Origin of the sequence: Clostridium sp. JS66 (genome assembly GCF_033561535.1) — a bacterium.
GTDB classification, from domain to species: Bacteria; Bacillota; Clostridia; order Clostridiales; family Clostridiaceae; genus Clostridium_AM; species Clostridium_AM carboxidivorans.
This window is the reverse complement of the sequence record NZ_CP131467.1, coordinates 3,287,278-3,344,948: the sequence shown is the minus strand read 5'-3', so window position 1 is coordinate 3,344,948 and position 57,671 is coordinate 3,287,278. Positions and strand designations below refer to the sequence as shown.

The window sequence follows — 57,671 nt, the reverse complement described above, 5'->3', positions numbered from 1 at the left end:
TTAAGTTAAGAGGAGCATTAAATAAGATATGCAAATTGACTGAAGAACAGAAAAAGCAAGGATTAATAGCATCTTCAGCAGGTAACCATGCACAGGGAGTTGCTTATGCTGCAAATAAGCTTGGAATTAAAGCAACCATTGTTATGCCTGAAACTACACCATTAATAAAAGTACAAGCTACAAAAAACTATGGGGCTAATATAGTTTTAAAGGGAAAAGTTTATGATGAAGCTTATGAGGAAGCTAAAAGACTAGAAAAAGAGCATGGATATACTTTTGTTCATCCATTTAATGATGTGGATGTAATGGCTGGCCAAGGAACTATAGCACTTGAAGTTATGGAAGAGTTAAAAGATGTAGATGCTATATTGGTACCAATTGGTGGTGGGGGACTAATAAGTGGTATATCAGTAGCAGCTAAAGCTATTAATCCTAATATAAAAGTAATAGGAGTTCAAGGAGAACATGCAAATCCTATGCAGATATCTTTTAATACTGGTAAACTAACTTGTGCGGATACCATAGATACTATTGCAGATGGAGCAGCAGTTAAACAGCCAGGAGATATTACATTCGAAGTAATTAAAAAGCATGTAGATGAAATTGTTACAGTAAGTGACCAGGAACTTATGGAGGCTGTATTTATTCTTTTGGAAAAACATAAACTTGTAGCAGAAGCAACAGGAGTTATGTCACTCGCAGCTTTAAAAAGATTGGATTTTAAAGGGAAAAAAGTAGTTTCTTTAATAAGTGGTGGAAACATAGATGTGGTAACTATAGCAGCACTTTTAAATCATGGATTATTTTCAAGAGGAAGAATATTCTGCTTCTCAGTTAAACTTCAAGATACTCCAGGACAATTACTTAAGATATCTAAAATATTATCAGATAAGGGAGCTAATGTAATAAAATTAGATCATAATCAGTTTAAGGCTATTGATAGACTAAAGCATGTGGCTTTAGAAGTTACAGTAGAAACAAATGGACATGATCATATAGAAGAAATAGTAAAAGCCTTAAATGAAGAAGGTTATAATGTAGATAAGGTATATTAATATTGAAATAATTAGTGAAATCTGTGTTATAATTTACTTGTGAATTTTATCATAATATAAGCATAATACTTTGTATTATGCTTATATTGTTAGCTAGAAAGTTTGTATGATAAATTTCATGATTTATTAAAAGATAACATTGGAGGTATGTATTTTGAAATTAATATCATGGAATGTAAATGGTCTTAGAGCATGTGTCACTAAGGGATTTTTGGATTATTTTAAAGAGGCACAAGCAGATATATTTTGTATTCAAGAAAGTAAATTACAGGAAGGTCAAATAGAATTGGAGTTAGAGGGATACCATCAGTATTGGAATTATGCTGAAAGGAAAGGGTATTCAGGTACAGCTATATTTACAAAAAGGAAGCCTTTAAATTTTACTTATGGGATTGGTATAGAAGAACATGATAAAGAAGGAAGAGTTATTACTTTAGAATTTGATGATTTTTATATGGTAACAGTATACACACCTAATTCTAAGGATCAGCTAGCTAGACTTGAATATAGAATGAAATGGGAAGATGATTTTAGACATTATTTAAAGTCTTTGGAAAAAGACAAACCTGTAATTATGTGTGGAGACTTAAATGTTGCACATAAGGAAATAGACCTTAAAAACCCTAAAACAAATAGGAAGAATGCTGGGTTTACAGATGAAGAAAGAGAAAAGTTTACTGAACTTTTAAAAGAAGGATTTATTGATACTTATAGATATTTCAATCCAGATAAAGAAGGAGTATATTCTTGGTGGTCTTATAGATTTAATGCCAGAAAAAATAATGCTGGTTGGCGTATAGACTATTTTTGTGTTTCAGATTGTTTAAAGGAAAGGTTAGTTAGTGTAGATATTCACACAGAAGTTATGGGATCAGATCATTGTCCTGTAGAACTTGTTATTTCAGATGTGTAATAACATAAAAATTATGTGACACAAGCGAATGTAAGCGAAGTAACTTTCAACTGTATTCCGACTGATATATGCTGTGAAGGAAAACTCACTTCATTAAGAAGTTCTAATGCTTGAGATATTGAAAAATGTCTACCTCCTTGTATAATGTAGCCATAACATTCAATAGAAAACTATCTATACCATTTGTGAATATTACAACTTAGTTTTTTCTTATTATTCGTAATTCTTTTACCCGACAGGGTGTATGTTTCTACTCTAACTTAGTTTTCTATTTTCCCTTAAGGGGAAACCAAATTAGTAAATATTGATGTATAATATCTCCTGAATAGAAGATATATGGACACCTCCTGGGAAATGACTCTATCGAGTCATTATTACCCGTGACTGAGCATGTCATTCCATCAGTGAGAATTCTGTGTTTAGCTGGTTAGGTTTCCCTTTGGGAATTACCTGTGTCACAAACAAGGTTACAAAATTACTGATAGAAATGGAATATCTATTCTATCTCTTACAAACAAAGGAGATAATGTATATGAGTAAATTTTTTTATAGACCAACAGTTGGAATTGATGTATCCGCAGATTTTTCAGTAGCTGCTATACTAGCACCTAACGGTGAAATTTATAGAAAACCTTTTAAGATTATGCATAATAGAAATGGTTTTGATTACCTAGTAGATCAAATAAAAAAAGTGGAAGAAGAGTTTAGCATGAAAACAGCCATTTTCATGGAATCTACTGGTGTATACCATCTTACTCTTTTCCACTTTCTTAAAGATACATTTGAAGTATGTATCCTTAATCCACTCATTACTAATTGTAACAAAAATGTGGATATAAGAAAAGTAAAAAATGATAAAAAAGATGCATTAACCATTGCTAATATAGGTAAATTTCAAGATGTCAAATATTCTTCTAGTTTTGATATTGAAATCTACACTTTAAAATCTCTTTGTAGAGATTACTATAAATTTACTGATAGTAAATCTACATTTACAAAAAAACTTTCTACGGATTTAAGAGTCATTTTTCCTGGTTACAGGTCTGTTTTTTCAAATATTACAGGAAAAACATCAATAGCCATTTTAAAAAAGTATTCTAGTGCTGAAGCAGTTTTAAATGCTGATAGAGATGAAGTTATTAATCTCATTTCAAGCAATTCTAGAAAAGGGTTAGTACATAGTGAAAAGATATATAAAAAGTTATATGCTGCTGCTGAGGAAGCTGTTTACATTGGTCTTAAATCACCAAGTCTATTTGTAAAAGTAATTAATACTATTGCAATAATAGAATCATTGGAAATCCAAATTGGAAACCTATTAACTGAAATTCATATATTAATGTGTAGCAATAGAATTTCTGATGAATTTAAGAAAAATGTACAATTACTTTACTCAATACCTGGTGTTGGAGATTTTACATCCATTGCAATAATGAGCGAAATTGGTAATATTAAAGGTTTTGTTAAACCTAAGCATTTAGTTGCATATTTTGGCTTAGATCCTTCAGTTAAACAATCTGGTAAGTTTAATAGTAACAAAAATGTTATGTCTAAACGAGGTACCCGAATAGGACGAAGAGCCTTATATGTTGTCGCGTTATCATCCGTACGTAAAAGTAGAAACGGTGAACCAATAAATAAAGTTTTACTTAATTTTTATACTGAAAATATGAAAGGTAAAAGTAAAAAAGTAGGCTTAGTGGCAATAATGCATAAGCTAATTAACTACATATTCTCTGTTCTTAAAAATCAAAAAGAGTATGAATTACGTGACCCTAAAATACATACAAAAATGTATCTTAATAAGCTATCTAAACCAGCAGCCTAACGGCTAAAATAATTAGGAAGTAATTTCCATTATTCGTGTTTTTTAATGGATTTTTTGTGATACCTATTTTTATTAATAAAATTTTTTATAAAAACTTATTGACTTTTACTAGCTGGTCTCAAATGCGACTTCCTGTCGCTTTCGGAGCTTTTGCCGTCCTGGCAAAAATTACGCCATTTTTCAATATCTCAAGCAAAGAACTTCTAAAATTCGTTCGAATCTTCCTTCACAGCATATATCAGTCTGCATACAGTTAAAAGTTACTTCTTAGTACATTGCGTGTACACATAATACATTATTGTATGATTCTCAATAAAAAGCGCAGCTTTCATAATACCTATTATCTAATTTATGTATATTTTAGCTGTTTTAATAATACTCTATAACGTAGCTTGTAAAAATAATAAATTTCTTTTAAGATATCTCTATAAATGTAGAAAGTAACTTGCTTTTAAATGAAATATATTAGCTTAGCAGCAGGCTACGCCTTAATTTTTAAGCATTATAAATATAATTTTGACTTACTAAAACTACTTATAACAATGTAATTATATGCGTACACTTGAAGTTACTAGTTTGGATTTTAACTTTTATGTAGTAATATATGGTGAGTGTATCAGCACATTAGCTAAATTGTTTTAATATTATTCTTAGCTCAAAGTTTTGGAAAGCCTTAGAACTTTAGTCCTGTTTGAGGGAACCGAGTTTGACAAAGTTCTTAGGCTTTCAAAAATTTCGAGCTTTAGAATAATTAAAACATTTAGCTGTGATGACACCCTTATCATATATCACGGAATGAAAGTTAAAATCCAAACTTCCACTGCACTCTTACGTCACATAATTTTTATATTGTAAAAGTTAAATAACTTTTAATGAATAGTGCTATAATTTATAAAATTATTTTGTAAGGTCTCATCATTTCATTATCTTCATGATCAAGTATATGACAATGCCATACATAACCTGGACCTATTTCAGGGTTAAATGAGTAAAAGTTTTTTCCTGGAGAAGTTAATTTAGGATCTATGTCCTGTGGAGCAAAACGAACTTTTATTCTTGTAACTTCTCCTGGATTTGCTCTAACAGTATCTTTCCAACCTTCTTCATTAGAATCAGGATTGATAGGATTCCCTATAAGATATGGTTTTACAGATAAACGTTTTGTAGGATGATTTAATGGAGGATTTCCATTAAGAGCAATCCAGTCATTTGTGTATTCTTTAACTTTAAAGGCTTGACGATTGTAAACTTGAAATTGTATCAGATGTAGATGCATAGGGTGAGCATCTTGGGTAAGGTTAACAAATTCCCATTCTTCTGTTGAACCTATTCTTGGCAATTCGGAAACAAGTGCGGACCATTTTTGCCCATTTAATAAAACTTCTTTGGGACCATTTGGTCCTTGAACTTCAAATAATACTAAAATTCTTCTTTTAGAATCTACTTTTAATTTGGTAATTTTATTCAAAGTTTTAGGTAATTTATTAGGAGTTTCAGAATGAGAGTTCGTTATAGTAAATTGCATAATTTGTCCAGTAGTATTAGGATCTGGTGGATCTCCCATTGGATAAGGTGCATTTGCGTAATTTTTAAGAATTATTTTACTTTTAGAATGTTCATTAGAAAAATCTATAAGAATATCAGCCCTTTCACCAGGAGCTAAAGTTAGCGAGTTAAGTTTTACAGCATGAGCTAAATATCCTCCATCACTAGCAATTTGCATAAATGGCATGTTATTAGAAAGCTTTAATTTGTAAAATCTTGCATTAGACCCATTTAATAATCTAAATCGATATTGACGTTTTTCTACATTTAAATTTGGCCATACTCGTCCATTTACCATGATGGTGTTTCCAAAAAATTCTGGCATCCAATAAGGATGTATATTTGGATTTATACCTTTTGTAGGAAAGTTAAAGGATCCATCTTTATTAAAAGATCTATCTTGAATTACAATTGGTATATCATATTTTTTACTTGGCAGTATAGATTCGCTATAATCTAATTTATTTTTACGATCTTTTATAATATAAAAGCCGGCAAGACCCATTAATACGTTAAGTCTGGTTATGCCCATAGCATGATCATGATACCATAGTGTGGCTGAAGGCTGTTTGTTTGGATAGTTATAAACCGAAGTTATAAATGCAGAGCCTACTTTTTTTTCATCAGCAGTAAACCAGGCATCAGGATGTCCGTCAAAAATAGAACTGTTTTCACCTCCGTGGATGTGAGTAACTATTGGTACAGGCATTTGTGCTTTTGGTAATCCTGGTGGAAATGGTGGAACTGATTGAGGTAATACCATTCCTAATCCATTAGGATCTGCCCAACATAAAGTTGGATCTACTGGTAGTGGGTGTGGTGTTTTAATAGCATTAATCCACTGAACATTAATTGGAACATTGCGTTCAGCTTGAAAAGTAGGACCAGGTGAACTGAAAAAGTTATTGATAGTTGAACCAGATAAAGGATCTATGACAGTTCCGCTGTATCCCCACACAGTAGTTTGTGGAAATTTTTTAGGTAGAAGTTGTTGCCTAAATTCTCTTATAGAAATCACATAATTATGACTTAATACTTTTCCAGTATTAGGATCTACAACTATAGTTGGTTTATAAACAGGTGGTATTAATAATTGGTTTTTAAATTTAGGAATTGCATTTGCAGGAAGTAAAGTATTCATAAAAAGCTCCTTTCTTATTCATTGCAAGGAATCTCCTTGCTGTATTCTACATTAACAACATTTGTCAAAAAATAATATGATTAACTTCACATTATATCTTTAAAATATAATATGAAGCTTTTTATAACATGTTATTGTTTTTTAGAAAAAATGTATAATGCTAGCATTGATATAATTATGAAATTAGCTAATGAAATATTAATAACCTTTATATAAAGAATTTTTTTATTTCATATTAAAATGTTATAATAAAATGATAAGTTACATATTTGAAAGGAGCTTTTATTTATGCCTGTTTTTAAATTATCAGAGGACTTAATATTTCCAGACCCATCTCTTGCAGAAGAAGATGGGCTTTTGGCTGCTTATGGCGATTTGTCTCCTGAAAGATTGATACTTGCCTATAGTAATGGAATATTCCCATGGTTTTCAGAAGATGAACCTATACTTTGGTGGTCACCAGATCCTAGATTTGTTCTTTATCCTAAGGACATTAAAATTTCCCATTCAATGAAAAAGATATTAAAGAAAAATACATATAGAATTTCATTTGATACTTGTTTTAGAGATGTAATATCCAATTGTGCAGGAGTTAGGAAAGAAAGTGGAACATGGATTACAAATGATATGATAGAAGCTTATTGTAAGCTTCATAATATGGGGTATGCGCATTCTGTAGAAGCTTGGTATGAGGATAAGCTAGTTGGAGGTTTGTATGGAATAATTATAGGAAAGTGTTTTTTTGGAGAATCAATGTTTTCTATTATGGATAATGCTTCAAAGGCAGCTATGATTGTTCTTTGTCAAAGACTGCAGCAGGAAAGTTTTATATTAATAGATTGTCAGGTATACACCAAACATCTTGAAAGCTTAGGTGCAGTGAATATTGAAAGAAATAAGTTTTTAGAAATTGTGAGAAAAGAAGCAAAAAAGTTTTTTCAAGCTTAGAGAAAAAATAGGAATAGTACAGTTTTAAATTTGTTGCAAGCAAATAGCAGTTTTGGGACAAATTTTGATATATTGGAATGTTTGTGATATAGTAATGTATGTAAAATAGATATATTTATTTTACATACATTACTATATTAAAAATTAAGTAAAGTGGAGGCGTTATTATGAAGGATTCTAGAATAGTGAAACTTGCAAAAAATTTAATTAATTACTCTTGTAATATTCAAAAGGGTGAAAAGGTTTTAATAGAAACTATAGGAATACCAAATCCATTAACACTTGAGCTTATAAAACAAACATATTTATCAGGAGGAATACCTTTTGTAACAAATAAATTACCAGAGGTTGATAGGGAACTTTACATGAATTGCAGCGAAGAACAGTTAGGAATGATGGCTAAATATGAAGCAGCAAGAATGGCAGATATGGATGCATATATAGGTTTAAGGGCTCCAGGTAATTTAACTGAAACTTCAGATGTTCCAGGAGAAAATATGTCTCTTGTTATGAAAAAGTTTTGGCAGCCAGTACATGGAGAAATAAGAGTTCCTAAAACTAAATGGGTAGTTTTAAGATATCCAACAGCTGCAATGGCACAAGCATCAGGAACAAGTACGGAAGATTTTGAAGATTTTTATTTTAATGTGTGCAATTTGGATTATGGAAAAATGTCAAAGGCTATGGATTCATTAGTTAAGATAATGAATAATACAGATAAGGTTAATATAAAAGGTCAAGGAACAGATTTAAGCTTTTCCATTAAGGGATTGAATGCAATAAAGTGTGATGGAAAGATGAATATACCAGATGGTGAAGTTTATTCAGCACCAGTTAAGGATTCAGTAAATGGATATATAACATACAATACTCCAGCGGTGTACAATGGATTTACTTATGAAAATATAAGATTAGAATTTAAAAATGGTAAAATAATAAAGGCTACAGCTAATGATACAGAAAGAATAAATAAAGTATTTGATACAGATGAGGGAGCAAGATATGTGGGAGAATTTGCTTTAGGAGTTAACCCATACATATTGAAACCAATGAAGGAAACATTATTTGATGAAAAAATAGCAGGTTCTATTCACTTTACGCCAGGAGCATCCTATGATGACTGCTTTAATGGAAATAAATCTTCAATACATTGGGATTTAGTATATATTCAAAGACCTGAATATGGTGGTGGTGAAATTTATTTTGACAATGTATTAATAAGAAAAGATGGTTTATTTGTAATTGACGAACTTAAAGGATTAAATCCAGATAATTTAAAATAATTACAATGTAAAAATGCAGAAGAAATTAAATCAAATATAAAATGAAAACACATAAGGGTTGTAATAAACTTATTTTATAAATTAAAATATAAGTTTACTGCAACCCTTTATAAAGTGGCTCTTTACAATTCTATATAGATTTTAAAACACTTCTATAATTATATAATATTCCATGATTAAAGATTATTTACGGTAGGTACTTTTATGTAAGTATTGTCAATAGTTAAAATTTATAAGCATATATTTACATAAAAATTTTTATTTTTATAAAATAATGATATAATAAAATTAATCTACTTATATAAATCATACTTTAGGTGGATTGTATTTATAAAAGTTTTAATTCTAAGGAGAGATAATGATGTCTAAAGTTGTAGAAAGATTTATTAAATATGTAAAGTATGATACTAGATCTGATGAAGATTCCATAACACATCCCACTACATCAGGACAATTAGAATTAGGTAAAGAACTAGTGAAAGAACTAGAAGAGATTGGAATGGAAGATATCTGTTTAGATGAAAATGGATATATAATGGCAACTTTACCAGCAAATATTGATAAAGATGTTCCAGTAGTGGGATTTATTGCGCATATGGATACTAGTCCTCAAGTTTCGGGAACCAATGTGAAGCCCAAATTTGTAGAAAATTATAATGGAGAATACATAATACTAAATGAAGAAAAGAATATAATTCTTTCACCTAAGGATTTTCCGGAACTTAAGAATTATATAGGTAAAACTTTAATTACATCAGATGGAACTACTTTGCTTGGAGCAGATGATAAAGCAGGAATAGCAGAGATTATTACTGCTATGGATTTTTTGATAAAAAACCCTAAAATTAAGCACGGTACTATAAGAATTGCATTTACTACAGATGAGGAAATTGGAAAAATAGGAGAATATTTTGATATCGAAAAGTTTAAAGCTGATCTGGCATATACAGTAGATGATGAGGCTATAGGTCAATTAAAATATGAAAATTTCAATGCAGCAAATGCTAAAATAACTATAAATGGAAGAAGTGTTCATACATCAGAGGCTAAAGGAAGGATGATAAATTCTTTAAGAATAGCAACAGAGCTTATGGGTATGTTTCCAAAAGATGAAACTCCTGAAAATACAGAGGGAGCTGAAGGCTTTTATCATGTGGAAGCCATTAATGGTAATGTTGAGGAAACAAAAGTCCACTGTTTAATAAGAGATTTTGAAGATAAAAAGTTTGAAGAAAGAAAAGAATTTATTAAAAAAATTGTGCAGGATTTAAATAAGAAGTATGGAGAAGGGACAATTACTCTTGAAATAATTGAGCAATATAGAAATATGAAAGAAAAAATAGAAGCTGTAAAATACATTGTAGATATAGCTATTGAAGCCATGAAGGAAGTAAATATATTTCCAGATGTTACACCATTAAGAGGAGGAACAGATGGAGCAAGGTTATCTTATATGGGACTCCCTACCCCAAACATATCAGCAGGAGGACATAATTTTCATAGCAAGTATGAATATATTTCAACTTATGCCATGGAAAAGGCTGTAGAGGTAATATTGAAAATAATAGAATTATTTGCAGAAATGTAAAAGTTAACTGAATTATTTAGGAGTTGTGAAAAATGATATTAAATTATAAACACAATAAAACTAAATTTGTAATTCCAAAAAAGAAATGCAAAATTATTCTTAGAGAAAAAGTTTTAAAAAAACTAGATGAAGCTTTAAATACTAAACTTACAATTATATCTGCTCCAGCAGGTAGTGGAAAAACTACATCTGTTATTTCATGGATATATTCAAGGAAATTAGAAAATAATATAATATGGATTTCCTTAGATGAAAGAGATGATAAAATAGATGTTTTTTGGAGTTCATTTATTACAGCCATTGAAAAATTTAAAGATTCTAAAGATGAAAAAAATAATTTTGAGGATAATCAAGAAATTCCTATTGAATCAATAGTAGATGTTGTTTTAAATAGTATTTCAAGCATAAATGACAATTTAGTATTTGTAATAGATGATTTTCATTTTGTAAAAGATAAAGATATACTCATGGAAATTAAGCATTTTATTGATGGGATTTTTGATAATGTCCATATCATAATAACAAGTAGATCAAAAACAAATATAAATGTTTCTAAATTAAGATTGGATGGAGAAGTAACTGAGATAGATATGAGTGATTTAAATTTCTTTCTTAAAGAAACCTCAGAATTTCTTAATGAAAATATGGAAATTAGAATATCAAAAGAAAGTATAAAAAGATTAAATGAAGCTACAGAAGGCTGGATAGCTGGAATTCAAATTGCTGCATTATCCATGAATGGAAGAAAAGACATAGGTGAAATAGAAGAAAAGTTTAGTGGGAATAATGAATATATTCAAGATTATTTTTGTGAAGAAATTTTAAATGATAAATCAGAGGAAATTAAGGAATTTTTATTAAAAACCTGTATTTTGGATGAGCTAAATGCAGACTTATGTAATGCTGTAATCTGTAAAAAAAATAGCCAACAAATCTTAGAAGAATTATGTGATATGAACCTGTTTATTGATAAACTAGATTATGATGGAAAATCCTTTAGATATCATAAGCTTTTTAGAGAATTTTTAATGAGTAAACTAAATGGTATAAATAAAGAAGAAGTTTCTGAAGTTAGTAATAGAGCAGCTAGCTGGTATGAAAAAAATGGATGTGTAAACAGTGCTGTTAACCAATATATACATGTTGAAAATTATGAACAAGCGATAAAATTAATTGAAGATAAATGTGTTAAAAAAATTTTTACTAATGAGTATTTTTACGTATTAGGTTGGTTAAAAAGTATGTCACAGGATATTATTATAAAAAATCCTAGGTTTTGTATGGTACACATGTGTACCTATATATATGACAATATAAATTATTGCAAGTATTTGGAATTCGCTGAAAAAGCATTGGAGAATTATGAAGATGAAAATTATAAAAAGGAATGTAATAGTATACTGTCCATTATAAAGGGAGATAAAAGTTTTATAAAATCAGAATATGAAAAAAGTATAAAACACTATCAAGATGCTCTTGTATATTTAGAAAAGGATATATTTTGGAATACAATAATAAATTTGAAATTAGGTATAATAAACTTTTATTTAAAAAATTTTGATTTAGAAAAGAAATACTTTCATGAAGCTTTAATTTTAAGTCAGTCTTATGGTGATGATATTTTATATTTATCTGCTAGTAGAATTATTATTTTTGTAAAATTACTTACAGGAGAATTAATTCAGTGTGAAAATATGTGCAATACTTGCCTTGGAAGCAATATAAATGAAGAATTAAAAAAATCTTCACATATAGCAATTTTTTATATAGCATTAGCACTAGTATATTATGAAAAAAATAATATTAATAAAGCTGAAGAGTATGTGCTAAAAGGATTAAAGTTTTTAGAAGAAGAATGGGACAGTTATACAGCCTTTTTAGGATATTATGTTTATTCGGGAATTGTTTTGGAGAAGAATCCAAAAAATGAAAGAAATGAATTAAATAAGATTTATGAAAAGATAGAAGAATTGTCACAAAAATATGATGATTATAGACTTTTGGATAAATATTATTTTCATAAATTAAAAGATAATTTTAAAGTATTAAAGATGAGAAGGCTTATAGAATGTGGAGAAATTAATTCGGTAGAAAAATACATTACAAAGGGGGATTTTAAAATTCCAGAAGAACTTATTGTTTTTTCAAGAATACTGATTTATAAGGAAAAAAGTGATGATGCATTGATGCTGCTGAATAAAATTTTAACTTCACAAAAGGATAATAAATATTTAATTATAAGAGCTTATATTATGAGAGCAGAAATTTTTTCTCAAAATGACCAATATGAAAATGCAACTAGAGATTTAAGAGAAGCTTTAATTATTGGATTTGAAAATGGATTTATTAGAATATTTTTGTTAAAACAAGTTAAAGCAAATAAAATTTTGTTAAAAACTATTAAATCTATGAAATTTAATAAAGATTATTATAAAATGGGAGAATATTTAAACAAAATATTAAGTTTATATTCAACTGAAGAAAGTAGTGAGATAATAAGTAAAAGAGAAAAAGAAGTATTAATGCTTATAGAAAGTGGAGCAAAAAATTCAGAAATTGCTAAAGCTTTGTTTATTACAGAAAGTACTACAAAAAGCCATATATTAAATATATTTAGCAAATTAGGTGTACGCAATAGGATTCAAGCTGTGGCAAAGGCAAAAGAAATAGGAATTATTTAAAATGTGGGGGATGTCAGGGATTAGGATATGAAGGATTTTATTCTAAATACTTTTGACATCTCATACTATTTTCAGCACTTTTAAGTGCATATATATGTAATTAATCTAAAGTATGATTGGTTTATTAACTTATTTCAACCTTTTTAGTCATACTTTAAGATGGTTAATACTTAAAAAAAAAGTGATATAGTGTAATTACGTAATTGACAATAAACTGCCAAACATTTAAATAGGTTCTGCAGAGCTAAATAAAATCAATGTGCCTAATACTTAAAATTATTTTACATTATAGATTGTGAGGAGATTAATATGTCTAATGTTGTGGAAAAATTTATTAATTACATAAGTTTTGATACTAGATCAAATGAAGAAGTAGAAAATGTACCAACTACTTCAGGACAGCTTGTGTTAGCAAAGGCTCTTGTAAAAGAGTTAGAAGAAATAGGAATGAAGGAAGTTTCAGTAGATGAAAATGGCTATGTTATGGCAACGTTACCATCAAATACTACTAAAGAAATTCCTACTATAGGATTTATTGCTCATATGGATACAAGTCCAGAAATTTCAGGAAAAAATATAAATCCTAAATTTGTTGAAGATTATGATGGTAAAGATATAGTTTTAAATGAGGAAAAAAATGTAATACTTTCTCCAAAGGATTTTCCAGAATTGAAAGATTATATTGGTAGAACACTTATTACAACAGATGGAACTACTTTGTTAGGTGCTGATGATAAAGCAGGAATTTCTGAAATTATTACTGCTATGGAATATTTAATTAATAATGCTAAAATTAAACATGGAACTATTAAAGTTGCATTTACTCCAGATGAAGAAGTAGGAAGAGGTGCAGATCACTTTAATGTTGAAAAGTTTAATGCAGATTTAGCTTATACTCTAGATGGTGGTGCCATTGGAGAATTAGAGTATGAAAATTTCAATGCAGCAAGTGCTAAAGTAACTATAAATGGAAGAAGTGTACATCCTGGAAGTGCAAAAGGAACAATGATAAATTCAATGCTTATTGCTGGAGAATTTATGAGCATGCTTCCAGAAAATGAAACACCAGCAACAACAGAAGGATATGAAGGCTTTTACCACATAGTTACACTTAATGGTGGAGTAGAAGAAACAAAACTTCAATATATAATAAGAGACTTTGATGAGAAAAATTTTGAAAAAAGAAAAGAATTTATGACTAGTGTTGTGAAAAAATTGAATGAAAAATATGGTGAAAATACAGTTGAAATTGAAATAAAAGATCAATACAGAAATATGAAAGAAAAGATTGAACCTGTAAAGCATGTTGTTGATATTGCTTTTCAAGCAATGAAAGAAGTAAATGTTGTTCCTAAAGTTCAGCCTATAAGAGGTGGTACTGATGGAGCTATGCTATCATTTAAGGGACTTCCTACACCAAATATATTTACAGGCGGACACAATTTTCATGGAAAATTTGAATATATTCCTATATATTCTATGGAAAAAGCTGTAGAGGTAGTACTTAAAATAATTGAATTATATGAAAAAATGTAAAAAATTAAGGGGGAGAAAAAATGGAATCAGCTAATAAAAAAAAGATGACATTAGTAGCACTTATATTAATGATTTTTACATCAGTATTTGGATTTGCTAACATACCTAGATCATTTTATTTAATGGGTTATAGTGCAATACCATGGTATATTTTATCTGCAATAACCTTCTTTATTCCTTATGCATTTATGATGGCAGAATATGGAGCAGCATTTAAAAGTGAAAAAGGAGGAATTTATTCATGGATGGATAAGTCCGTTGGACCTAAATATGCTTTTATAGGCACATTCATGTGGTATGCTTCCTATGTAATTTGGATGGTTAATATATCTTCTTCAATATGGATACCACTTTCAAATGCCATATTTGGAAGCGATAAGACTGCAACTTGGTCACTTTTAGGATTGAGTTCCACTCAAACATTGGGATTATTAGGTGTATGTTGGATTTTAGTTGTAACTATAACAGCTTCTAAAGGATTGGAAAAAATAACGAAAGTAACATCAGTGGGAGGTACTGCAGTAGCATTACTTAATATTGTACTATTAATAGGTGCAGTAGCCGTTTTAGTATTAAATGGTGGGCATTTAGCTCAACCAGTTGCGGCATCAGCTGCTTTTACACAATCACCAAATCCATCTTATCAAAGTACAATTAGTATATTATCATTTTTAGTATTCGCATTATTTGCTTATGGTGGAATAGAAGCGGTTGGAGGATTAGTAGATGAAACTGAAAATGCAGAAGTAACATTTCCAAAAGGTGTTACCATAGCAGCAATAATTATTGCTATAGGATATTCTTTAGGTATATTTTTATGTGGTATATTTACTAATTGGCAAGAAGTATTGTCAGTAAAAGGTGTTCACATGGGTAATGTTGCTTATGTGGTAATGCAAAATTTAGGATATCAGTTAGGAAAAGGTTTTGGACTTAGCCAGGCTGGTGCATTAACAATGGGAGCTTGGATGGCTAGATACATGGGATTGTCTATGTTCTTAGCATTAACAGGAGCATTCTTCACATTATGTTATGCGCCATTGAAACAATTAATAGAAGGTACACCAAAAGAATTATGGCCAGGAAAAATGGCTGAAATTAAAGATGGAATGCCTAAAAATGCTATGTGGATCCAATGTATATTTGTAATGGTATTTATATTACTAGTTTCTTTTGGAGGAGATGCAGCATCTAAATTCTTTGCAATATTAATAGAAATGACTAACGTAGCAATGACTCTTCCATATATGTTCTTGTCAGCTGCATTTATTGCTTTTAAGAAAAAAGAAAGTATTAAAAAACCTTTTGAAGTTTTTAAAAATCGTACTTGGGTACTTGTTGCTACTGTAGTAGTTACATTTACTATAGGTTTTGCAAATTTCTTTACAATAATAGAACCAGCAGTACATGGAAAAATAAAAGACACAATATGGATGCTTGCAGGTCCAGTAATCTTTAGTATAATTGGTTTGTTAATATATGGATCATATGAAAAGAAAAAACAGAAACATTTAGCATCACGTGATGTATAAAATATATAAAATAGGTTGTGCCATTTGGTACAACCTATTTTATATATTATGTATTTTTAATGGTGAAATAATCTTGTCCCAGAGAATGACATAGCTATGTTGTACTCGTCACAGGCTTCTATTACTAAATTATCTCTTAATGATCCTCCAGGCTGTACAATGTATTTAACTCCACTTTGAGATGCTCTATCTACATTATCCCTAAATGGGAAAAATGCATCTGAACCTAAAGAAACTCCAGTTAAATTTGAAAGCCAGGCGCTTTTTTCTTCTTTTGTTAATCTATCTGGTATTTCTTGTAATATATTTTTCCATTCTTTTAATTCCATAGAAGTAATATCATCTCTAAGATATTGATCTATAACATTGTCTCTATTTGGTCTTGAAACATCTTCTTTAAAGGGAAGATTAAGAACAGCTGGATGTTGTCTTAAAAACCATATATCTGCTTTAGATGCAGCAAGTCTAGTACAATGTATACGGGATTGCTGTCCTGCACCAACACCAATTACTTGACCATCTAAAACAAAGCAAACAGAATTGGATTGAGTATATTTTAGAGTAATCATGGAAATAAGTAAATCACGTTTAGCTTCATCACTAATATTTTTATTAATAGTAACTACATTATTAAGCATATCTTCTTTTATTATCACATTATTTCTTTTTTGTTCAAAGGTTATTCCATATATTTGTCTTTTTTCTATTTCATAAGGTTCATAATCCCAGTCCATTTGAATGATACAATAGTTTCCTTTTTTCTTTTTCATTAAAAGTTTTAAAGCTTCATCAGTATATCCTAATGCAATTATGCCATCTGAAACAGATTTACTTAAAATTTGTGCTGTAGGAAGATCTACTATATCACTTATAGCAACCCAATCACCAAAAGAGGACATTCTATCTGCACCTCTAGCACGTGCATAAGCACAAGCTACAGGAGATAAGTCAATATCTGATACAAAATAGGATTTCTTCAATGTATCACTTAATGGAACACCTACGGCAGCACCAGCAGGACTTACGTGTTTAAAGGAAGCAGCAGCAGGAAGTCCTGTAGCTATTTTCAATTCTTTAACTAATTGCCATGAATTGAAGGCATCCATAAAATTAATGTAACCAGGATTACCATTTAATATTTTAAAAGGCAGTGTTTTATTTTGAGCATAAATTTTTGCCGGCTTTTGATGTGGATTACATCCATACTTAAGTACAATTTCTTGATTTTTCATAAATTCAACCTCCAAAAAATAAAATAAAGCAAAAAACGCCTGGGTAAAATAATATATTCTACCCAGGCGGTCGATAACTTTTTTAAATCATGCTCCTTATGGTTAATTCCATTTCCGCCAGTTACATGATTACTAACTAAAGTATAACTTATATGAATTCCTAAGTCAAACATGAATTAAAATTTTATTATAAACTAAATAAAATTAATAATATAATCATTGGAAGAGCCGAAAATATAATATAGAGTATTGAAAAATCACTGTTATCATCCTTTGCTTGTTTTTCTTCAAGGCTATAGTGATTTTCAGGGTTGCTTATTATTTCAGTTATCTCTTCATTTTTATCCATTGCTTCTTCATTTAAAAAATTCAAACTTACCATAATATACACACCTCCACACTATGATTTAAATAAAAGTATAGCTTTAATATTAATCAATAATTGCATTTAAAGTATATTTATTCAATATATAAAGAATATATTAATAAAGTTTACTATTTGTTAATATTATTATATTCCTTTGAAAACGTTTTTACAATAGTTTTGTTAAATTTATCTATTATTTTTTCTTAATAATAGAAAATACTGTTATTAATTAGAAGTATTGTAAAGTTATTTTTAATGTTAACCATTGAAAATTGTGCGTCATAGTAATTTTTGATATAATATTAATATATGATATGTAAAATAAGTTAGAAATTTTACATATTTGTTTAAGTGACTGTGAAAAAGTCAAAAGAGTTAAGGGGGAATTTCATGATAAAAAAATATATGAATATTTATTCGAAAACCACTAAGGTTTTATTGATTATTTTAGGTGCAATTTTGTATTCTATTGGGTTAGAGATATTTTTAATTCCCAATAATATTATAGATGGTGGAATAGTTGGAATATCAATTATGATAAGTCATTTTACTAATATACCTCTTGGTATTCTTACGTTCATACTTAATATACCGTTTTTTGTTATTGGATATAAGCAAATTGGAAAAACATTTACCATATCAACTTTATTTTCTGTAGTATGCTACTCTATTGGAATATCTATCTTCAAGCCAATTCCAGGTATAACTCAAGATGTTCTTTTAGCTTCAGTTTTTGGTGGAATAATAGCAGGATTAGGAATAGGAATAATAATAAAAAGTGGAGGTTCTACTGATGGAGCTGAAATAGTTGCAATAATTTTAGATAAAAGGTTAACTTTTTCAGTAGGACAAATAGTATTGTTTTTCAATTTTTTTATATTAACTTCAGCAGGTTTTGTTTTTGGATGGGATAGGGCAATGTATTCCCTTATTGCATATTTCATAGCAATTAAACTTATAGATATTATAGTTGAAGGTATAGATGAGTCAAAGGCTGTATTTATTATTTCTAGCAAACATGAAGATATATCTCAAGCTATAATGGATAGGCTCGGAAGAGGAATAACTTTACTTAATGGAAAAGGAGGTTATAAAGGTGTTGCTACAGATGTGATATATGTGGTAGTATCACGTTTGGAAATTTCTAAATTAAAGTCAATTGTACATGGATTTGATGAAAATGCTTTAGTAACAATAGGAAGTGTTGATACATCAGGAAAGAGTTATAAAAAGAAAGCTATACACTAATAAAAATCTTAATATGGAAAAGTATAAAGCACTATCAAACTTATATAATGTTGATAGTGCTTATTTTTAATTATTAAGCAGTGTATTTTTATAACCTTTTATGGCAAGTAAATTATTTTGCTAAATTAATTTTAACACTTTCTGGAACAACTGCAGCTCCTCCAAATATTACTTCATTTATATAATTCTTTGTATTGATATAATTCTTTTGATTAATTATATTGCTATTTACAAGAATAACTGGAGCATTATATTTGGCTGCATATATACTACCTGATAAGGCATCTGGAAAATTTTCTCCTGAAGCAAAAGTTACTGTGGAACTATCTAAATCAAAGTATTTAGCTATATTTAATGAGGTTTCATACCTATCCCTTCCCCATATTCTCAATATATTATTATCAGAAAGGTTGGAATTACTTTTAATTTGTTCTTTTATATTGTCAGATATGACACCTGTTCCACCTATAATATATACTTTAGAAGGTTTAACTTTATTAATGGTTTGCATAGCAGAATCAGATAAAGTATTACTATCTGATAAAATTATTGGATAGCCCTTTGAAGCAGCTATAGTTGATATACTTAAACCATCTGCAAATACATCACCACCAGCTATAAATATTGGAGTACCTTCCTTAGCATCTATTTGATCATTTATAGTTTTTATAGTACTATATTTTGCATCATCACCACTAAGCCTTTTTATATTGGAGTATCCTGAATCCTTTAAGTTGTTTACTATATTGTTATTTACGTCTTCTTCATTTCCTAAAATATATATTGTTCCATCTTTACTTAAATGGGATTTTATATAGTTTAAAGTACTGATGTTTTCAAAAGAATAGCTGCCACATAAAAGAATAGGAGCATCTAATTTTTTAGCCAGCACACTTCCACTAAGGGCATTTTGAAAATTATAACCTGATGTAATAACCACATTATTAACTGTTCCATTATTTAGGTTTTCTGCAATTTTGCATGCTGTTTGAAATCTATCTTGTCCACTTAGTCGTGTACTTGAATATTTTTTATTACCAACACTAACAGGTGCCCAGTTATTTATTAATGCTTCAGCCTCGCCATCACTGCTTATACATCTTCCATAATATTCTTCAGAGTATGCCTGCCAATTTGGAAAATACAGTGTTTGATCATATCTATTTGATACTATTCCATTAGCTTTATAGTAAACATCGTTATCAAATGAGTTATCTACTGAGGTTGCATCTGTTAATTGTACATTATAAATACTGTTTTTACTTAAGAACAAATTGTTCCTAACCCAGTTTTTAACGGCGCCATCCATCATATAAATATCGTCAATGGAATTACCATAAAATACATTATTGTATATGTAATTGTTAGTGGCATTACTAGCAACAGCCATACCATAAGCATGATTGTTATATAAAAGATTATTTTCAACGGTACAGTTACTTCCTCCATTTGGTCTGCCATACATTTGTATAGCGGCTCCCGCATTATCATGAATTTTATTTCCTATAAATGTCCAGTTGTAACATCCATAACCTATGTATATTCCATGATCCTTTGGTTTATTTATTTTTAAACCTACATTATATATTTCACAATTTTTAACACTGCAGTAATCAGAACCTTCACCATCTATACCTGAAGTACCAATGCCTCTATATACCGGATAGTCCAAATTATATATAGTTAAATTCTCCATATCAATATAACTAGACTTTGTGTGCGAGGAGTCAAAACTTTTGGTTACATATATTCCAGCACCTGAGTAGTCCTTCATGGTTATTCCATCAACTTTCCAGTAAGAACAACCAGCAAAGGTTATTGCATCTGCTCCATCTTTTCCACTTAATTCTCTCTCATTATTTCCTGTCATAATAACAGTTTCTCCAGGATAATTTTTTATAGTGTACCAGGCATCATTTGATCCATTTTTGTTAAACACATTTGTAGTTTCAAGGTAGGTTCCACCTCTTATCATGAGAGTATCTCCTGGCTTTAGTACATCTATTCCAGCTTGGATAGTAGTAAAAGGATTATCGATACTTCCCAAATTGCCTTTGCCAGTGCCCTTATTTTGAGATACATAGTAAGTATTTCCACTATTTTCGGCATAAACCTTAGTTACATTAAGGGTTAGCGATTGAAATAATAGAAAAGTTAAAACAGATGTAAAAAAAACTAAAAATTTTTTCATTAGTATCCTCCTTGTAGTTAAATTTATAAGATTATGTTTATAAGAAAAAATAAATTTTATATAATAATTATCTATTAATGTAGCTTTTAATAGAAAAATAAATAATATTTGTTGTTTGCTAATTATAACAGGATTAATTACAATAATTTTTATTATAACACAAAATTTAGTAGTTTCATTTAATGTTGATTTTTATACATAATTTGGAATATTCTTAATATAGTGAATTTTTACATATTTATGTATTGTGTAGCATACTTAAATAAGATATTATATAAAATATAGCATAAATTCCATAATCAATAATTAAGGATGGTGGTGATTTTATGTATGATGTGATAATAATTGGAGCAGGAGTAATAGGGGCTAACATTGCCAGAGAACTTTCAAAGTTTCAAATTAATGTTTGTGTACTTGAAAAAAATGAAGATGTAAGTTGTGGTGCATCTAAGGATAATAGTGGTATAGTTCATGGTGGATATTCAGATGAGCCAGGTAGTTTAAAAGCAGAGTTCTGTGTAAAAGGCAATAGAATGTTTGAACAGCTTGAGAGGAAATTGAATTTTGGTTATAGAAAAACGGGTTCTTTGGTGCTTGCTTTTTCAGATGAAGAAAAAGTTCATTTAGAACAGCTTTATAAAGATGGAATTATCAATGGTGTAAGTGGAATGAAAATAATGGATGGAAGTGAAGTAAGGAAAATAGAACCATATTTAAGTAAAGACGTAAAATGGGCATTGTATTGTGAAGATTCAGGAGTGTGTTCTCCTTATGAATTTACCATAGCTCTTATTGAAAATGCTATAGTAAATGGTGTTGAATTAAAGCTTAATCAGGAAGTTCTAGCAATGGAAAAGTTGAAAGATAGTTTTAAAATTACAACTAATAAAGAAGTTTTAGAAAGTCAATATGTTATAAATGCAGCAGGAGTTTATAGTGATAAAATTTCAAAAATGTTAGGATTAAATGATTTTAGTATTATTTCAAGAAAAGGAGAATATATCATATTTAATAAAGATCAATCTTACTTAGTTAAAAGAGTAATATTTCAAGTACCAACAGAAAAAGGTAAAGGAATATTAGTAACTACCACTTACCATGGTAATCTTATGATAGGACCAGATGCTGAACAGGTAGATTATAAAGAAGATGTATCTACAGATGAAGATTCTCTTAAGGCTATTGTTGAGGCTGCCAGAAAATCTGTAGATGGCTTTGATATGAAAAAAGCATTAACTTCATTTGCAGGGGTTAGACCTACTAATACAAGAAAAGATTTTATAGTAGAAGAAAGTGATGTTAAAAAATTTTTAAATGTAACAGGTGATTCACCAGGACTTACATCTTCACCTAGTATAGCCAAAAAAGTATTAAATATATTGAAAGATTCAGGATTAAATTTACGAGAAAAGAAAAATTTTAATCCTTATAGGAAGCCAATTATAGTTAAAAAGGATGAAAATTTTGATGGAAATGTTGATGTTGAAGATCCCAAAAAGCATATAATATGCAGATGTGAAAAAGTTACTGAAGCAGAAATTATAGATTCTTTAAGTAGAGGAATTGAAGTAAAATCTTTAGATGCTGTAAAGAGGCGTACGAGAGCAGGAATGGGCATGTGTCAAGGAGCATTTTGCGGACCTAGAGTAAGATCATTAGTTGCTAAAACTTTAAATATAAAAGAAGAGGAAGTTATGCAAAAAGGAGAAAAATCTTCCAATTTGCATGATAGAGTAAAAAGAATAACTATTATGAATATGAAGTAATGTTTATTCAATCATTAGTTCTTTTTGGAAAAGCTTATATATAGATAATAATCTGTTATATAAGCTTTTTAATATATTAAGTGAAGAATCTTCCTTGGAATCCTCCAGTATTTCCAGATTTAATTCTAAAGTACCTAATAAATATTTAAGTTCTATAAAATTAAGTTTAATTATAATGGGGTCATGATAGGAACTATTAGTTAAAAAATACATAATATCATGAAGCTTATTATTAAAATCATTTAGATAGGTTAATTTAGAAAAATTATAATTGCCCTCTGCATCAATAATAAGTTTATTGTTAATTAATATTTGTTTATATACACAATTAAGCACACAGTCAATTTCATCTAATTTAATAGTTATTTCCTTTCTGATATAAAGTCTTTCATCTTCAGAAGGATCATTAGCATCTAATTTTGGTGCATTTATTTTAGTTCTAAATTTTATTATTTTTCCCATAAGTTACTCCTAATAAAAGTATTAAATATAACAATTTTTATTATAACATAAAATAAAAATTGTTATGGTTGCCTTTGATTTTTTATATATTCATATACAATAAAATTCGTGAAAAAGCTATATTACTTTAGAATTTTTTTGGAATAAATATTAACCCATATAGAATTTAATGCATACTATATAATGTAATCAAAAAAATAGGAGTAGTTTTGATGGATTGGTACAATTATTTTAGAAGTGAAGATTTAGAAGATGACGAATTTTACTGCCCATATATGGAATTTATGAGTAGACAGCAGCAACAAATTGGTGGACCTCCTCAATTTGGTGGAACACCTCCACAGATGGGAGGAGGATCACCTTCTCAGATGGGAGGGGCACCTTTTGGTCCGCCACCTAATATTACACCTTCTAAGAAAAATGCTCATGCAAAATTTATGCCAGGCACATTTGCAGTAGATCCAGGTTCATTAAGACCATGTAGATTCAGATATGTTTATATTTGGCCAAGAAGAGGAAGACCATTTTGGGCATGGTTAAATTATGTAGGGAGAAGATCTGCTTCTGGTTTTAGATGGGTTGGTCACAGATGGGTACGTTTTGGAATTGATTTAAGAGAAATAGAGACTTTTATCTGTTTTTAATGAATTAAATAACTAGATTAAAGGGGAAATACATAGTTTTAGGTATATCCCCTTTAACTTTGTTTTAGCTATTTAATAAATTTAAATTCATAAGTAATTTTTATAATTTTATTTTTTTACTAGTTAAGTAAAATTCATTTTAAATACATATTTTCTATTTATGGTTTTGAAAAGTAATTATAATACATATTGTATAAGCGTTTGTAATTTAATCGGGTTACCGAACTCAATAAGAAAGAAGATTTCTTAGCACCTATTTTTCTATGAGAATTTAACCCTTTAATTATTTTATTTTCACTTCTTATTCCTAAACCATGTCCATAATAGTTACCATAACCTAGGTATATAGTATTTTCACCTTGCCATTCTGGAGTTAAGGGGTTTACATCGGGATTTTTAAAATATTTGCAATCTCCAACCATTGTATCTTGTTCGTATCTGAGGTCTTCAATATAAAGATTTGAATCAATATAATGCCAATTAAACAAATATATTTTAGGAAACATTTCATTAAAAAGTTTTTCCTTGAATACGTTAAGAAGTGCTTTATAGTAAATGATAACTATAGCAGTAGCGCATTCAGTGCCATATTTTGATCCATTAATAAAAATATCTTTTATGGCTTCAGAAGGTTTTGCTTCTTTTTTTAATTGAAAACCACCTTCAGAAGTGTGTTCCCAATATGTGTGATTACATTTAGATTTACGAAAAACTTTAAAAAGTAAATTACTGTTGTACAAATCTTTAGCTGTATTGGAGATATTTATTTGTAAATCTAACTGGAATTTTAATTCGTTTAATGAACTATAGACATAAACTTTTTTGCTTAAAAATAGTTTGTTTAAAATTCTACTTTCAACACTATTTATTGAATATAAATTTGCCAGTTTATCCTTTGTAACTGCGTTATTCGAAATTTTTATCATTAAAATCCTCCTATTCTGGCAATTTTTATTTGTTCAGCAATAGGGTAGCAAAGCCATTTATTCCAGTTGTGTATATTTTTATGATGTAAGCTAAATGAAAAATTTGCAAGTAATAATTTTGTATTATAATCCAGTTTATTAAATATCTTTAAAAGTTCAATTTCTTCTTTTTTTAATGGTCTTAATATTTTACCTGCATTTGTGGAAACTGCAGTGCAAAGATATTTTGCTTCTAAAATAACTTCATATGAAATTGGATTACTGCATTGTTGAAAGCTTTCACCAGTGAAGTGTAAAAATAAAAAATTTTTTTCAAACCAATTGAGAAAATATAAATAATAATTATTTTTATCTGTATGTTTAAACATGTTTATACCAGGTATAAAATTTAGTAGTTTTTTTGAAAGTTCAAAATCTTTTTGATCTGAAGATTGAAGGCGATCTCCAATTAAAATTAAGCTTTTAGGATCACCACATTCAAAAAAGGCCCAAACTAAATTATGAATAAGAGATTTCTCTTTATACCTTTTAAAAATCATTTCTGCTATTAAAGGTAAAACAGTTTTATCTCTGTATATTTTTGTTAAAAGTATAGCAGAAGCATCTAAAACTTCATCAAATTCATTATTCATGCCATCATCTATAGAACCAGTTGTCAGCATCCATTTTAAAACAGAATTAACACCTTGTATATAATCTGAACATAGATATTCAGTATTTCTAAAACTTTTTTTACCAGTGCATATTTCATAAGTGATTTCTAAAGCAATTTTATTTCGCAAGTTTAAGCTATTAAATATGTTTAATTCTTCAATTTTATTTTTAAGTATAAATAGAGAAGCAAAATTTAAGTTTTCGTTATTAATTAGGCTTATAGATTCTTTAGTGTCATTTTGAAATGATTTATGAAAAAAATTATTTAAGCCATTAGTTCCGTTATTAAGTCTTACTGTATCTAATGGATTTAGAGTATGAAAATTATTTATCATTACATAAAAAACTCCTCTCTGAGAATAAAAGTCATATAAATAATATTTATAATTTAAACTTTAACTTTAGAAGATTTTTTTGTTTTTTACTTAAATAAATATATAGCTTTTACATGTATTTATAATTTAATGAAGTTATTTTTGTATTCAGTTTGTTAAAAGTTATTTTAGCTATGTTCCCAATTTACATAATCTATCATAAATTATATTAAAGAAAAATCCTACTAAAGGATTAATCTTTATTTTCACCATAGGAGGTAAATTGATTTATGAAAAAGCATAGTATAGAATGCTATCCATGCAAAAATAGAGAAAAAGAAGATGAATGTTTAAAAGATACACATAGGTTTGAAAAGGATTGTGAATACAATTTAAATATTACTTGCTGCGGCGAAGAAGGAGAAAGAGGTCCAAGAGGACATAGAGGACATAGGGGAAGAAAAGGAGAAACAGGAGACCCAGGTGAGCAAGGAGAAAGAGGTAGAAGAGGAAAAAGAGGACATCGTGGCAGAAGAGGAGAAGAAGGAGATCCAGGTGAAATGGGACCACAAGGACCGGAAGGAATACAAGGTCCACAAGGAGAACAAGGAGATCCAGGAGAAGAAGGTGAGAGAGGAGAAAGAGGAAGAAGAGGAAAGAGAGGACATCGTGGACATGTAGGAGAAATGGGACCAAGAGGAAAGAGAGGCAGAAGAGGAGAAGACGGAGACCCAGGCGAAATGGGACCACAAGGACCAGAAGGAATACAAGGTCCACAAGGAGAACAAGGAGATCCAGGAGAAGAAGGTGAGAGAGGAGAAAGAGGAAGAAGAGGAAAGAGAGGACATCGTGGTCATAGAGGAGAAATGGGTCCAAGAGGAAAGAGAGGACATCGTGGACATGTAGGAGAAATGGGACCAAGAGGAAAGAGAGGCAGAAGAGGAGAAGACGGAGACCCAGGCGAAATGGGACCACAAGGACCAGAAGGAATACAAGGTCCACAAGGAGAACAAGGAGATCCAGGAGAAGAAGGTGAGAGAGGAGAAAGAGGTAGAAGAGGAAAGAGAGGACATCGTGGACATGTAGGAGAAATGGGACCAAGAGGAAAGAGAGGCAGAAGAGGAGAAGACGGAGACCCAGGCGAAATGGGACCACAAGGACCAGAAGGAATACAAGGTCCACAAGGAGAACAGGGAGATCCAGGAGAAGAAGGTGAGAGAGGAGAAAGAGGTAGAAGAGGAAAGAGAGGACATCGTGGACATGTAGGAGAAATGGGACCAAGAGGAAAGAGAGGCAGAAGAGGAGAAGACGGAGATCCAGGTGAAATGGGACCACAGGGACCAGAAGGAATACAAGGTCCACAAGGAGAACAAGGAGATCCAGGAGAAGAAGGTGAGAGAGGAGAAAGAGGTAGAAGAGGAAAGAGAGGACATCGTGGACATGTAGGAGAAATGGGACCAAGAGGAAAGAGAGGCAGAAGAGGAGAAGACGGAGACCCAGGCGAAATGGGACCACAAGGACCGGAAGGAATACAAGGTCCACAAGGAGAACAGGGAGATCCAGGAGAAGAAGGTGAGAGAGGAGAAAGAGGTAGAAGAGGAAAGAGAGGAAAGAGAGGACATCGTGGTTATATAGGAGAAAGAGGTCCAAGGGGAAAAAGAGGACATCGAGGTAGAAGAGGAGAAGAAGGAGATCCAGGTGAAATGGGACCACAAGGACCAGAAGGAATACAAGGTCCACAAGGAGAACAAGGAGATCCAGGAGAACAAGGAGAAAGAGGCGAAAGAGGTAGAAGAGGAAAGAGAGGACATCGTGGTTATATAGGAGAAAGAGGTCCAAGAGGAAAGAGAGGACATCGAGGAAGAAAAGGAAGAAGAGGAGATCCAGGGCCATCAGGCGAATTAGCTCAATGTCCATGCATCAAGCAGATAAGAAATATATTAGAACAGATAATAGATTTATTTCCAACATCAACAATTACTGTGAATTATGAAAATAGCGGATCAGCATCAGGAATACCTGCTGAATTGCTTCCAGAAGGAAATGATAGCAGTATTTTTGTACTGGAAAATTGTGAAGGAACTATAATTCATAGAATTGATATTTGTAAGATAGCATCTATAGTTTTAGGAGGAACAGATTCTTTTATTAAAAAGGATGGAAGTATTAAAATAAAATTTTTAGAAGAACCACTTAATGCTAATTCAAATAGTAATACTGATTTTGAGGCAAATTTAAGAAGAATTTTTACAGAGTTAGCAGAAACAGGAGAAGAGGTTAGAGTAAGGGCAGGTGGAATAGATTTAGAAGAACAGCCAGTAATTATAGCAGCTTATGGAGTGACTTTATTAGGATGCAATGCAGTAGTATCTAATTGCTATGTAGAAGATATTAAGTAAAAAGCAATTTCAAAGCATAATATAATCATTAAAATTTTAATATTGTAAAGTTACTTTATAATTAAAAATAGGCAATTTACAGTGAGGGAAATCAGTAATCCTTCACTGTTTATTAAATGTTGGTAGTTTTTACATATAAAAATACAAATTAAAATTCTTATAAGTACTTGCTAAAATTTTATTTGTGTAGTAATATAATATACATAAAACAAATCATAGTAAACATAGTTAAATACTAAGAATTGCAATGATGAGAAGAGTAAGTTATAGGAAACTGACAGAGAGGGATCTCCATTGGGTGTAAGAGATCTTGAGTTGAAAGTAACTGAAGTGCATCTCAGAGCACTGAATTGAAGTTTAGTAGACTTCAGCGGGTACGCCCGTTAAAGCGTTGAGGTATGATTGTACCAAAATTAAGAGTTGTTATGTGTTATTAGTTTAGTTTTACATAATAAACAGAGTGGAACCGCGGAATTATACTTCTGCCTCTGTAATAGAGGTAGGAGTTTTTTGTTTTTCGGAATCCGGAGTCCAAAAACAAAGTCATTACATTAAATAACTTATTTATTTGTGTAAATTTTTCGATTTATCACTGTATAACTTTAAAATAATAAAACAAGCTTAGGAGAATATGCTGAAACAGGAATATTCGCAGCAAAGGGAATTAAGGAGGGATAGAAAATGGGTATAAGGGTTTTGCCTTTCCTTATGGTATGGTAGTGGTGTTTCCCTGATAGAGGTAACATATACCTTAGCAAAAAAATATATTAGAGTTTAACGGAGGAGATTATCAATGATTAAAAATGTAAAAACAGTTATAGCAGCAGGATTATTATCAATTATGATGTTTACAGGATGTTCGTCAACAAATTCAACACAAGCTCAAGGTAGTGGACAAAATAAGGCAATAAAAATAGGCATGTCTGGTGGATATTATCCTTATACCTTTAAGAATAAAGATAATAAAATTGATGGTTTTGAGGTAGATGTTTGGAATGAAATAGGAAAAAGAACAGGATACAAACCAGAGTTTGTAACTGCATCATTTAGTGGATTATTTGGAATGCTTGATGCTGGTAAAGTGGATACTATAGCAAATGAAATAACTATAACAGATAAAAGAAAAGATAAATACTTATTTACTGATGCATATGTATATTCAGGTGCACAAATTATGGTTAAAAAGGGTAATAATTCAATTACAAAACTAGATGATTTAAAGGGAAAGAAAATAGGGGTAAGCTTAGGAAGTAATTATGAACAGATAGTAAAAGATAATGATAAAACTAATTCCATTAAGATTGTGACATATGATAATGATGGTGGAATGAGGCAAGATGTTGCATTGGGAAGAATAGATGCTATGATGGATGACAAAGTTTCAGCATTAGCTGTAGTTCAAGAAAATAAACTCCCTCTTCAATTAGCAGGTAAGGATGTACAACCATTAGAAAATGCTTTTCCTTTTGTAAAAAATGATGAAAACAAGAAAATAGTTGAAAAAGTCAATAAAGCACTTGTGGATATGAGATCGGATGGAACTTTAGCTAAAATATCTAAAAAGTGGGTTAATATTGATATAACTAAAAAATAATATTAGGTGGTGGTAAATATGAAAGTAAATTTTGATATAAATTATATGATAGGAATCTTTCCTTTGCTATTAAAATATACACATTTAACAATTAGTCTTGCATTAATATCTATGATATTAGGACTGAGTATAGCTTTAATATTAGTGATTATTTTAACCTATGACATAAAGTTAATAAATCCTTTATTAAAAGTATATATATCATTTTTTAGGGGTACTCCTTTATTGGTACAGCTTTTTTTACTGTACTATGGATTACCTCAAATTATACCAGTCTTAAAGAATATTAATGCTTATACTGCTGCTATAATAGGACTAAGTATGAATAGTTCGGCATATATGGTGGAAATTTTAAGAGGAGCTATAGGGTCTGTGGATAAAGGCCAAATGGAAGCAGTTAAAGCATTAGGAATGACAAGTTGGCAAGGGATGAAAAGAATAGTACTTCCTCAGGCTGCAAGAGTAGCAATACCTGCACTTGGAAATACTTTTGTAGATTTACTTAAGAGTTCTTCATTGGCGTTTACTTTAGGGGTAGCAGAAATTTTAGCTCAAGCACAAATGTCTGCAGCAGCTACATATAAATTTTTTGAAAATTATTTAGCAGTTGCATTAATATATTGGGTTATCATAATACTTTTTAACCATATTCAAAAAATATTAGAGGTTAGAATGAATCATGCATATTAATCAAAATTTATGAAGGATTTAAATTTGTAATATTGTTAAGTGATATGAAACTTGTATTGATTAAGCTTGCATACCACCACTAGATCACTTCAATAAATAAGAAAAAAGGCAAGGTTTCTGAAACTTTGTCTTTTCTTTTATATTAATATAAGTAAATCTATATTCATTTATTATTTTTTATAGATTACAAGAGCTAAGAATACTAATAAAATATCAAAATTCTCCAGAAGAATTTAATAAAAAACCTCGGGAAAAAGAACCCCGAAGTTTTTATAGAATAGTTTATATTTTAGAATTTTTTAGAACTATGATAAAGTAATGTTAAGTACTAGATAATTTTAAATAAAATTTAGTCTAGCATCCGCAGCCACAGCCGCCACCAAATCCGAAACCAAAAGGAGAACAAGAATTAAATGGGAAACATCCAAAACTTGGGAAACAGCAGCTAGAGCAACATCCACAACTTGGGAAACAACATCTACGGCGGTGGTGATGGTGACCTCTAAAACCTATATCTTCATCTTCAAAATCTTCTTCAGGATTGAAACCTTCATCTTCATCTCTTAAATAATAAGGATATGACATTGGATAATTTGGATAATAAGGATACATTGGATAATAAGGATACATTCAAATTCCTTCCTTCAAAAATTATTATAGTATATACTATGCTGTGGGCAGAAAATTGTGATTAGAAAAATTGAATTATTTGCTTAATAAAATATTAAAAATTAGTTTGTTGAGTTTTTTATAATTAAGAAGTATAATGTATTTGCAACTACATAGTATAGTAATAAAAATACCTAAAGATGGATTTAGTAAAAAATTATTCATTTACAGTTTAAAATGCATATAAATAGTAAAGGAAAGGTAGATGAGGTAATATGAACATAGCGTTTTTCTTGACTCCTAAAAATGAAGTGGTGTGTGAAAACATAAATTCAACTATGAGACAAGCTCTTGAAAGAATGGAGTATCATAGGTATACGGCTATTCCAATTTTAGATGATGGCGGAAGGTACATAGGTACTCTTACAGAAGGAGATTTGCTCTGGAAATTAAAGAATACTAAAAATTTAGATTTTAAAGATACAAACAAAATAAAGGTAAATGATATACCAAGAAGGATGATAAATAAACCTGTTCATATCGATTCTAACATAGAAGATTTATTTTATACTTCTGTAAATCAAAATTTTGTTCCTGTTGTAGATGATAATGAAATATTTATAGGAATAATAAAGAGAAGTGATATAATAAATTATTGTTATAAAAATTTTTTGAAAACTGAGAAAATGGTTTAATTATAAAAATAATACGACGCAAGAATACAGTGGAAGTTTGAATTTTAACTTTTACTTCGTGATATATGGTAAGTGTCTCATCACGGCTAAATGTTTTAATTATTCTAAAGCTTGAAATTTTTGAAAGCCTAAGAACTTTGTCAAACTCGGTTCCCTCAAACAGGACTAAAGTTCTAAGGCTTTCAAAAATTTTGAGCTAAGAATAATACTAAAACAATTTAGCTAATGTGATGAGACACTTACCATATATCACTACATAAAAGTTAAAATTCAAACTAGTAACTTCAAGCGTACATATATAATTAAATTGTCATAAGTTATTTTAGTAATTCAAAATTATATTTATCTATGCCTTATAATGCTTAAAAATTAAGGCGAAGCCCACAGGTATGTTAATGCATTGGGCCTAAAATCAGTTGCTTTTTATTTTGTGGAAATATCTTAAAAAACATTGATCATTTGCATTGTTGAAAAATCTAATATGAAAATACAAAAATGTTTCAAATGCAGTTAGTAATCAACAAAAGTACTGTTTTTACAGGCTTCGCTATAAAGTATTACTAAAAAGAGATAAAAAATAATATAAGGCAAATAATAAGCATTATGAAAGCTATGCTTTTTTATTTTAGCATTGAATATAAGTAAATGAATCTTGCAGCGTGTTCCTGCTCATCGGTTATAATTTCAAAAAGTTTATCTCTCATATTTGGATTTTTTAACATAGAATGAATTTTTCTGTAAAGTTCTACTGCTTCTAATTCGCCATCTATACTAGTTTGAATTGCTGGCATAATATTATCGTATTTTTCAATATTGGTTGGCAGTGGAATGTTTATTTTTTTTCCTGTAAGTTGAGTATAAATTTCATTAAACATTTTGTAATGTTTACCTTCATCGTCGTATGCAAATTTTATTTGCTTTTTTACCACAGGGTCATCAGTCATTTCCATCATCAATCCATATTTTACCCTATCATGTCTTTCATCTTTCATAGCTTCAATAAGCAAATCAATTAGTGATCTTATTCTGTACATATTTTCTATTGGACTAAAATAATTAAAACCCATATTGTAATACAAAATATATTCCTCCTAATATTTAATATACACTTTATTATATGACTTACTTTATAATAAAGTGTATATTAAGTATTGTTATATCTATTAAATAGAAATTGTTAAGAAGGTAATAATATGGTAAAATTTATTTAATATTTAAGGAAAGGGTAGGAATGCTTTATGAATGAAATTGCCATAACTATAAGAGATTTGAAAATGAATTATGGGGAAAAACAAGTATTAAGAGGAATAGATTTAGATGTATATAAAGGACAAATTGTAGGATATATAGGACCTAATGGAGCTGGCAAAAGTACAACTGTGAAGATAATGTTAGGACTTTTAGAAGGATATACAGGGCAGATAGAAATTTTAGGAGATGACATATCAAATGGCAGTGTGGAATATAAAAGAAAAATAGGTTATGTTCCAGAAGTTGCAGAAATATATGATAATCTCACAGCAAGAGAATACTTAACTTTTATAGGAGAACTATATGGCTTAGATTATGAAGAAGTTGAAGAAAAGGGTAGAAAACTTATGAAAGTATTTTCATTAGAGGAAATGTACGATTCTAGAATGTCATCTTATTCCAAAGGAATGCGTCAAAAAGTATTAATAATATCAAGCTTGCTTCATAATCCGGATATATTATTTTTAGATGAACCTTTAAGTGGGCTAGATGCTAACAGTGTTATGGTGGTAAAGGAAATATTAGCAGAGTTAGCATCACAAAATAAAACTATATTTTATTCATCTCATATAATGGATGTAGTTGAAAAGATAAGCAGCAGAATAATATTGCTTAATGGTGGACAAATAGTTGCTGATGGAAGTTTTGATGAATTAAAGAATAAATGCAAAGAGGGTTCTTTAGAAGAAATATTTAATCAACTTACAGGATTTAATGAACATAGGGAAATAGCTAAGAAGTTTGTATCTATAGTTCAAGGAGAGTAGTAATATGAAAGATTTTAAAGTATTAAAATTTTTAGATAAATTTAAGGGCTTCTTTGAAAAAATTGGAGTAGATTACTATATGATGAGAAAAATACTTCAAGTTAAGTTTATTATGGATGGAAGAAGAGTTCCTACGGCTATAGGTAATTCTTCAAAAAAGAAAAATAAAGATGAAAATAATTTTATAAAATCTCTATGGGTCTATGGATTAATTGGGATAGTTATAATTCCTTTAGTATGTTTTGGTGAAAATTTTATGTTTCAAATGAGTTTCGTTTTTGGAATATTAATATTTATGATTATGACTTCTTTAATTTCTGATTTTTCTTCTGTGCTTTTAGACATTAGGGACAAAAATATTATTGGATCAAAACCAGTGAACAGTAAAACTTTAAGTATGGCAAAAACTATACATGTGCTAATTTATATGTTCTTTATTACTATTTCCATTTCTGGGCTTGCATTAATAACATCCTTAATAACTAATGGAATTCTGTTTTTTTTAATATTTTTATTTGAAATAATTCTTATGGATTTATTTATAGTGGTAATTACTGCTTTATTATATCTATTTATATTAAAGTTTTTTGATGGTGAGAAGTTAAAAGATATGATAAATTATATTCAAATAATTTTATCCATAGCTATAGCAGTAGGATATCAATTAATAGGAAGATTGTTTAATTTTGTAAATTTAAATGTAATATTTACTCCAAAATGGTGGCAGTATTTTATAGTTCCAATGTGGTTTGGAGCACCTTTTGAAATGTTGTTGCATAGAAATTATAATAATTATTTTATAATATTTTCAATACTTGTAATAGTTATTCCTATGATTTCTATAATAATATATATAAAATTGACACCTGTATTTGAAAGAAATTTACAAAAATTAAACGATAATAGCAAGAAGACTAAAGTAGAAAATAAAAAGTTCATAAATATACTATCAAAAATAATTTGTGCTAATAAACAAGAAAGAATATTTTTTAGATTTGCTTCGGATATGATGAAAAATGAAAGAGAATTCAAACTTAAAGTTTATCCATCCTTAGGATTTTCTTTGATATTTCCATTTATATTTATGCTTAATGACTTAAAAGATAAAGGATGGTCTGGTATAGCTTCAAGTAAAATGTATTTGAATATATATTTTTGTGCACTATTGCTTCCTACAGCAATTATGATGATAAAGTATTCAGGTAAGTATAAAGGTGCTTGGATTTATAAAATCATACCTAATAAGGATGTATCAAGTATATTTAAAGGAACTTTAAAAGCTTTTATTGTTAGATTACTTTTACCTGTATATTCTATTGAAGCTGTAATATTTATGGCCATATTTGGAGTTAAAATATTTCCGGATTTAATTTTAGTGTTTTTAAATATAATGTTATTTACAGTAGTGTGCTTTAAAGTTACTAAAAAAGCATTGCCTTTTTCAGAAGAATTTGGTGTATCACAGGGAAGTGAAGGGTTGACTATGATTCCACTTATGATAATACTTGGAGTTCTAGCACTAATACATTACAATTATACATCAGTACATTATGGTGTATATGTATTTAGTGTTATTATGTTAGTAGTAAATATTGTTTTATGGAAAAAAGCATTTAACATATCCTTAGAAAAAATAAATAACTAAACTTATTTATTGAGGAGGTTTCTATTTATGGAATATGAAGGAATAGTGTATAGACCACCTAGTGAAGCATATAGTTTAATAATTCAAGTTACTATAGGGTGTTCTCATAATAAATGCAGCTTTTGTAGTATGTATAAGGACAAAAAATTTAGAATAAGAAGTTTGGAGGAAGTCTACAAAGATTTGCATGAAGCTAGAAAATTGTATAGTAATGTGGAACGTATATTTTTAGCTGATGGGGATTCATTAGTACTTAAAACAGAAATGTTAGAAAAAATACTACTGAAAATAAAGAAATTATATCCAGAATGTAAGAGGGTTTCAGCTTATGCTGCTCCAAAGGATATTTTGAAAAAATCTGAAAACGAGCTTGAAAACTTAAAAAAACTTGGACTTAAAATACTATATATGGGAATAGAAAGTGGAGATGATGAAATACTGCAAAAAATATGTAAAGGAGTAACATGTAGTGAAATAATAGAAGCTGGAAAAAAGGTTAAAAATGTTGGAATAAAACTTTCGGTTACTCTTATTTCAGGTATAGGAGGAAAGTATAAGTGGAAGAAAAATGCATTAGGATCTGCAAAGATTATAACTTCCATTGATCCTGATTATGTTGGAGTTTTAACTCTTCTAGTGGAGCCGGGAACGAAAATGTATGAAGAAGTAAACTCAGGAGATTTTAAACTGTTAAACCCTAAAGAAATTATGCTTGAAACTTTAGAATTTATAAAAAACATTAATGTAACTAACTGTATTTTTAGAAGCAATCATCCTTCAAATTATGTAGCATTAAGAGGAACTTTTCCACAAGATAAAGAAAAAATGATTGATCTAATAGAAGATGTTATAAATGGAAAGTATGAATATAGACCTGAGAGGTTTAGAGCTTTATAGAATTTTTAATAATAATTGGTTGGAATTAAAATGCTTTTAAGAAAATAAAAATTTAGTGTATATAAAAAATAGAGTTATATAAAAAATAACTCTATTTTTTATATATAAATAGGATAATCAGGAACTTTATTGGTATGTAAGCAAGTATTTATATAAGATGCAATATAAGTTATAATATTATAAGAATATATATAATTTGCTAGTTTACTGCAAAAATAAATATATGAACATAAGAGAAATAGCGATACATAAGAAGTTAAAATAGAAACTATATAATTTTTATTTACAACTAATTGATTTATTGTAAAAAGATTATATAGTTTCTACATTGTAGTGTGGTTTATTTATAAGAGTTAAGTAATTATTAAATAAAGTTAAGATTTTTTTAAGATTTTAGTAATAAGTATGTAACATAATGATGATATAGTATAATTAAGAGTATTTAGCTTAAATTAACTGAATAAATAGTTATGAATATCTCTTTTGATACTAGTAATTACCTTTTAAATATATGTTCACTATTTATTAATAGTTTGTTTATTGTTAGCAATTATAATATAATGTGTAAACAAAATTTTTATAAATATTTATAGGGTGGATTTAAAGATGAATATTACAGATGTATTAAATGAAATTAATAAAATAAGTGAAGAACTTAAGGATAAAATTGCTCCTGTGGAAGTACTTAAAAAATTTAATGGAGGAAGATCTGGTGCAGGAGTATATATGGTGGAATATGGAGATGACAATAGAGTTGGAATATTAAAGGTAACCAGCAGCAATGAAGCAGAAGTATTTCATAAGGCATATAACATGGCAGTAGAAAACAACATGCAGAAATATGTTGCTAAACTTATAACTAGCTATGAATTGGAGAATAAAGATGAGTCTACTTTATATGTTAATTTATATGATTTAGCTGGTGATGACATATACAAAAGTGAAACATTCTTGGACAAAGTGCTTAATGAGGATGAGCTAAGGGATAATATAATTTCAAAAATAAGTAAATTTCTTTTTTGCTGGAATAGAGAACATAGGAAAAAGTATGTTTCTCCTGTTGATATGGTTAAAAAGGAACTTTCATATAGATATATGGATAATAAATATGTTAAAGCTTTTGAAGATATAGGAGTAGATAAATATACAAAATGGATATCATTAGATGGAACGGATACTATATTGCCTAATCCTTATTACTATTTTAATAACAGAAATATTTGGAATGGATTAAAAGTAGCTTGCCTAACTTCTTTAGCTCATGGAGACTTTCAAGGAGATAATATTATAATAACTGAAAATAAGCCTATTATAATAGATTTTTGTGATTTATTAGAGGATTGTAATGTTTTTCATGACTTAAGGTATTTAGAATCTATTACATTAGGGGATTGTTTGGAAATTGATAAAGAGTGTAATAGGGAACTTTGGAGCAAAGTATGTGAGAGTTTAAGCAGAGGATTAACAGAAGCAGAAATTCCACAGGGAAGAGGAATGAGCCTTTTAAGACAGCTTATATCTAAGCTTAGAGCAAATGTTAAATTGGTTGTTTCTGATAGCCGCAACAGCTTATATAATCCTTCATTTTACTTAGCAGGTATGTCGTCTGGATTAATTAATATGAGAAAATACAAGGATATAAATAAGAAAAAGGCTGCGTTTGTATATGCAGCTTACAATTTAAAAATGTTTTTAAAGGATGAAGCTGTTAATATGTATGAGCCTAGATTAGATTCTTGTATGGTTTTTAATTGGAAATGTGATAAAAAAGAAAATGCATTTGTACATTTAGAACCTATTAGTTCAAGAACCACTAGAAGAATTAATGTAACGGATAAAGTATTAAGTTTAACATAAACAAATATTTTATATGTATATTTTTTATTACATTTTAAATTGGAGATGATTATTATGGACGGTGGAAAAGAACAAGAACTTCAGGAATTATCTGAAGAAATAGAGATAATTCTTTCAATTAAAGATGATATTTCAAAGGATGAAGTGGAAAATTTTAAAGGTAAATTTTTATCACTATCTGAGTATGATATAAGAAAAAAAATAAGTGAAGTTACTAAAAATAATATATATTTAGAGGAATTTGAAAAAGAAAACATCAATGAGAAAATTGAAGATAACATTGAAATTAATAATATAAATGATGATGAAAAGATAGAAAAAAATACAATAAAACAACAAGAAAATGGTACTACAGATTTATTAGTTAATAATGAAGTTAATGTAGATAGAAAACTTAAAGAAATTGAATTTGAAAGTACTAATGAAAATGAAGAGTTAAAAGAAAAGATAAAATATGAAGAAATTATTGATAAGAGTAAAGAGAAAAGCATTGAAATAGTGGATGAAAATAATATACCAGAAATTTCTTTTGTGAAAGCGGAAGTAAAGTATGGTCAGCTTTCACTGGAATGGGCATGGGATGAAAAAATAGATAAGGTTTTAATATGCTACAGGATGGATAAATTTCCTGTGTCTCCCAAGGACTCAGCTGCATTTCAAGTTGTAATTGCAAGAGAAAACAATATGGAAAAGGGAAATTACATAATAAATAAAGTGAATGAAGGAAATTATTACTTTTCAATTTATGTCATGGTAAATTATAATGGTAAAACATTGTTTTCCAAAGCTCAAAGAAGGCTTGTAGTAAATAAAGAACCTTCAGAGATATTTTATGAAATAAAGATAAAAAAGAATTTGTTTGGCAAGGTTAAAAGTGCAGAGTTACTTTTGAGTACAGATGAAAAGAAGCTGGATTTGCCTCAGCTTGTTTTGATTGGAAAATTTGGAAATATACCTATTCAAAAATCAGATGGGGAGCCTATAATAAATATTGATTATGACTCAGTTACTAGCGAAGATTTAATAAGTTTTGATATACCAATTGAAAATTTAAGTAAAAACATGTATGTAAAGCTTTTTTTTGTGGATGATAGCAATAGCAAACTGTATAGAATAGTATCGCCTTCAAAGGAAAACTTACATTTTAAGTAGTAAAAGGAGTAAGGGAGATTAGTAAAATGAAATTGAATTTTAAAAAGAAGGATCAATATATATGTCCCTATTGTTTTTCAAAACACGATTTAAGTGATGTGGAGTTTATATGCAAAAATGATCTTCAAGAATGCAGGAATGCTAAAGAAGGGGTTTCTTTAAGGCTTAGAAGCGAAGATAATAAAAATGAAATGCCAGATCACATGTTTTGCAATGAATGCGGTGAAACTACAAATACAAAGATATGTCCTACCTGTCATATGGAATTGCCATATACTATAGGTAATTATGATGATTTAATATTTGCAGTAATAGGAGCAAAGGAAGCGGGAAAAAGTCATTATATTGCAGTGCTTATAGATAAAATAATGAATGAGATAGGATCTGCCTTTAATTGCAGTCTTCAAGCAATGAATGATACTACTATAACAAGATATAGAAATGATTTTTATAATCCTGTTTTTAAGAAAAATGAAGTGATAAGTGTAACCCGTTCTGCAAAAACGGATTCATCTGTAAAAACTCCTCTTATATATAGTTTAAGTTTTAGAGAAGATGGTTTTTTTGGAAAGTTTTTGAAATCCAACAAAAAAACTAATGTGGTTACTATTGCTTTCTTTGATACTGCAGGTGAAGATTTAGATTCTGAAGATACTATGAAGACTGTAAATAGGTATATATATAATTCTTCAGGAATAATCTTCTTACTTGATCCACTGCAGTTAGAAAAGGTAAGAGAAAATCTTCCTAAGGGTACACCACTGCCAGAACAGAATACGGAAATAGAAGATTTGCTTTCAAGAACAGGAAATCTTATAAGAAGAGCTAACGGCATTAAAATGGATAAATTGATAGATATACCTGTAGCTGTGGCGTTTTCTAAAATAGATGCTGTGGAATCTCTAATAGATCCTTCCAGCTGTATAAATTATTCCGGAAAACATGTAAAGGAAGGCTATTTTGATTTAGCAGATTTTGAAGATGTAAATGGAACTATGGAGGCTTTAGTAAGAAGTTGGGGTGGAGAAAATTTTGCTAATCAATTAAGTTCCAATTTTAAGGATTATGCTTATTTTGGATTAACAGCACTGGGATGTAATCCAGAAAGCAATAAAATTACAAAATTGAGACCTCATAGAGTAGAAGATCCATTTTTGTGGTTATTATACAAGTATAAATTAATAAAGGGAGAAAAAAGGAAGTGATTTGCATTTGAAAATTCAACAACTTTTATATACTTCCTGCAAAAAGGGACTTTCTTCTGGTGCTGGATTTCAAACTTATTCCATGTCCAAGGGAATTACAGAAGAAGAAAGAAAGGAAATAGAAACTTACTGTGTGTATATACCACCAGATAATCTTCCAACACAACCTACAGAGGAAGAAATAGAAAAGCTATTTCCTTTATCCTTTTCATATTTTATATTAAAAAGTGGTAAATATTGCATTTCACAAGGAAAGTACATAGGAAGGGATTATTCAGGAAGGTACGGAAACTATATTTGTCATGTTTTAATATTTGATAAGCCTTGTGATTTTTATCCTATAGAACTTTATAAATCTATAAGTTTTAGAGATTCTCTAACTTTAGAAGAACAAAATGCTCCTTGTGTAGAATATCTTCCAGAATTGGATCATATTCATTTAGGAAATGTAATACATTTTGACAGTATAAGCAAATTTTTTAAAGAAAATGGTATTGGCAAAAAAAGCAAAAATTTTAGAGAACTAATGCAGAGCATTATAGATTTTAATAACAGTGGAAAGAAAATAGTGTTTTGTGACAGCGCAAGCAGTATACCTTACTTAATAGGAGCAGTGGAACTGTCACTTCCCAAGAAACTTTCAATGCAATTTACTTTTACTACTTATACATACAATCCAGAAGATACTAATTATTTATTATGTGCTGTAGATAGTAGAGGAAGTAAATTTAATTTTAACGTGGGTCAAAATATCTACAAATGTAATGTTTTTAATTTTTTAGAGGATAGGAATAAAAATGTAAAATTCAATAGCAATTTTTCAAAATTAGCTGAAATTGGTTTTACAGTTTCAAAGGAAATATTTCTGCCTTTTATAGACTTTTTAACACAGTTTGAATACAACAAATTAGATGAAGATATAGATGATTGCCTTTGTTTGTATAATATGGTAAAAAAGGGACTTGCAAAATCTGATGTAGAAAGTGTAAAGAAAGCAGTAAGTTTTGCAATTAATTATAAATCTATTGAAGCATATAAACAGTTATTTTTTGAATTGCAGCCTAATTTAGAAAAGATAAGTACTGAGGTAGATGTAGAGCTTACAGAGATAATAACAAAATTTCTACTCAAAATGAGTAATGAAACAGGTTGTATAGAGCATAGGAAAATTGCTTATGAATTTTTCTTTAATTCTATACATTATCTCATTGTGGATGCAGAAGAAATATCTATAAATACAATATTAAACTTATATGAAAATATAAGAGGTTTAAATGATGAAGAATTTGTTAAAAAGTCTTTAGAAGAAGGCAGGATAAAGGCGCTTATAACCTATATGGAAGGTGCTAAGCCTAGACATGCAAAATTTTATTTTGAAGCTGTACTTTGTGATGTAAAGATTTTTAATAAAAGTTCTGTGGAAGGCCAATTATTCAAATTATTTGATTCTCAAAGGAAAGAAAATAAAGCTTTAACCATATTTTTATATAAATGCTTAGGTATACTTAGAAAGTATCCTGATTATGTAAGAGATGTTTTAAATTTCTTTAAAGATGATTATGAATACGCTGCTAAGATAATACTTACAATTTATTGCAAGTGTATAGATAAAGATAATATTTTAAAAGAGCTTTTGATAGATTTTATTGTAGAGGAAGGAAAAGAGAAAGAGAATTGGAAAAATAAAATGTATTTTTATATAAGTAAAGATACAGGTGGTAGTGATTTTTTACTTAGTATATATGCCTTTGAATTAAGCAAAAGATTGAGCAAGGAAAAGTTTTTTATAAATTATTGTAATAAAGTATTTAATACACTTGAAAATTATAGAAAAGAAAAATTTAAGGAAGCTTTGAATTTATATTTAAATTACTGCAAAAATGATGATATGTGTAGTGATGATATAACATTAGAAGAATATGAAGCTATCTTAAACTATATAATAGATAACTCACTTTTAAAATATATGGATAAAGTTTTTATAAAAAAGGTTATTTCAATGCTTGAAAATAAAATTAATAATGATAATGAAAAAATAGATGATTATACTTTGAAAAAGCTGTTTAATATGAAAAAACATTATAAAATAAAAACTTCATGCAGTATAATAGAGCTTTTATGCATTGGAAAAGAATTAGAAAAGTACGGTTTTATACAATGTGTTGATTTACTAAAAAATATTAAATGTGATTATAAGGAAATGGGTAGGGATAACTATGAAAGATACTTGAAATGGCTTTTGCCTAATATATGTGTATATCTTAAGGATGATGTGGACCATGGCAAGGTTAAAAAAGCTTTATATTGTACTGAATATGGAGAGGTTTATTTTGAACAGTACATAAAGGTAGTTAAAGAAATTGTTTTAGGAAAAAAATATAAAAATTTATTAAAAAATCTCAATGTAAATCCATATAAGATACTTTTGGATTTTGTAATATTCACATTAAAGAATATGTACAATGTGGAAAAAGTTGCAGAGGAAGTTTTTAATAATGGAGTTATAGATATACTAAAGGAAGCTTCTGAAAAGAAAATAAAGGCGTGCAGCAGGTACGTAATTGAAAAAACTAAGCGCTGCAAGGATAGAGAAGAAATTATGATTAGGTGGAGACATATTACAAAAACAGCTGCAAATATGGAAAAAGGAACTCTTTTAAAAATAAAAAACTTATTCAATTAAAAATTTCTTTGAAATTATGAAGTAGGAGATGGTGTTTTGGATGGCATAGGTGAAGTACTTGGAAAAGTTGTTAGAACTTTTGCCTCTATAGGCGGAATTTTTGTGGGAATTGTTCAAGGCTTTGTTAAATCCAGTTATAGCTATTTTAAGGGTATGAAATATATAGCTTATAATAATTATTCTGTAAGAGCTAAAGAAGAGTTTGATGAACCTGCAGAAGAAAAGTACTTTTTTTACGAACAATATGAAGATTTAAAAAATGCTTATCACAGTGCAGCTGCCGTAAATAAAGGAAATATTTTATTATATAAAAAAGCGGAGCAAGAAAATCATTGTAGTTTAGGAAGAGCTAAAGGTGCATTAGTTTCTATATATGTATTTGGCAATATTTTTAACATAATTTATTTTTTTATACACTTTATCATTATTACAATTATAAGTATTCCTATTTATGCTTTATATTTTATTATAAAAACTATTGAAAGTGTAAAGTCAAAAAAGGAAAGTACAGGAACCATTTGCGCATATTGTTACAGTAAGTTTAATGTACCTTATTATCTATGTCCGAATTGTGGAAGAGTTCATAAAAGCTTAGTTCCAGGGCCTTATGGCATTTTAAAAAGAAAATGTAGTTGTGGTGAGATAATTGCAAGTGCCAACATAAGTGGAAGACATAGACTTTCTGCAGTGTGTCCAGTATGTTTGAAAAACATTGAAGTAAAAGAAATACCATCAGTATGTATAGCTCTTGTTGGAGGAGAAACTTCAGGAAAAACAACATTTATTTATAGTGTTATACATGAATTACTTAACTCTAAAAAATGGAATGTGGAATTTTTAAATTCGATGGAAAAAGAAAATTTTAATGATATAAATGAAGGAAATCGCAATTTAGAAGCTTTAAAAGAACATAGAAATCTTTATAATGTTTTTATAAATTCTAAAGAAAATTCCAGTAAAAAATTATTGTATATATATGATGCAAAAGGAGAAAATTTTAATAGCATAAATGGAGTAATAGCCCAAAGGTACTATAAATATGTAAATGGATTGATTTTTATTGTGGATCCTTTATGTATAGATGAAGTAATAGAAGGTGAGTTTGTTAAGAATGAATTTAAAGAACTTAGCAGTAAAAATATAAATATAAATGATTTGCTGGATCGTTTTATAATAAGCATGAAAAAGCTTTGTGAAATAGAAGCAGATGAGAAAATAAATGTGCCAATAGCTGTAGTAATTAATAAAATGGATTTAATAGATTACAATGGGACTGCAGTGGATTTTCTTAAGCTAGTACGTGAAGAGAAATTTATAAGAAAGGTTCAGTATAATTTTTCAAACTCTAAATTCTTTTTCACAGAGAATTTAAATTCTATTTCTAATGACATAAAAGCAGCAGAGCCAGTGGAATGGATTTTAAATAAAGTTTGATGTAGCAATTTGGTATTATTATAAAGTTATTATTTGTAAATATAAATTAGAATTTTATATATGTAGGAGGTATACAATTTTGATAAGGAAAATTAAATCCATTTTAATTATAGCTGCTATAGTAATTTTTCAATTAGGAAATATTCCTTTAGTTAATGCGGAAAGTAGTAATACTTCTTCAAATTTAGATGTGGTATTTGTTTTAGATTCCAGTGGTTCTATGAAAGAAAGTGATCCTGAAGAAATAAGGACGGAAGCTATAAAAATGTTTTTAGATATGTCACAGGTTCAAGGAAATAAATTTGGACTTGTAGCGTACTCAGATAATGTAGTTAGAGAACATAATTTGGATACTATAAATTCAAATGATGATAAAGAAAGAATAAAAAACATGGCTTTAAATATTCCTCTTGGACAAAAAACTGATACAGGTGCTGGTATTTTGGAAGCAGTAAATTTAATGAACAGCGGCCGTGATAAAAATCATAAGCCAGTAATAATACTATTATCTGATGGTAAAAATGATCCTCAAAGAAAAACAGAGGATTCTCTAAAAGATTTAAAAAGTTCAATAAGTACTTGTAAGGATAAGGGATATCCTGTGTATACCATAGGACTTAATTATGATGGTACCGTAGATAAAACACAGCTTGAAGAGATGTCAAATGAAACCAAAGGTAAAAATTACATAACTAGTACAGCAGCAGATCTTCCTAAGATTCTTACAGATATATATGCTGATAATTCAAAATTAAAGGTTCAAGATGGGGGAACTGTTACAGCTAATGGTGAATATCAGGATTTAAAGGTTAAAATTCCTAATTCCAATGTAATGGAAGCTAATATATCAATGATTTCAGATTCAAAGGTTGAAGTAAAACTTTTAGATCCAAAGGGCACGGAAGTTAATATACCATCTTCTAATGCAGTTTTTACTACATCTAAAAAGTATTCAATGCTTAAAATTATAAAGCCTACAGAAGGAGATTGGACAGTTAAGATTAAAGGGGTAAGTGGCAGCAATATAAAAGTAAATTATATATTTAATTATGATTTACAATTAGAAGCAAACTTTACTCCAGCTTCGCCTAAAAATGGAGATAAGTTAAAAGTAGAAGCTTACCTTGCAAGCAATGGACAAAAGATTACAGATAAAGCACTTTATACAAATATGAAGGGAAAGCTTATAGTAAAAAATATGAAGGATAACTCAGTTAAAGAAGTAGCACTAGATTATACTGAGGGTGTTTTTAAAGGAGAATATTCAATTCCAGATAAGGGAAAATATGAACTTAAAGCGAGAGTTGATGGAAATAGTCTTTATAGAGAAAGTACACCTTTATTAGTTGGTAGTGATAATGGAGCAGCAGGTAGTTCAGATGGAAAAACTAGTATGTTAAAAAAGCCTGCAGTTTTAGGTGGCATTGCAGCTTTAGTTGCAGCTATTTTAATAGTAGGAGCATTAGCCTTATTTAAAAAGAAGCGTGTTCAAGGTTTTGGTCGTGTGGAATTGAATATAAAGGATGAGAATACTGATGAAATGCTGCCTCCACAGTTTAGGAATTTAGATGGTTATGTTGGAAGCTTTACACTTTTTGAAGTATTATCTCTTAAAGAAGAATATAAGGAAACTGAAGACATAAAATTTATATTCAGAAATGATGATAGTCTTGAAATTTTAAATAAATCAAAATGTGTTATACAAAAATCAGGAAGAAAGCTTGAAAATGGTGAAAATATAACAATGTATAATGGAAACAAAATAACAGTATTTTTAAATAATGTATCAAAAAGTATAGTTGTAGAGTTCCGATCTAAGTAAGATTATAAAATATGGAGGAGTTAATTTATGAATACTAGAATTAGAGAGCATCTTCAAGACCTTGAGGTTAGCAAGGGCGGAGGTATAATAAGTGATAAAATACGTATAGAAACTATATCAAATCCTATACTTGTAATAGGCCTTGGTGGAACAGGTATAGATGCAATGCTAAGACTTAAATATCAAATAAATAAAAGATTTATCCTTGAAGAAGATAAAATATCCAACACTAGAAAGGATAAACCTGAAAAAGTTGAATTTTTAGGCTTTGAAACAAATCAAGGAGAAAAAAATAAGAGATATCCTGCAAATGGTGGAGTAGGGTTAGATCCTCAAAGTGAGCTTGTTATGCTTTCAAATGCAGAAATAAGGTCCATTTTAAACGATAGAAACATATTAGATGATTGTATAAAAGAATGGTTAGCACCTGAACTTTCAGCAGAAAGTGGAACCGATGGTGCTGGTGGTATAAGACAGGTAGGAAGACTTTTATTATTTACAAAGATCAATGAAATAGTAGATTGTATTGAGAAAAAAATAAGACGTCTTCAAGAGGATACAGATGAAACACTTCATGTATTTATACTTTCAGGACTTTCAGGAGGAACGGGAAGCGGAACCTTTATAGATATTGCTTATATAGTAAGAGGAATTATGAACAATATTAAAGGGGTTAAAGGTGACGATAGAGTTAATATAATGGGATATTTATTTACACCAGATGTTAACCTATCTAAGGCTTCTGACAACCAAAGCTCTCAATCCTACATTATAAAAAATGGATTTGCAGCATTAAAGGAATTAGATTACCTTATGGGAATTGCTGATAGACATGAAAGGTTTAAACAGCAGTATAGAAATAGATTAACTGTAGATTCACCAATGCCTCCATTTAATCTTTGCCATTTAATATCTGCTACTAACATAGATGGAAGACCTATGAGTAATGCTTATGATTACTGTATGAATGTTACAGCAGAAAATATAGTTAATTTTATATCCAATGAAGTGAGAGAATCTGGTGGTGCTTTTGCTATACAGGACTATATAAGTAATTTAAAACAGAATACTGATAATATGGCAAAACCATACATGGCAGGTTATAAGTATGTAATGATAGGAGCATCTTCAGCAGTATTGCCACTGGAAGAGATAACTACCTACCTTGCTTATAAGCTTTTTGAAAAGATCCAATATATGTTTGGAAATGGACCTACAGAACAAGAAACAGATCGATTTATAAGACAGCTTAAACTGGATGAAGATTCTGTAATAGATAGATTTGAAAGTGAACTTCAAGGAAGAAAACCTCTTACAGGTTATAAAGGAAGAGATAGATACAGTTATGATAATGTAATAAAAAAGCAATCTGTAAACATTGATGATGAAATGAAAGAATATTTAAGAGAATGTACCAATGAATATAATAAGGTAAAAACTCAGTATCCTGGCGAAGTTGTAAAGGGTGCAAGAGAGCTTATAAATGAAATATTTAAAGACCCTAAAAAAGGACCTTTTTATGCATCTAGAATATTGTTTCATCAAAGCTTTTGTGTAGTTAAGACTTTAGAAACAGAAGTAGCATCTCTTCAGGAAAGATTAACTAATATTTCAAGAGAGATAAAGTTTAAAAGGGAACTTGCAGAAGACAAAATGCTAGAAGCTAGAAAGGCAATTTTGTTTACTAAAGAAGGAAAGAAAAATGATTATATAGAAGCTAAAAGTGAAGAGTATATGTTAAAGTCTGAAGAAGAAAGAACTCTTAGAATGATGGAGTTTTACGGAAAAGTAATTTCAGATTTAAGTGATTTAAACAATAAAATATATAGAATATATACTGAAATACTTAATGAATTAAATAAGATATTTAAAGATGATGGAGAAATCCTTGTTAAAGGTGAAGAAATAGAAGGAGCTCTTGGAAGAAATTATTCCTGGACAGTAGTAAAAGTTCCTGATTTAAAAGATTATATAGAAAGTATTGTAAATAAGCAAAGTGCAGATGATATTGTTAGAAGATTTTCAAGCAAGCTTTTAGAAGAGTCCAGCAAATGGCTTGATGAAGTTCATATAGATGTAGTAGGATCAATTTCAAGCTTTGTATCTGAAGAATATGGTGATGTAATAACTCAATCTATGGAAGAGTTTTTAACACTAGAATATGGCGAGGATAAATCCATTATCAACATAATTAAAGATGAAATTGCACCAAAATTGGATAAGGATGCAGTACCAATTTTCTATATGAGTAATACAGAAGCACTTAATTTCCCATCATGGAGTATGGTGTCAGTACCAAGAAATGCAAAAAAAGTACTTGAAGGTATTAAAGAGTATAAAAAGTCATATATAAAAGGAGATTCTATCAATATAAAAGAAAGTATGGTAACTAATAGAATATTCTGGTTAAATACTAAAAATGGAGTACCTTTATATTCATATACTCCAATAAAACAATATGAAGATGTATATGAAAAAACTTTATTTGAAACTGATGGTATAGGAAGACACTTATATCAAAATGGAGATAGGAACTGGGTGTTCTTACCATCACCTATACCAGAACAATCTTGGGGAACAACTTATTATAATGAAAGAGTAAAAAAATATAATGATGAAGTAAGAGATGTATTTGATAGAGCTATAAAGCTTGGATGTATAGTTGATACAGAAAACAGTATAAATGAAAAATACAGATGTATTGTGACTGAAGACTTTAGCATTAAGGATTTTATGAAAAATTATTCATTAAACCTAGAAGGGGATAGACCTAATGTAGGTGAAATAAAAAGAGCATTATCAAATATTAAAAAGCTTTTAGAAAAAGGATTGGAACCTATAGAAAATGGAAATTTACAGCAGTATTGTATTTTTGAAAGCAGCAGCGAAGAAAAAGCAAAAAATAATTTAGTGAGAACCCCTCGTCTTGCTGGACTTGTAAAAAAAGAAGTTGAAAAGTATGAAGAAATACTACAAGAAAAAGCTAAGCTTGAAGGTATTATAAAGAACATGAGTAAGTCAGAAGCAGATATGGATACTTTTTTAAGAGCTATGTATACAGATACCATAGTAAAAAGAGGCTTAATGTATGTTTATAATTGCAGTGAAGACAGTAAAGTAAATATAGAACCTTTTATAAACACTTTAAAACAAAAGGAATATCATTTAGAAGCAATCTTCAAGAAATACACAAGCTTGGATGAAAGAGAAAGAAGTATTATAGATAGAACTTCAGATAAAAAGCAGGATGAACTTTCCATGGAAGATGGAGCAGTTACACTTACAGCTAATGTGGATGCTTTATTAAACAAAGTTAAAGATTCATTAGAAGAACTAGATACAAGAAGATATGATCTTATAAATGGTGATGAACTTTATGCATCTTACAATAACATGTTTTCAAAAATAAAAGATGTAAAGAAGCAATTAGAGTAAGCATTTTTTAGAGGACAATTGTCCTCTAAAAAATATTGCTTTGCAATATTTGTACTGGAGGGATTTTGATGGAGGATATATTAGAAAGTTTTGCTGAGGAGTATTCTTTAAATGCAGATAGAAAAATCTTTATGGGAGATGCTCAAAGAAGTGCAAATAATCCTATACTTTTTTTGTTTATAGGAGATGGCGTTAAAGATGCTTCAAAGCATATAAGCAGCAATATAAGATGTAATTGGGATAATGGAAAAGCTATAGTTTTTATGAATGTTTTAAAGGAAAAAGTTGAAGATGATGATAATGTATTCAATTTTCAAATAGAATATAGTGGTCTAGATAAAAAAAGTTTAAGAAAAGATATAAGAGACAACTTTTATAGTAATAAAAAGATGCTTGCTTGTTTAAATGAAAAAATAACTATGGTTAGGGATAAGATATTAAGTTCTGGAAAGTTGTTTAATTCCTTTGAAAATATAAATATTGCTGTGGTTACAACTTCAGATGATCCTCTAAATGTAATATTGCCTGAAATAACTATGCTTGTAAAAAAGAGAATGCTTGAAGTTTTTAAGCTTGGAATTGCTGATCTTTATATAATTATAAAAGAAAAAGATGTGGAAGATGAATTTCTTTCAGAGGCTATGTCTATGAGCTTTTTTAGAGAATTGGAATATGTGCAAAAAAAGCTATTTTATTTTAAAGAAAGAATAGAAATATATGGAGAAGAAAGAGAACTTTTAGTGGAAGCAAAAGGACCTGTATTTTATCTTACATACGTATTAGAAGAAAAAAATGAAAAAGGCCTTATACCAGAAAAGTCTATGGAAAACAATTATAATATAATAGGTTACATCAATCTATTAAAAAATAGAAATGTGAGTATTGAAACTTATTCTGATACAGAAAATCAGTATTATGATAATACTAGATTTAAAGCTAACATAAGTTTGGATGATTCTTTAAATAGATATGTTTCAGCAGGACTTGCAGTAGTGAAAAGACCTAATAAGGCTATTGCTATTACTGTAGTTAGAGCTTTTTATGAAAACTTTATAAAAAGATTAAAAGAATTTTCTAAAAAAGATGAAGAAACTATAGTTAGTATTTTAAAATTAGATGAAGATAATGTAGCTTTTAGTATAGAAAGAATTTTACCTAAAGCTGTTACAATTTATGATATGAACAGCATAATGATGAATAATACTAAGTCTTTGGAAAAAAGACTTTCAAAGCTTAATTTAAGACAAATAGAAGAAGAGTTATATAGAGATAGATGTGAAAATTTTTTCAATAATAATTTTATAGAATATGCTGATAAAAAACTTAATGATATTAATTTTGAAAATGAATTTAGTGTTTTATTTGAAAAAAGTGTATTAAATAATGACAAATTAGGTTTGTATTGTGCTTTAAATTGGAGTGATGGAGAAAGCATTGTTTTTAAATACATAAAAAAAGAAAAAAAGATTCTTTCAAATTCTATAGAAGGGTTGAGGAAAGAAATTGAAAATACATATGAAAGCAGGTTTGTAGAAGAATTTAGCTTTAAAAACATTTTTACTAGAGGAAAGAATATTGATAAGGTAAAAGAAAAATTGTTTACAGAAGTATATGGAAGAAAACTTAACATTTTAAAGTTAAATATTTTTATAAAAATCTTAGAAAAATATGAAGCTGCATTGAATAATATTCATAAAGAAATTTACAAATATATTGAGAAAACTAAAAATATTCATAGCATAATTCTTAAATGTGAAGATGTAATAGTAAGAAAACAGCAGAGTTATACAGGACAGAATATAAAGGTCTATTACACAAAAGTTGTAGATAATATATTAGAAAATCTTATAAATAAATATGGAGAAGATTTTTATTTTGGAGAAGAATATTTCGGAAATTCTTCTGAGATTATAAAAAGAACTCAAGAAGACTTTATTTTGAAACTAATAGAATTTTGCGATAAGTATATTTTACCACAACCAGATTTTATAAAGTCTTTTGAAGAAGAATTAAGCGAAAGAGCTAATGTGGATACAGGAAACTTGGAAAATAAGGTTTTATCTAAAGATGAAATATATAGAAAACTTTATGATATTTTAGGAGAAAATTCAGCACTTAAGATTTATATAATGAATTATGATGTAAAGAGTTATGCAGAAAAATATTTTTTTGGAGATTACAGCAGTAATTTTATAAAATATGCTTTTGATTTCGATAGGAAAGTTAGAAATTATAAAATAGGATATGTACATGAAAAAAGAATAAGTGGAATTGAAAATTTAAATTTAATGGGTGGTTTTGCGGCTAAGGATATATTCTATATAAGAAATTCTATAGATAAATATGAAGCTTGTTTGAAAAATGGATATGAATTCCATGGAATAGATGTAAGCGAATTGCCGGAAATCAGGTAAAGGTTAAAAACTATATAATAAATTAGTTTGGGGGGCGAATTTTGATAGAGAAAAGAGTAAATATAACTATGATTATAATGAGTTTAATTGGAGGAGTAATTGGTTTTATATTAGGAGAAATACTTTTAAATTCTTTAAGATATACTATGTCTTCAGTTATTCTCATGGGATTATATTTTGGAATATTAGCACTTTGTATAGGAACTATGTGTCTTATAGGAGAGATGATAAGTCCTAGATTAAATGGGCAAGGGTGGAAAAATAATTATTTAAAAACTTCTTTTAAATTGTTAATTCCATGTACTTTAATTGGATTATTTGTATTTGGAGCTATGTTTCAATTTTTGTATGAAATAAGTACGCAAAAGTTTAAAAAGGTGGATGATATAGTATTTGCTATAGATACATCTGGAAGTATGAAGAATACAGATCCTAATAATGAAAGATTTTCTGCAGCATTAAATCTTATAGATAATATGGATAAAGATAATAGATTTTCTATGTATAAATTTGATGATACTGCAGAAAGAATACTTCCTATGACTCAGGTTACAAAACAAAGCAGAGAAGAAGTTTCAAACAAGTTAAAAGATATGAAAAATCCTAAAGGAAATACTAACATGAGAGATGCTTTAGAAAAATCTTATGATGAAATAAAATCTTCAGAAACTAAAAATAAAAATGCTATGGTTATAATGTTATCAGATGGTGGAGATACATATGATTTAAGTAAGAAGTTTGATGAAACTTTAAAGCCTTTTAAGGAAAAGAATATATCTATTTATACTATTGGAATGTCTAATGGCAATAATTTTTCTATGCTTAAGGAAATAGCCAAAGAGAGTGGCGGAAATTATTATAATGTAAAAGAAATAAAGGATTTAAAAAATGTATTTAATAAAATATATATGGATAGACAGCAAAGGCTTCTTGTAGATAAGAGGTACGGAATTTATGAAGCTTCTTCATTATATAAGCTTCTTAGAGTAATATTTATTACTTTCTTAGGAGCATTAATAGCTTTAAGTGTGAGCTTAGTGTTTGATAACAAAAATTTGCTTAAGGGATTTTTAGTAGGTGGAATTTTGGCAGGACTTGCAGCAGGAATTATTATGGAAACAGGATTTTTATATGTACCATGGATGGGGATGCTGCACAGGTGTATAGCAGATATTGTTATTGCTGTGATTTTTACCATTATACCTGTAAAAGTAGATGTAAAAGACTATTCTAAGAAATCCTCTTATATGGATAAAATAAAGAACTTTAATGTTTATGAAGGTGACAGTTCAAACAATATGTTTCAGTAAAATTAAAAAGAGGTGCTTTTATGAAGCTTATAGAATTTACTAATAAAGAGCAACAAATACAAGATTTAAGCTACAATTTGGATAAAAAGAGCCTTACAATAAGATGGAGATGGCCAAAGGACATTGATATAGTTTATATACTAAAAATGGACATTTTTGAAGATTTTCAATTAGATAATATTAATGAAAAAAATGTTAAAATGTATACTAGAGAAGAGTTTAAAGAGTTTAATGGTTATGTAGAAACTATAAGGGAAATAAATCAGTATAGATATTTTATTTTTCCTGCCATTGAACAAGAAAATGAGATAACACTTTTAAAACAAAATGATGGTAAAAATGAAATTTTGGTAACTACGGGTACTCCTAAAATATGCTATGAAATAAAAGAAGTAAGGTCTTTTGGCAGTTTCTTTTCAAAGGAGAAAAAACTGCAAATATGTATATATTCAGAAGTGAATTTAAGTAAAGATGTATTGTGCTATGTGAAAAAGCAAGGTTCCTATCCTTTAAGTAAGGAAGATGGAATATGTTTTGAATTCATTGAAGATATTTATGCTGGTACAAATGTTATGCCAGAAATTACAGTAGGTAAAAATGAATTTTTAAAATTATTTATAAAGAATACAGAGAAATATGGAAATATGTATAATCTTAAGAAACAGTGATTTTAAAGGAGTTGAGACTTATGGGTCTTTTTCAAATTTTTCATGGAAAGAATAAAAAGAAAAATGAATATAAAAAAGCTACTTATGAAAAGGGACCTTTTATGATAAAATGCCCCTTCTGTTTTAAGAAATTTAAAACAGAGCAGGTGGTTTTTAGGGCTTCTCATGCAGAAGAAGGAGACCCTGAATATGAAAAGACAGTAGATGAATTATTAAATGAATACAATAGAAAAACTGGGAAATCACCTTTACCGGAAATAAATTCAGTAATTAAAACTCAGGATATTCCAGAAAAAAGTAAAACAAAAGTGGATGGAGTTCTTATAGAGATTAAAGATAAATATGATATAAGTACCAGTGAAAGGCTTTGTCCTTATTGTCATAATGAGCTTCCTATAACTGCTGGTAGAGGGCCTTCAAAAGTTATTTCCGTAGTTGGAGCTTCTCAGGTAGGTAAATCTGTTTATATGACTGCACTCTTATATGTGCTTGAAAAATATACTTGCGAGAGAATAGATGCATCGCTTATTGCAGGAAGTTCTGAATACAATGATGAAATAAGAGAAAATCAAGAAAAAATCTTTGATAACAATATAATGTTGGATCCAACACCTAAACAGCATGTAGAACCATTAATAGCAAATATGAAATTTAAAAATGATAAGATTCCTCCTCTTACTCTAATTTTTTATGATGTACCAGGAGAAGGAATGACGGATAAAGGTTATATAGAAAAGCATGGAGAGCATATAAAAAATTCAGATGGAATAATATTTCTTGTAGACCCACTTCAAATGAGAGCTTTAAGGAAAAAAATAAGTATTATGAATAAGGAAGTTAAAGGAGACTTTACAGAAAAATATCAAGAACCTAAGGACATAATTGTGTACTTCTTTGAAAACTTTATATCGAAGCAATCTCATGAAAAGACAAGTATACCTACAGCAGTTGTGGTAACTAAAAGTGATATGCTTAAAAATTTAAGAGATGAAGAATACATAAGTGAAAATAGTAATATTTTTAGAAATTATAATCATGAAAAGTTTTTTAATTTAAATGAGTTTGAAAATATAAATGGAGAAGTTATGAAATTTCTAGAAAAAGCTGATGCTCCTTTTAAAGGTGCCATGGATGCTTGCTTTAAAACAACAGGATATTTTGCAGTATCTTCTTTAGGCTGCAATCCTCAAAATTTAAAAATAGATGAAAATGTGGGTATAGAGCATATAAGGGTAGATGAACCTTTTTTGTGGCTGCTTTATGAGATGAACTATTTAGATGGGAGAAGGGATTGGCTATGATTGAGCAGCATTTTTATACTAGGGATAGAAAAGGTATATTTAGCAAAACTCCCGGTTATGATACTGTGGCAAAGAGTGTTAATTTGCAGGATGAATTTATAATAAATACATTACATGACTTATGTTTTTATGAAACACCAGCCAGTCTTGTAGGAGAAGAAGATTTGTCCAAATATCCCAAAGCACTTTTTTGTGTAAATACAGAAGATGGTAGAATGGTGATTGGTGAATCTGCCTTTGCAGGAAGAGATTATACAGGAGAAAGAAATAGATATTTTACTCATAATTATATAATTCCAAAAGAAGAAAAAGATGATTATATAAAGAACCCGGAAAGAATAATATATTCTGAAGGGTTTATTCATAATTATGATATAAATAAAGGACGTGTTATACCAGAAGTCCTGGAAATTAAGCAAAGTAAGCTTTTAAATTATACTTCTTCTATAGAAGAAATGTATAGTAAAGCTTCTATAAATGAGGAAATATTTGCGAATATTATTAAAGCTTCTTTTCATGCAGCACAGTATGGGAAAAAGATTTATGTAGTGCTTGATTGTGAAAATAATTATATTGAATATATTTCCAGGGAAATTTTGAGATATTTGTATAGAGTGCTTCCTTTTGCAGTGAGAAGAAGAATAGGCTTCATAACTTATATGAAGGTACCCAAAAACAAAAGTTTTATAAATATTATTTTTTTATGTAAAGGCAGCATAAAAAGGATTAATACAGAGTTAAAAGCAGGGTATATTTTTGATATTCCAAATAAGGAATTTTATATTGATGGAATAGATTCAGCAAAACATCCATTCATTGATTTTACTCTGAATAATGTGGGAAATGCAGCTGTATTAAATGACTTTTTTAATAAAGTAGATAATCATAAGCTTGAAGAATCGTTAAACTTATGTAAGTATGATGATATATTTGGTGATAATAATAGTAATAGTATTGTTGATAAAAAAACTGATGAAATTGGTAATAAAGATGAAAAAGAACAGTGCAATAATTTTAAAGAAAATGATAAGATGCATGAAAATAAGTTTGTAAAAATCATAAAAATTTTCATAGATAAAATTAAAATTAAGTTCAAAAATGATTAAGTGAATTTTTAAGTTTTATATTAATAAAATCTTTACTAAAGCTATATAATATGTGGATTATGAGAAAGTAAGGTGATTTCTTTAATGAGTAAATGCAGAAAATGTGGATATGAACTAAGTAGTAAGGATAAATTTTGTCCATCTTGTGGTACAAAGCATAAAATAGAAGAAGATAATATAAATAGAAAGATAGAAGATAATATAATAAAAGATACTATAGGAAATGAAGATAATTCAGATGAAAATACTATAGTAGAAAAAGGCGAGTATGTAGAATTCATAGAACATAAAGAAAAAATAAATTACGACGATAATACTACTATAAATATGAAATCTAATACTCATGAATTTGATAAAGTGGAGGATGAATCAGAACCTGGAATTGACAATTTAAAATCTAGAGGTATAAAATTAAAAGCTTTGGCAGCAGCAATAGTACTTGTATTTTTTGTAGGTTTTGGTATTACCTATATGCATTTAAATAAAGGAAAGAATAATAATTCTAGTGTTTCAAATTCTTCAAATAAGCAGACTACCTATAATAATGAAAAAACATCAACAAAGCAGAATACAGAAAAAGATAGTAAGATACAAACAGAAGAAAAAGATGAAAATTCAAATGAATATATACTTCCATATAGCAATAAAAGGCCTATAACTAAAAATGATTTAAAGGGGTTAAGTAAGAAACAACTTCAGTTAGCTAGGAATGAAATATTTGCTAGACATGGATATGTATTTGGAGAACCTTTTAAGAATTATTTTAAATCAAAATCCTGGTACAAAGAAGATAAAAATTTTACTGGTGAAGGAAAGCAGCTTTCAGCGTTAGAAAGACATAATATTAAAGTTATAGCAAAACAAGAAGGTGGTAAAGTAGTAC

Annotated in this window: 41 protein-coding genes, 1 riboswitch and 1 other annotated feature (2 of these 43 only partly in view); of the genes, 32 read left to right on the top strand and 9 right to left on the bottom strand. The window is 28.9% G+C overall.

The window, feature by feature from the left end; translation table 11 throughout:
* The 3 genes from ilvA to Q6H37_RS15525 all read left to right on the top strand — a co-directional run.
* Window positions 1–1,055, top strand: the 3' portion of a protein-coding gene (gene ilvA, locus Q6H37_RS15535) for a threonine ammonia-lyase (protein ID WP_318733747.1). The gene continues 178 nt to the left of window position 1, outside the view; only the last 1,055 of its 1,233 coding nucleotides appear in the window; its start codon lies off the left edge, out of view; its stop codon occupies window positions 1,053–1,055.
* Window positions 1,056–1,209: 154 nt separating this feature from the next.
* Window positions 1,210–1,968: an exodeoxyribonuclease III gene (locus Q6H37_RS15530; protein ID WP_318733745.1), complete on the top strand. Its 759-nt coding sequence runs from the start codon at window positions 1,210–1,212 to the stop codon at window positions 1,966–1,968.
* A 532-nt stretch (window positions 1,969–2,500) separates the two neighbouring features.
* On the top strand, window positions 2,501–3,796 hold the full coding sequence (locus Q6H37_RS15525; protein ID WP_318733743.1) for an IS110 family transposase: 1,296 nt from the start codon (window positions 2,501–2,503) through the stop codon (window positions 3,794–3,796).
* Between the two features lie 889 nt (window positions 3,797–4,685).
* On the opposite strand, the gene Q6H37_RS15520 is transcribed toward Q6H37_RS15525, so the two are convergent.
* On the bottom strand, window positions 4,686–6,482 hold the full coding sequence (locus Q6H37_RS15520) for a multicopper oxidase (RefSeq protein ID WP_318733741.1): 1,797 nt from the start codon (window positions 6,480–6,482) through the stop codon (window positions 4,686–4,688).
* Window positions 6,483–6,770: 288 nt separating this feature from the next.
* On the opposite strand from Q6H37_RS15520, the gene aat reads away from it, so the two are divergent.
* The 6 genes from aat to yjeM all read left to right on the top strand — a co-directional run bounded on the left by aat (window position 6,771) and on the right by yjeM (window position 16,050).
* Complete coding sequence (aat, locus tag Q6H37_RS15515; RefSeq protein ID WP_318733739.1) at window positions 6,771–7,430, top strand: leucyl/phenylalanyl-tRNA--protein transferase; 660 nt, start codon at window positions 6,771–6,773, stop codon at window positions 7,428–7,430.
* Window positions 7,431–7,597: 167 nt separating this feature from the next.
* Window positions 7,598–8,713, top strand: a complete 1,116-nt coding sequence (locus Q6H37_RS15510; RefSeq protein ID WP_318733737.1) for an aminopeptidase — start codon at window positions 7,598–7,600, stop codon at window positions 8,711–8,713.
* 361 nt (window positions 8,714–9,074) lie between these two features.
* A complete protein-coding gene (gene pepT / locus Q6H37_RS15505; RefSeq protein WP_318733735.1) occupies window positions 9,075–10,301 on the top strand; it encodes a peptidase T in 1,227 nt (408 codons plus the stop codon).
* Window positions 10,302–10,333: 32 nt separating this feature from the next.
* Window positions 10,334–12,982 (top strand): LuxR C-terminal-related transcriptional regulator, encoded by a 2,649-nt coding sequence (locus Q6H37_RS15500; RefSeq protein ID WP_318733733.1) that lies wholly within the window; start codon window positions 10,334–10,336, stop codon window positions 12,980–12,982.
* Between the two features lie 309 nt (window positions 12,983–13,291).
* Complete coding sequence (gene pepT, locus Q6H37_RS15495) at window positions 13,292–14,518, top strand: peptidase T (protein ID WP_318733731.1); 1,227 nt, start codon at window positions 13,292–13,294, stop codon at window positions 14,516–14,518.
* Window positions 14,519–14,538: 20 nt separating this feature from the next.
* Window positions 14,539–16,050, top strand: coding sequence for a glutamate/gamma-aminobutyrate family transporter YjeM (gene yjeM, locus Q6H37_RS15490; protein ID WP_318733729.1), 1,512 nt, complete (start codon window positions 14,539–14,541; stop codon window positions 16,048–16,050).
* Between the two features lie 56 nt (window positions 16,051–16,106).
* On the opposite strand, the gene Q6H37_RS15485 is transcribed toward yjeM, so the two are convergent.
* Together Q6H37_RS15485 and Q6H37_RS15480 are read right to left on the bottom strand one after the other, a co-directional pair.
* Window positions 16,107–17,282, bottom strand: a complete 1,176-nt coding sequence (locus tag Q6H37_RS15485) for a phosphoribosylaminoimidazolecarboxamide formyltransferase (RefSeq protein WP_318733728.1) — start codon at window positions 17,280–17,282, stop codon at window positions 16,107–16,109.
* 53 nt (window positions 17,283–17,335) lie between these two features.
* Window positions 17,336–17,417, bottom strand: a riboswitch (ZMP/ZTP riboswitch).
* A 52-nt stretch (window positions 17,418–17,469) separates the two neighbouring features.
* Window positions 17,470–17,664, bottom strand: a complete 195-nt coding sequence (locus Q6H37_RS15480; protein ID WP_318733726.1) for a hypothetical protein — start codon at window positions 17,662–17,664, stop codon at window positions 17,470–17,472.
* 375 nt (window positions 17,665–18,039) lie between these two features.
* On the opposite strand from Q6H37_RS15480, the gene Q6H37_RS15475 reads away from it, so the two are divergent.
* A complete protein-coding gene (locus Q6H37_RS15475) occupies window positions 18,040–18,897 on the top strand; it encodes a YitT family protein (RefSeq protein ID WP_318733724.1) in 858 nt (285 codons plus the stop codon).
* A gap of 112 nt (window positions 18,898–19,009) precedes the next feature.
* Here Q6H37_RS15475 and Q6H37_RS15470 read toward each other — a convergent pair whose 3' ends face one another.
* Window positions 19,010–21,088, bottom strand: a complete 2,079-nt coding sequence (locus tag Q6H37_RS15470; RefSeq protein WP_318733722.1) for a cell wall-binding repeat-containing protein — start codon at window positions 21,086–21,088, stop codon at window positions 19,010–19,012.
* Between the two features lie 326 nt (window positions 21,089–21,414).
* Here Q6H37_RS15470 and Q6H37_RS15465 point away from each other — a divergent pair, with 326 nt between their 5' ends.
* Window positions 21,415–22,854: an NAD(P)/FAD-dependent oxidoreductase gene (locus tag Q6H37_RS15465; protein ID WP_318733720.1), complete on the top strand. Its 1,440-nt coding sequence runs from the start codon at window positions 21,415–21,417 to the stop codon at window positions 22,852–22,854.
* Window positions 22,855–22,857: 3 nt separating this feature from the next.
* On the opposite strand, the gene Q6H37_RS15460 is transcribed toward Q6H37_RS15465, so the two are convergent.
* Window positions 22,858–23,316, bottom strand: a complete 459-nt coding sequence (locus Q6H37_RS15460) for a hypothetical protein (protein WP_318733718.1) — start codon at window positions 23,314–23,316, stop codon at window positions 22,858–22,860.
* Window positions 23,317–23,528: 212 nt separating this feature from the next.
* Between Q6H37_RS15460 and Q6H37_RS15455 the strand changes: the two genes are divergently transcribed.
* Entirely contained in the window at window positions 23,529–23,960 is a 432-nt protein-coding gene (locus tag Q6H37_RS15455) for a hypothetical protein (protein WP_318733716.1), read from the top strand.
* Between the two features lie 158 nt (window positions 23,961–24,118).
* Here the strand turns inward: Q6H37_RS15455 and Q6H37_RS15450 are convergent, their stop codons facing one another.
* Window positions 24,119–24,886: a protein-glutamine gamma-glutamyltransferase gene (locus tag Q6H37_RS15450; protein WP_318733714.1), complete on the bottom strand. Its 768-nt coding sequence runs from the start codon at window positions 24,884–24,886 to the stop codon at window positions 24,119–24,121.
* Entirely contained in the window at window positions 24,886–25,875 is a 990-nt protein-coding gene (locus tag Q6H37_RS15445; protein WP_318733712.1) for a hypothetical protein, read from the bottom strand. Before Q6H37_RS15445 ends, Q6H37_RS15450 begins: the two co-directional genes overlap by 1 nt.
* A 269-nt stretch (window positions 25,876–26,144) precedes the next feature.
* On the opposite strand from Q6H37_RS15445, the gene Q6H37_RS15440 reads away from it, so the two are divergent.
* The 3 genes from Q6H37_RS15440 to Q6H37_RS15430 all read left to right on the top strand — a co-directional run bounded on the left by Q6H37_RS15440 (window position 26,145) and on the right by Q6H37_RS15430 (window position 30,537).
* Complete coding sequence (locus Q6H37_RS15440) at window positions 26,145–28,253, top strand: hypothetical protein (RefSeq protein ID WP_318733709.1); 2,109 nt, start codon at window positions 26,145–26,147, stop codon at window positions 28,251–28,253.
* 238 nt (window positions 28,254–28,491) lie between these two features.
* Window positions 28,492–28,746: a binding site (T-box leader), on the top strand.
* A gap of 300 nt (window positions 28,747–29,046) precedes the next feature.
* Entirely contained in the window at window positions 29,047–29,847 is an 801-nt protein-coding gene (locus Q6H37_RS15435) for an amino acid ABC transporter substrate-binding protein (RefSeq protein ID WP_318733708.1), read from the top strand.
* Between the two features lie 18 nt (window positions 29,848–29,865).
* Entirely contained in the window at window positions 29,866–30,537 is a 672-nt protein-coding gene (locus Q6H37_RS15430; protein ID WP_318733706.1) for an amino acid ABC transporter permease, read from the top strand.
* A 354-nt stretch (window positions 30,538–30,891) separates the two neighbouring features.
* Here the strand turns inward: Q6H37_RS15430 and Q6H37_RS15425 are convergent, their stop codons facing one another.
* Window positions 30,892–31,167 carry a hypothetical protein gene (locus tag Q6H37_RS15425; RefSeq protein ID WP_318733704.1) on the bottom strand — a complete coding sequence of 92 codons (276 nt, stop codon included), beginning with the start codon at window positions 31,165–31,167 and terminating at the stop codon, window positions 30,892–30,894.
* Between the two features lie 254 nt (window positions 31,168–31,421).
* Here Q6H37_RS15425 and Q6H37_RS15420 point away from each other — a divergent pair, with 254 nt between their 5' ends.
* Window positions 31,422–31,841 (top strand): CBS domain-containing protein, encoded by a 420-nt coding sequence (locus tag Q6H37_RS15420; protein ID WP_318733702.1) that lies wholly within the window; start codon window positions 31,422–31,424, stop codon window positions 31,839–31,841.
* A 620-nt stretch (window positions 31,842–32,461) separates the two neighbouring features.
* Here the strand turns inward: Q6H37_RS15420 and Q6H37_RS15415 are convergent.
* Window positions 32,462–32,920: a ferritin-like domain-containing protein gene (locus Q6H37_RS15415; protein ID WP_318733700.1), complete on the bottom strand. Its 459-nt coding sequence runs from the start codon at window positions 32,918–32,920 to the stop codon at window positions 32,462–32,464.
* A gap of 159 nt (window positions 32,921–33,079) precedes the next feature.
* Here Q6H37_RS15415 and Q6H37_RS15410 point away from each other — a divergent pair, with 159 nt between their 5' ends.
* From Q6H37_RS15410 to Q6H37_RS15335, 16 genes are all read left to right on the top strand, one after another.
* Window positions 33,080–33,859, top strand: coding sequence for an ABC transporter ATP-binding protein (locus Q6H37_RS15410; protein WP_318733698.1), 780 nt, complete (start codon window positions 33,080–33,082; stop codon window positions 33,857–33,859).
* Window positions 33,860–33,863: 4 nt separating this feature from the next.
* Window positions 33,864–35,504: a hypothetical protein gene (locus tag Q6H37_RS15405; protein WP_318733696.1), complete on the top strand. Its 1,641-nt coding sequence runs from the start codon at window positions 33,864–33,866 to the stop codon at window positions 35,502–35,504.
* A gap of 27 nt (window positions 35,505–35,531) precedes the next feature.
* A complete protein-coding gene (locus Q6H37_RS15400; RefSeq protein ID WP_318733694.1) occupies window positions 35,532–36,401 on the top strand; it encodes a radical SAM protein in 870 nt (289 codons plus the stop codon).
* 606 nt (window positions 36,402–37,007) lie between these two features.
* A complete protein-coding gene (locus tag Q6H37_RS15395; RefSeq protein ID WP_318733692.1) occupies window positions 37,008–38,258 on the top strand; it encodes a hypothetical protein in 1,251 nt (416 codons plus the stop codon).
* Between the two features lie 54 nt (window positions 38,259–38,312).
* The gene (locus Q6H37_RS15390) at window positions 38,313–39,410 is read left to right on the top strand and encodes a hypothetical protein (RefSeq protein ID WP_318733690.1); all 1,098 of its coding nucleotides are present in this window, start codon (window positions 38,313–38,315) and stop codon (window positions 39,408–39,410) included.
* Between the two features lie 26 nt (window positions 39,411–39,436).
* Window positions 39,437–40,615, top strand: a complete 1,179-nt coding sequence (locus Q6H37_RS15385; RefSeq protein ID WP_318733688.1) for a hypothetical protein — start codon at window positions 39,437–39,439, stop codon at window positions 40,613–40,615.
* A gap of 7 nt (window positions 40,616–40,622) precedes the next feature.
* Window positions 40,623–43,298, top strand: coding sequence for a hypothetical protein (locus Q6H37_RS15380; protein ID WP_318733686.1), 2,676 nt, complete (start codon window positions 40,623–40,625; stop codon window positions 43,296–43,298).
* Between the two features lie 36 nt (window positions 43,299–43,334).
* Window positions 43,335–44,732, top strand: a complete 1,398-nt coding sequence (locus tag Q6H37_RS15375) for a TRAFAC clade GTPase domain-containing protein (RefSeq protein WP_318733684.1) — start codon at window positions 43,335–43,337, stop codon at window positions 44,730–44,732.
* A gap of 79 nt (window positions 44,733–44,811) precedes the next feature.
* The gene (locus Q6H37_RS15370; RefSeq protein WP_318733682.1) at window positions 44,812–46,554 is read left to right on the top strand and encodes a vWA domain-containing protein; all 1,743 of its coding nucleotides are present in this window, start codon (window positions 44,812–44,814) and stop codon (window positions 46,552–46,554) included.
* A 27-nt stretch (window positions 46,555–46,581) separates the two neighbouring features.
* Complete coding sequence (locus tag Q6H37_RS15365; protein WP_318733680.1) at window positions 46,582–49,989, top strand: tubulin-like doman-containing protein; 3,408 nt, start codon at window positions 46,582–46,584, stop codon at window positions 49,987–49,989.
* A 68-nt stretch (window positions 49,990–50,057) separates the two neighbouring features.
* Window positions 50,058–52,403, top strand: coding sequence for a hypothetical protein (locus Q6H37_RS15360; RefSeq protein ID WP_318733678.1), 2,346 nt, complete (start codon window positions 50,058–50,060; stop codon window positions 52,401–52,403).
* Window positions 52,404–52,444: 41 nt separating this feature from the next.
* Window positions 52,445–53,713: a vWA domain-containing protein gene (locus tag Q6H37_RS15355; RefSeq protein ID WP_318733676.1), complete on the top strand. Its 1,269-nt coding sequence runs from the start codon at window positions 52,445–52,447 to the stop codon at window positions 53,711–53,713.
* A gap of 20 nt (window positions 53,714–53,733) precedes the next feature.
* Complete coding sequence (locus Q6H37_RS15350; RefSeq protein ID WP_318733674.1) at window positions 53,734–54,381, top strand: hypothetical protein; 648 nt, start codon at window positions 53,734–53,736, stop codon at window positions 54,379–54,381.
* Window positions 54,382–54,401: 20 nt separating this feature from the next.
* Entirely contained in the window at window positions 54,402–55,682 is a 1,281-nt protein-coding gene (locus Q6H37_RS15345; RefSeq protein ID WP_318733672.1) for a TRAFAC clade GTPase domain-containing protein, read from the top strand.
* Complete coding sequence (locus Q6H37_RS15340) at window positions 55,679–56,788, top strand: hypothetical protein (protein ID WP_318733670.1); 1,110 nt, start codon at window positions 55,679–55,681, stop codon at window positions 56,786–56,788. Before Q6H37_RS15345 ends, Q6H37_RS15340 begins: the two co-directional genes overlap by 4 nt.
* Before the next feature lie 84 nt (window positions 56,789–56,872).
* Window positions 56,873–57,671, top strand: the 5' portion of a protein-coding gene (locus tag Q6H37_RS15335) for a YARHG domain-containing protein (protein ID WP_318733668.1). It continues 44 nt past the right edge of the window; only the first 799 of its 843 coding nucleotides appear in the window; it begins with the start codon at window positions 56,873–56,875; its stop codon lies off the right edge, out of view.

Coding starts and splice junctions, on each gene's coding strand:
- Q6H37_RS15385 (WP_318733688.1), top strand. CDS start 39,437: ATGAAATTGAATTTTAAAAAGAAGGATCAATATATATGTCCCTATTGT.
- Q6H37_RS15340 (WP_318733670.1), top strand. CDS start 55,679: ATGATTGAGCAGCATTTTTATACTAGGGATAGAAAAGGTATATTTAGC.
- Q6H37_RS15365 (WP_318733680.1), top strand. CDS start 46,582: ATGAATACTAGAATTAGAGAGCATCTTCAAGACCTTGAGGTTAGCAAG.
- Q6H37_RS15465 (WP_318733720.1), top strand. CDS start 21,415: ATGTATGATGTGATAATAATTGGAGCAGGAGTAATAGGGGCTAACATT.
- Q6H37_RS15435 (WP_318733708.1), top strand. CDS start 29,047: ATGATTAAAAATGTAAAAACAGTTATAGCAGCAGGATTATTATCAATT.
- yjeM (WP_318733729.1), top strand. CDS start 14,539: ATGGAATCAGCTAATAAAAAAAAGATGACATTAGTAGCACTTATATTA.
- Q6H37_RS15470 (WP_318733722.1), bottom strand. CDS start 21,088: ATGAAAAAATTTTTAGTTTTTTTTACATCTGTTTTAACTTTTCTATTA.
- Q6H37_RS15475 (WP_318733724.1), top strand. CDS start 18,040: ATGATAAAAAAATATATGAATATTTATTCGAAAACCACTAAGGTTTTA.
- Q6H37_RS15510 (WP_318733737.1), top strand. CDS start 7,598: ATGAAGGATTCTAGAATAGTGAAACTTGCAAAAAATTTAATTAATTAC.
- aat (WP_318733739.1), top strand. CDS start 6,771: ATGCCTGTTTTTAAATTATCAGAGGACTTAATATTTCCAGACCCATCT.
- Q6H37_RS15520 (WP_318733741.1), bottom strand. CDS start 6,482: ATGAATACTTTACTTCCTGCAAATGCAATTCCTAAATTTAAAAACCAA.
- Q6H37_RS15485 (WP_318733728.1), bottom strand. CDS start 17,282: ATGAAAAATCAAGAAATTGTACTTAAGTATGGATGTAATCCACATCAA.
- Q6H37_RS15410 (WP_318733698.1), top strand. CDS start 33,080: ATGAATGAAATTGCCATAACTATAAGAGATTTGAAAATGAATTATGGG.
- Q6H37_RS15430 (WP_318733706.1), top strand. CDS start 29,866: ATGAAAGTAAATTTTGATATAAATTATATGATAGGAATCTTTCCTTTG.
- Q6H37_RS15420 (WP_318733702.1), top strand. CDS start 31,422: ATGAACATAGCGTTTTTCTTGACTCCTAAAAATGAAGTGGTGTGTGAA.
- Q6H37_RS15455 (WP_318733716.1), top strand. CDS start 23,529: ATGGATTGGTACAATTATTTTAGAAGTGAAGATTTAGAAGATGACGAA.
- Q6H37_RS15345 (WP_318733672.1), top strand. CDS start 54,402: ATGGGTCTTTTTCAAATTTTTCATGGAAAGAATAAAAAGAAAAATGAA.
- Q6H37_RS15460 (WP_318733718.1), bottom strand. CDS start 23,316: ATGGGAAAAATAATAAAATTTAGAACTAAAATAAATGCACCAAAATTA.
- Q6H37_RS15400 (WP_318733694.1), top strand. CDS start 35,532: ATGGAATATGAAGGAATAGTGTATAGACCACCTAGTGAAGCATATAGT.
- pepT (WP_318733735.1), top strand. CDS start 9,075: ATGTCTAAAGTTGTAGAAAGATTTATTAAATATGTAAAGTATGATACT.
- Q6H37_RS15525 (WP_318733743.1), top strand. CDS start 2,501: ATGAGTAAATTTTTTTATAGACCAACAGTTGGAATTGATGTATCCGCA.
- Q6H37_RS15440 (WP_318733709.1), top strand. CDS start 26,145: ATGAAAAAGCATAGTATAGAATGCTATCCATGCAAAAATAGAGAAAAA.
- Q6H37_RS15480 (WP_318733726.1), bottom strand. CDS start 17,664: ATGGTAAGTTTGAATTTTTTAAATGAAGAAGCAATGGATAAAAATGAA.
- Q6H37_RS15395 (WP_318733692.1), top strand. CDS start 37,008: ATGAATATTACAGATGTATTAAATGAAATTAATAAAATAAGTGAAGAA.
- Q6H37_RS15390 (WP_318733690.1), top strand. CDS start 38,313: ATGGACGGTGGAAAAGAACAAGAACTTCAGGAATTATCTGAAGAAATA.
- pepT (WP_318733731.1), top strand. CDS start 13,292: ATGTCTAATGTTGTGGAAAAATTTATTAATTACATAAGTTTTGATACT.
- Q6H37_RS15450 (WP_318733714.1), bottom strand. CDS start 24,886: ATGATAAAAATTTCGAATAACGCAGTTACAAAGGATAAACTGGCAAAT.
- Q6H37_RS15360 (WP_318733678.1), top strand. CDS start 50,058: ATGGAGGATATATTAGAAAGTTTTGCTGAGGAGTATTCTTTAAATGCA.
- Q6H37_RS15350 (WP_318733674.1), top strand. CDS start 53,734: ATGAAGCTTATAGAATTTACTAATAAAGAGCAACAAATACAAGATTTA.
- Q6H37_RS15445 (WP_318733712.1), bottom strand. CDS start 25,875: ATGATAAATAATTTTCATACTCTAAATCCATTAGATACAGTAAGACTT.
- Q6H37_RS15500 (WP_318733733.1), top strand. CDS start 10,334: ATGATATTAAATTATAAACACAATAAAACTAAATTTGTAATTCCAAAA.
- Q6H37_RS15405 (WP_318733696.1), top strand. CDS start 33,864: ATGAAAGATTTTAAAGTATTAAAATTTTTAGATAAATTTAAGGGCTTC.
- Q6H37_RS15425 (WP_318733704.1), bottom strand. CDS start 31,167: ATGTATCCTTATTATCCAATGTATCCTTATTATCCAAATTATCCAATG.